Source organism: Mycobacterium sp. NPDC048908 (assembly GCF_043197955.1).
GTDB lineage: Bacteria > Actinomycetota > Actinomycetes > Mycobacteriales > Mycobacteriaceae > Mycobacterium.
On record NZ_JBICUE010000002.1, the window covers coordinates 1 to 57,671 of the forward strand.

Annotated in this window: 44 protein-coding genes and 1 pseudogene (1 of these 45 running past the window's edge); 32 read left to right on the forward strand and 13 right to left on the reverse strand. The window is 64.8% G+C overall.

Annotated elements, in window-relative coordinates:
- Positions 1–524: 524 nt before the first annotated feature.
- A complete protein-coding gene (locus tag ACGFK1_RS04660) occupies positions 525–2,408 on the forward strand; it encodes a DNA/RNA helicase domain-containing protein (RefSeq protein ID WP_393426382.1) in 1,884 nt (627 codons plus the stop codon).
- 553 nt (positions 2,409–2,961) lie between these two features.
- Here the strand turns inward: ACGFK1_RS04660 and ACGFK1_RS04665 are convergent.
- From ACGFK1_RS04665 to ACGFK1_RS04675, 3 genes are all read right to left on the reverse strand, one after another.
- Positions 2,962–3,618 carry a Tellurium resistance gene (locus ACGFK1_RS04665; protein ID WP_393426385.1) on the reverse strand — a complete coding sequence of 219 codons (657 nt, stop codon included), beginning with the start codon at positions 3,616–3,618 and terminating at the stop codon, positions 2,962–2,964.
- Positions 3,619–3,653: 35 nt separating this feature from the next.
- Positions 3,654–4,772, reverse strand: coding sequence for a DUF475 domain-containing protein (locus ACGFK1_RS04670; RefSeq protein WP_393426388.1), 1,119 nt, complete (start codon positions 4,770–4,772; stop codon positions 3,654–3,656).
- Between the two features lie 79 nt (positions 4,773–4,851).
- A complete protein-coding gene (locus ACGFK1_RS04675; RefSeq protein WP_393426391.1) occupies positions 4,852–5,427 on the reverse strand; it encodes a TerD family protein in 576 nt (191 codons plus the stop codon).
- Positions 5,428–5,825: 398 nt separating this feature from the next.
- Between ACGFK1_RS04675 and ACGFK1_RS04680 the strand changes: the two genes are divergently transcribed.
- The 18 genes from ACGFK1_RS04680 (at position 5,826) to ACGFK1_RS04765 (ending at position 32,264) form a co-directional block, all read left to right on the forward strand.
- Positions 5,826–6,779, forward strand: a complete 954-nt coding sequence (locus tag ACGFK1_RS04680) for a hypothetical protein (RefSeq protein WP_393426394.1) — start codon at positions 5,826–5,828, stop codon at positions 6,777–6,779.
- Entirely contained in the window at positions 6,776–7,969 is a 1,194-nt protein-coding gene (locus ACGFK1_RS04685; protein WP_393426397.1) for an HpcH/HpaI aldolase/citrate lyase family protein, read from the forward strand. The genes ACGFK1_RS04680 and ACGFK1_RS04685 overlap by 4 nt, the downstream gene beginning before the upstream one ends.
- Complete coding sequence (locus ACGFK1_RS04690; protein ID WP_393426400.1) at positions 7,966–9,225, forward strand: phosphoribosyltransferase family protein; 1,260 nt, start codon at positions 7,966–7,968, stop codon at positions 9,223–9,225. Before ACGFK1_RS04685 ends, ACGFK1_RS04690 begins: the two co-directional genes overlap by 4 nt.
- Positions 9,222–10,340 carry a cysteine protease StiP family protein gene (locus tag ACGFK1_RS04695; RefSeq protein ID WP_393426403.1) on the forward strand — a complete coding sequence of 373 codons (1,119 nt, stop codon included), beginning with the start codon at positions 9,222–9,224 and terminating at the stop codon, positions 10,338–10,340. The genes ACGFK1_RS04690 and ACGFK1_RS04695 overlap by 4 nt, the downstream gene beginning before the upstream one ends.
- Positions 10,328–11,152 carry an HAD family hydrolase gene (locus ACGFK1_RS04700; protein ID WP_393426406.1) on the forward strand — a complete coding sequence of 275 codons (825 nt, stop codon included), beginning with the start codon at positions 10,328–10,330 and terminating at the stop codon, positions 11,150–11,152. Before ACGFK1_RS04695 ends, ACGFK1_RS04700 begins: the two co-directional genes overlap by 13 nt.
- Before the next feature lie 157 nt (positions 11,153–11,309).
- Entirely contained in the window at positions 11,310–11,723 is a 414-nt protein-coding gene (locus ACGFK1_RS04705; protein ID WP_393426409.1) for a hypothetical protein, read from the forward strand.
- Positions 11,720–14,524, forward strand: coding sequence for a vWA domain-containing protein (locus ACGFK1_RS04710; protein WP_393426412.1), 2,805 nt, complete (start codon positions 11,720–11,722; stop codon positions 14,522–14,524). Before ACGFK1_RS04705 ends, ACGFK1_RS04710 begins: the two co-directional genes overlap by 4 nt.
- Before the next feature lie 72 nt (positions 14,525–14,596).
- Positions 14,597–18,181, forward strand: a complete 3,585-nt coding sequence (locus ACGFK1_RS04715; protein ID WP_393426415.1) for a tubulin-like doman-containing protein — start codon at positions 14,597–14,599, stop codon at positions 18,179–18,181.
- Position 18,182: 1 nt separating this feature from the next.
- Entirely contained in the window at positions 18,183–20,879 is a 2,697-nt protein-coding gene (locus ACGFK1_RS04720) for a hypothetical protein (RefSeq protein WP_393426418.1), read from the forward strand.
- A 1-nt stretch (position 20,880) separates the two neighbouring features.
- Positions 20,881–23,289 carry a hypothetical protein gene (locus ACGFK1_RS04725; RefSeq protein ID WP_393426421.1) on the forward strand — a complete coding sequence of 803 codons (2,409 nt, stop codon included), beginning with the start codon at positions 20,881–20,883 and terminating at the stop codon, positions 23,287–23,289.
- On the forward strand, positions 23,286–25,970 hold the full coding sequence (locus ACGFK1_RS04730; protein WP_393426424.1) for a hypothetical protein: 2,685 nt from the start codon (positions 23,286–23,288) through the stop codon (positions 25,968–25,970). The genes ACGFK1_RS04725 and ACGFK1_RS04730 overlap by 4 nt, the downstream gene beginning before the upstream one ends.
- Before the next feature lie 13 nt (positions 25,971–25,983).
- Entirely contained in the window at positions 25,984–26,979 is a 996-nt protein-coding gene (locus ACGFK1_RS04735; RefSeq protein WP_393426427.1) for a hypothetical protein, read from the forward strand.
- Between the two features lie 5 nt (positions 26,980–26,984).
- Complete coding sequence (locus tag ACGFK1_RS04740) at positions 26,985–28,151, forward strand: hypothetical protein (RefSeq protein WP_393426429.1); 1,167 nt, start codon at positions 26,985–26,987, stop codon at positions 28,149–28,151.
- A 116-nt stretch (positions 28,152–28,267) separates the two neighbouring features.
- Positions 28,268–28,837 carry a TerD family protein gene (locus ACGFK1_RS04745; protein WP_393427846.1) on the forward strand — a complete coding sequence of 190 codons (570 nt, stop codon included), beginning with the start codon at positions 28,268–28,270 and terminating at the stop codon, positions 28,835–28,837.
- Positions 28,838–29,022: 185 nt separating this feature from the next.
- Positions 29,023–29,796 (forward strand): hypothetical protein, encoded by a 774-nt coding sequence (locus ACGFK1_RS04750; RefSeq protein ID WP_393426432.1) that lies wholly within the window; start codon positions 29,023–29,025, stop codon positions 29,794–29,796.
- A 324-nt stretch (positions 29,797–30,120) separates the two neighbouring features.
- A complete protein-coding gene (locus ACGFK1_RS04755) occupies positions 30,121–30,675 on the forward strand; it encodes an HNH endonuclease family protein (protein WP_393426435.1) in 555 nt (184 codons plus the stop codon).
- Positions 30,676–30,738: 63 nt separating this feature from the next.
- Complete coding sequence (locus tag ACGFK1_RS04760) at positions 30,739–31,047, forward strand: hypothetical protein (protein WP_393426438.1); 309 nt, start codon at positions 30,739–30,741, stop codon at positions 31,045–31,047.
- A gap of 80 nt (positions 31,048–31,127) precedes the next feature.
- Positions 31,128–32,264, forward strand: coding sequence for a DUF4236 domain-containing protein (locus ACGFK1_RS04765; RefSeq protein ID WP_393426441.1), 1,137 nt, complete (start codon positions 31,128–31,130; stop codon positions 32,262–32,264).
- 208 nt (positions 32,265–32,472) lie between these two features.
- On the opposite strand, the gene ACGFK1_RS04770 is transcribed toward ACGFK1_RS04765, so the two are convergent.
- Entirely contained in the window at positions 32,473–32,853 is a 381-nt protein-coding gene (locus ACGFK1_RS04770; protein WP_393427847.1) for a hypothetical protein, read from the reverse strand.
- A gap of 112 nt (positions 32,854–32,965) precedes the next feature.
- Between ACGFK1_RS04770 and ACGFK1_RS04775 the strand changes: the two genes are divergently transcribed.
- A complete protein-coding gene (locus ACGFK1_RS04775; RefSeq protein ID WP_393426444.1) occupies positions 32,966–33,511 on the forward strand; it encodes a TetR/AcrR family transcriptional regulator in 546 nt (181 codons plus the stop codon).
- 226 nt (positions 33,512–33,737) lie between these two features.
- Here ACGFK1_RS04775 and ACGFK1_RS04780 read toward each other — a convergent pair whose 3' ends face one another.
- Both ACGFK1_RS04780 and ACGFK1_RS04785 read right to left on the reverse strand, forming a co-directional pair.
- The gene (locus ACGFK1_RS04780; RefSeq protein ID WP_393426447.1) at positions 33,738–34,442 is read right to left on the reverse strand and encodes a hypothetical protein; all 705 of its coding nucleotides are present in this window, start codon (positions 34,440–34,442) and stop codon (positions 33,738–33,740) included.
- Between the two features lie 119 nt (positions 34,443–34,561).
- Positions 34,562–34,972: a DUF6188 family protein gene (locus ACGFK1_RS04785; RefSeq protein WP_393426450.1), complete on the reverse strand. Its 411-nt coding sequence runs from the start codon at positions 34,970–34,972 to the stop codon at positions 34,562–34,564.
- A 146-nt stretch (positions 34,973–35,118) separates the two neighbouring features.
- Here ACGFK1_RS04785 and ACGFK1_RS04790 point away from each other — a divergent pair, with 146 nt between their 5' ends.
- The gene (locus tag ACGFK1_RS04790; RefSeq protein ID WP_393426453.1) at positions 35,119–36,417 is read left to right on the forward strand and encodes a glycosyltransferase; all 1,299 of its coding nucleotides are present in this window, start codon (positions 35,119–35,121) and stop codon (positions 36,415–36,417) included.
- A 79-nt stretch (positions 36,418–36,496) separates the two neighbouring features.
- Here the strand turns inward: ACGFK1_RS04790 and ACGFK1_RS04795 are convergent, their stop codons facing one another.
- Together ACGFK1_RS04795 and ACGFK1_RS04800 are read right to left on the reverse strand one after the other, a co-directional pair.
- Positions 36,497–37,300 (reverse strand): Ig-like domain-containing protein, encoded by an 804-nt coding sequence (locus ACGFK1_RS04795; RefSeq protein WP_393427848.1) that lies wholly within the window; start codon positions 37,298–37,300, stop codon positions 36,497–36,499.
- Positions 37,301–37,459: 159 nt separating this feature from the next.
- Positions 37,460–38,215 carry a hypothetical protein gene (locus ACGFK1_RS04800; protein WP_393426456.1) on the reverse strand — a complete coding sequence of 252 codons (756 nt, stop codon included), beginning with the start codon at positions 38,213–38,215 and terminating at the stop codon, positions 37,460–37,462.
- A gap of 145 nt (positions 38,216–38,360) precedes the next feature.
- Here ACGFK1_RS04800 and ACGFK1_RS04805 point away from each other — a divergent pair, with 145 nt between their 5' ends.
- On the forward strand, positions 38,361–38,984 hold the full coding sequence (locus ACGFK1_RS04805) for a hypothetical protein (RefSeq protein ID WP_393426459.1): 624 nt from the start codon (positions 38,361–38,363) through the stop codon (positions 38,982–38,984).
- Positions 38,984–42,088 (forward strand): helicase HerA domain-containing protein, encoded by a 3,105-nt coding sequence (locus ACGFK1_RS04810; RefSeq protein ID WP_393426462.1) that lies wholly within the window; start codon positions 38,984–38,986, stop codon positions 42,086–42,088. Before ACGFK1_RS04805 ends, ACGFK1_RS04810 begins: the two co-directional genes overlap by 1 nt.
- Before the next feature lie 24 nt (positions 42,089–42,112).
- On the opposite strand, the gene ACGFK1_RS04815 is transcribed toward ACGFK1_RS04810, so the two are convergent.
- Positions 42,113–42,517 (reverse strand): hypothetical protein, encoded by a 405-nt coding sequence (locus tag ACGFK1_RS04815; protein WP_393426465.1) that lies wholly within the window; start codon positions 42,515–42,517, stop codon positions 42,113–42,115.
- Between the two features lie 87 nt (positions 42,518–42,604).
- On the opposite strand from ACGFK1_RS04815, the gene ACGFK1_RS04820 reads away from it, so the two are divergent.
- Positions 42,605–43,150: a TetR/AcrR family transcriptional regulator gene (locus ACGFK1_RS04820; protein WP_393426468.1), complete on the forward strand. Its 546-nt coding sequence runs from the start codon at positions 42,605–42,607 to the stop codon at positions 43,148–43,150.
- Positions 43,151–43,361: 211 nt separating this feature from the next.
- Here ACGFK1_RS04820 and ACGFK1_RS04825 read toward each other — a convergent pair whose 3' ends face one another.
- Positions 43,362–43,760 carry a PAS domain-containing protein gene (locus ACGFK1_RS04825; protein ID WP_393426471.1) on the reverse strand — a complete coding sequence of 133 codons (399 nt, stop codon included), beginning with the start codon at positions 43,758–43,760 and terminating at the stop codon, positions 43,362–43,364.
- A gap of 137 nt (positions 43,761–43,897) precedes the next feature.
- Here ACGFK1_RS04825 and ACGFK1_RS04830 point away from each other — a divergent pair, with 137 nt between their 5' ends.
- The 3 genes from ACGFK1_RS04830 to ACGFK1_RS04840 all read left to right on the forward strand — a co-directional run bounded on the left by ACGFK1_RS04830 (position 43,898) and on the right by ACGFK1_RS04840 (position 47,771).
- Positions 43,898–44,704, forward strand: coding sequence for a class I SAM-dependent methyltransferase (locus ACGFK1_RS04830; RefSeq protein WP_393426474.1), 807 nt, complete (start codon positions 43,898–43,900; stop codon positions 44,702–44,704).
- 65 nt (positions 44,705–44,769) lie between these two features.
- Positions 44,770–45,417 carry an ABC transporter ATP-binding protein gene (locus ACGFK1_RS04835; RefSeq protein WP_393426477.1) on the forward strand — a complete coding sequence of 216 codons (648 nt, stop codon included), beginning with the start codon at positions 44,770–44,772 and terminating at the stop codon, positions 45,415–45,417.
- 5 nt (positions 45,418–45,422) lie between these two features.
- On the forward strand, positions 45,423–47,771 hold the full coding sequence (locus ACGFK1_RS04840; RefSeq protein ID WP_393426480.1) for an FtsX-like permease family protein: 2,349 nt from the start codon (positions 45,423–45,425) through the stop codon (positions 47,769–47,771).
- Here the strand turns inward: ACGFK1_RS04840 and idi are convergent.
- The 3 genes from idi to ACGFK1_RS04855 all read right to left on the reverse strand — a co-directional run bounded on the left by idi (position 47,752) and on the right by ACGFK1_RS04855 (position 50,015).
- Positions 47,752–48,306 (reverse strand): isopentenyl-diphosphate Delta-isomerase, encoded by a 555-nt coding sequence (gene idi, locus ACGFK1_RS04845; protein ID WP_393426483.1) that lies wholly within the window; start codon positions 48,304–48,306, stop codon positions 47,752–47,754. The two genes, ACGFK1_RS04840 and idi, sit on opposite strands and share 20 nt — an antisense overlap.
- Positions 48,303–49,244: a heme o synthase gene (locus ACGFK1_RS04850; protein WP_393426486.1), complete on the reverse strand. Its 942-nt coding sequence runs from the start codon at positions 49,242–49,244 to the stop codon at positions 48,303–48,305. Before ACGFK1_RS04850 ends, idi begins: the two co-directional genes overlap by 4 nt.
- 324 nt (positions 49,245–49,568) lie before the next feature.
- Positions 49,569–50,015 (reverse strand): enoyl-CoA hydratase-related protein, encoded by a 447-nt coding sequence (locus ACGFK1_RS04855; RefSeq protein ID WP_393426489.1) that lies wholly within the window; start codon positions 50,013–50,015, stop codon positions 49,569–49,571.
- A 263-nt stretch (positions 50,016–50,278) separates the two neighbouring features.
- Here ACGFK1_RS04855 and ACGFK1_RS04860 point away from each other — a divergent pair.
- From ACGFK1_RS04860 to ACGFK1_RS04880, 5 genes and pseudogenes are all read left to right on the forward strand, one after another.
- A pseudogene (locus ACGFK1_RS04860) lies at positions 50,279–50,476 on the forward strand (transposase); the annotation flags it as partial.
- A 399-nt stretch (positions 50,477–50,875) separates the two neighbouring features.
- Positions 50,876–51,952, forward strand: coding sequence for a transglycosylase family protein (locus ACGFK1_RS04865; protein WP_393427849.1), 1,077 nt, complete (start codon positions 50,876–50,878; stop codon positions 51,950–51,952).
- Positions 51,953–52,690: 738 nt separating this feature from the next.
- Positions 52,691–54,238, forward strand: coding sequence for a glycosyltransferase (locus ACGFK1_RS04870; RefSeq protein WP_393426492.1), 1,548 nt, complete (start codon positions 52,691–52,693; stop codon positions 54,236–54,238).
- Positions 54,235–57,429, forward strand: a complete 3,195-nt coding sequence (locus ACGFK1_RS04875; protein ID WP_393426495.1) for a glycosyl transferase — start codon at positions 54,235–54,237, stop codon at positions 57,427–57,429. Before ACGFK1_RS04870 ends, ACGFK1_RS04875 begins: the two co-directional genes overlap by 4 nt.
- An 8-nt stretch (positions 57,430–57,437) precedes the next feature.
- A protein-coding gene (locus ACGFK1_RS04880; RefSeq protein ID WP_393426498.1) for a glycosyl hydrolase family 8 crosses the window boundary here: on the forward strand, positions 57,438–57,671 show its 5' end (the start). It continues 921 nt past the right edge of the window; 234 of the gene's 1,155 nt are visible here — the first part of the coding sequence; it begins with the start codon at positions 57,438–57,440; the stop codon falls past the right edge of the window.

A 57,671-nucleotide genomic window follows, 5' to 3' on the forward strand; every position in this document is an offset into this window, starting at 1 on the left:
ACACGAAGGCCTCCTGGTTGACGAAGTGGTTCCTAGACAGCTCCACTTCACAACCGGAGGCCTTCCCTGTCACACAGGCTCACCGACAGCGACCCGGATAACCTCCCTGGACATCACAGCTAGGCCGAAGCCAACGCCAGGCTTCAACTCGATCTCTTTGCCGAGGCATCGAAGCACACCCGCGTGAGACGGGTGAGTTCAGGAATGAGCAGTCGTACAGCAATCCCTCACCCGCCTCCGAACCCGGCAGCCGGCAGCCGGTACAGCGGTTGTTGCGCCATTCACAATCCGATCTCGCCGACAGCGGCTCCATAGGCAGCGTGCGCTACTGCCATGGCCAGGCTCACCGACGCACTTCTGGTCGCGCTCGCTTCAACTCCCGACGTGTTGCGACGACGTCGGCGCGTCCCGGCATGACCGGTGAACTAGCATGGCTCCTGCGGTTCGACGGACTTCCATAGCCGTACGGCGTTCCGGACATGTCCCCCGCACGATTCGGTTCGTGCTGCCTTGGGGAATGCGAAGTGACTCTCATTCGGACAACTGCAAGTCGCGTTCGTGAGCAGCAACCCGAATCTTTGGTCGAGCAGTTACTTGAGCAGATGCTGTTTCGCACGGGGCGACGTGCTTCGCTTGCCGAGCAGACGTCATGGCGACGAAGCCTTCCCATCCTTGCATCGGACCTGATCGATGCTGGGCTTGGCGATGTCGAGATGTTGGTCGAGTATCACCTGCCCCTCACATCGCAGCGCGCGGACGTGGTGTTGGCAGGCATGCATCCCCAAACCGGAGAGTTCTCGTATGTCGTTGTCGAGCTGAAGCAATGGTCAGCCGCATTTGCATTCGAAGGCGACCCCGAGGTTGTTGAGGTCCCTGGAATGCCCGGTGGACCGAGGTTGCATCCAGTACTTCAGGTTCGCGGCTATTGCGAGTACCTTGCTGACTTTGCACGAGTCATCGCTGATCAACCCGACGCACTGGCGGGCATGGCGTACCTGCACAATGCCATCGATCCAGCGCAGATCTCTGATCTGCTGAGCGTCCCGGTTTCCTCCACGGGCCGGTTGTTCACCGGCGCGGACAGGGCAGCAATGGCGGACTTCCTGAAGTCGAGACTTTCTCCCGCTCCTGGTCATGCCGCCGGTGACCTACTCATGCACTCGGCCGTGGCTCCATCGAGGCAGCTGCTGAAGCTTGTGGCCGCGGAGATTCGCGATCGTTCGCAGTTCCGGTTGATCGGCAACCAAGAGCTAGCTGTTGATCTAGTCATGCATGCTGTCGAGCGAGCTCGCGCAGGTAACGCTAAACGCGTCATCGTCGTTACGGGAGGGCCCGGAAGCGGCAAGAGTGTTGTGGCACTTAACCTCTTGGGTGAACTCGCACGGCGTGGCCGCACTGTGCTGCACGCAACTGGTTCGAGGTCGTTTACGCAAACACTTCGCAACGTGGCGGGTGAGCGCGCGCCCAAAGTGCGGTCGCTCTTCAAGTACTTCAATCAGTTCATGACGGCCGATGCGAACGGGCTGGACGTACTGATCATGGACGAGGCGCATCGGATTCGCGAGACGTCGGTCGATCGGTACACGCGCGCGGAGTTACGAACTGAGCGGCCGCAGCTTGACGAGTTAATCGCTGCCGCACGAGTTCCAGTATTCCTGCTTGACGAACACCAGGTGGTCCGCCCGGGCGAAATGGGGACACTGAACCAGATCGAGACACACGTGGCTCAACTTGGGCTTGAGTTTCAACACGTCCATCTCGGCGAGCAGTTCCGCTGCGGGGGAAGCGAGGAGTACGTCCTCTGGGTTAACCGCCTGCTTGGTCTGTCGGACGAGACAGTCACTGCCTGGTCTGGTGACCCACAGTTCGACGTTCGTGTGGCAGACAGTCCGGGAGAGATGGAGGCCTATTTACTTCACCAGATGGAGCACGGTTACTCGGCCAGGATGACGGCAGGCTACTGCTGGCCGTGGAGCGATGCTCGGAAAGAAGGCACACTAGTCGCGGACGTTAGGATCGACGGCTGGGCGCGTCCGTGGAATAGCAAGAGCGACCGGAGAATCGGCGATGCTCCACCGAGCGCTCTGTGGGCAACAGCCGACGGAGGCTTCGGGCAGGTAGGTTGCGTGTATACGGCGCAAGGGTTTGAGTACGACTGGAACGGCGTGATCATCGGTCCAGACCTAGTTTGGCGGGAAGGCAGATTTGTGACTGTGCGTCACGCGAACCGCGATCCAAACTTCAGAAACAGTGCCACAGTGAGCGACCGACGCTTCGATCTGCTCGTCCGAAATGTGTACAAGGTCTTGCTTACCCGCGGAATGGTCGGGACCGTGATTCACTCGACTGACGCGGTAACGCAGGAGGTGTTGGCGAACTTGATTTCTAGTCAAGCGGTTGCACGCTAGCCCTCGCCCAGCGCGTCCTGCGTGGCTCAGCCGATGTGGTCAAGCGAGAGGCCGCGAGTAAGAGACTCCTCGACCTTCAGCTGGTCACCGAGCTGCACAGGTGGGAACTGCAGAACCATCGGCTTATTGAAGTTCCTCTAACCTGTTACGGCCGCGGACAGCGCCGCACCAACGTCAACCGAGGTACTGCTGCCGACACCCGTGCACGGCGGAACTTGTCCATGGTCGTCCTACGTCTTCAGTTGCACCCAAAGCAGGGACCGAATCTCGCTGCCACCGCGGCAGCAAGCGCGCGTCGGGCGGATCACCGTCTGGCATCACGGTGGCGCGGTCAGGCCTTCTTTTAACGCCGGTGAGGTGCACGAATTCGCCCGGCGAAGCGTCAATCTGGCGCAGTCTAACGAGAAAGCATTGAGTGACTCAATGATCGTCCGCGCCATCGAACTCAGCTGCACGCTACCACTGGTCGCGGCTGTCGCAACAAAGCAAAGGTGGGATCACTTCGAAGCTTGACCAGCAGTGGCGAGCTTAACGATCCCTGCGCTGTGCACCGTCAGTCCTTGCTGCCTTTCGTCCACCGCATGCCCCAGTCGTAGGCGCGGTCGAGGGTTGACTGGCTGCCGTTGATGTACTGAACTTCGCGGTTGACATGGAGCGCGCCTTCGGCGTAGTACACCTGTGCGATGGCGCAGATGCGGGCGCCGTTGTTGGGTGAGTCCATGCGGACCTCCACCTGCGGCCCCGAAGTTGGATACATCGTCACGACCCCGTCGACTGCCGCCCAGTTCGGCGCACCCTCGTAGATCATCGCGAAGATTAGGATACGTCGGAACCGTTCGGGCACTTCAAGGTTGATCCGCATGTTCTCGCCGCCGGTGGCCGCCCCCGTGCGATCGTCGCCGTCAAGCGCGATGTATGGCGACCGGATGTCGGACCCGAAAGCATTGCCCAGCGCCTGGATGACGCCTTTTTCCCCGGTTGAGAGCTCGTAGAGGCAGCCGAGGTCGAGGTCGACCGCCCGGCCATGGCGCCCAGGGTTCCAGTTCAGGTTCACCCGCATAATGCCTTGGCGCTCACCGGCTTTGGTCAGGCTGATCCGCGGGGCCGATTTGGTCAGCTGGATCTTGGACAGGTTCACGACGTCGGGGTGAGCCGGTGAGGACGCCAGCGCCGTGGGCGCAACGGGACGCTTTGTGTAATCGATCGCCATGCGGGTCCTTTCTGACGAGATCGGATGATGGGCGCTCAGGACACCGGTGACGCTTCTGGTTCCCGGGTTTGCTTTGCGTTAACCCTGCGGTTGCGGACCACACTGGTGAGGAAAGCAGCGCCGATGAGCACCACCCCGATCATGCCAGTGACGATCTCGTTGACGTGTATTCCGATGGACACCAACAGAATTACGGCCAGCGCGCCGATCGCCCAGTGAGCGCCGTGTTCCAGGAAGACGTATTCGGACAATGTTCCCTTGCGGACCAGGAAAATAGTGATCGACCGGACGAACATCGCCCCAATGAAGCCCAGGCCCAAGGCGATGATGATCGGGTCGGCGGTGATCGCGAACGCGCCGATCACGCCGTCGAAAGAAAATGAAGCGTCGAGCACCTCGAGGTAGAGGAACAAGAAGAAGCCGGCCTTGCCGGCGGCCGTGACCAGCTCCGACGGACCCCGGGGAAGCGGGGCTTCGGGATCGACGATCTCCTGTTCAATCTCGAACATCGACCCGAGCCCGTCCACAGTGATGTAGGTGATGACCCCGAGCACGCCAGCGAGCAGAACCGTGCCGCGGAGCTCGTCGGCGGCAATCACCTCAGCGGCTAGCACGACTGCCGTCGCACATACGGCGACCGCGAGCTGATCGAGTTTGCCGGCCTTCCCGAGCGGACGCTCTAGCCACGACAGCCACGTGATGTCACGCTCACTGAAGACGAAGTTGAGAAACAACATCAACAGAAATGCGCCGCCGAACGCCGCGATTTGCGGGTGTGCGGCGGTCAGCACGGTCTCGTAGCTGGGACGGCCGTCCAAAAAGTGAGTCGCGCCCTCGGGCGGCGGATTAAGCGCCAGGTCGAGCGCCTGCAGCGGCGCCAGACCGGCGGTAATCCACACGACGGCCAGTGGGAAGACCAGCCGCATACCGAACACCGCAATTAGGATCCCGACGGTCAAAAACATCCGTTGCCAGAACTCGCTCATTCGACGCAGCACGGTGGCATTGATAACCGCGTTGTCGAACGACAACGACACCTCGAGGATGCCGAGAATCCCACAGAGGATCAGCGCTTCGACGCCGCCATAGATTGCTGCGACGATCAACGAGACGATCGTGACTGCAACCGACAGCCCGAAAATCCGCAGTATCAAGTCTGCCGCCTATCGGTCCTGACGCGTAGCGAAATGCTCTGCGTCGCTGCGCAGTCCGCGCTACCCCTTCCGCCCACGTTCAGACGTTCACGCCGTAGTCACGAGCGATGCCGGCCAGGCCCGAGGCGTAGCCCTGCCCGATGGCGCGAAACTTCCACTCGTTGCCGTGGCGGTAGAGCTCACCGAAGACCATCGCCGTCTCGGTAGACGCGTCCTCGGACAGGTCGTAGCGTGCCAGTTCGGTGTTATTGGAGCGGTCGACGACCCGGATGAATGCGTTTGCCACCTGCCCGAACGTCTGACCGCGCGATTCCGCGTCATAGATCGATACCGGGAAGAAGATGTTGGTGATGTTGGGCGGAGTGCCGGCTAGATCAACGTTGATCACCTCGTCGTCGCCTTCACCTTCACCGGTCAGGTTGTCACCGGTGTGCTCGATCGAACCCTCGGGCGACCGCAGGTTGTTGAAGAACACAAAGTGAGAGTCCGAGAGCACCTTCTTGCTCTCGCCGCAGGCGATCGCGCTGGCGTCGAGATCGAAGTCGGTGCCCGTGGTGGTCCGCACGTCCCACCCGAGGCCGACGGCCACCGCCGTCAGATTCGGCGCCTGCTTCGTCAATGAGACATTGCCGCCTTTGGACAGACTGACGCTCATTCAACAACAACCTTCCAACGATGTGAAATTCTTGGGCTGTCACCTGCAAACACAGGAACCTTGCCAACGGTAGTACATGAGCACGCTCTCGCGCGGCAATATCGCACCTGATTTTACGTCGGCGGTAGTATCGCGCCGTGACCAGTCGGTGGCTGAAGCGGTCTAGCGAACAACGTGACGACGCGCACCTGCAATCAGTTCAGGCTGCCCTTACGACTGCCTTTCTAGACCTGGAAAATCGCCACGGCATAGTCGAATCCGCATTGCGGACGGTTCTGGCATTCGGGGCACAGCCCGAACTCCTACGCGAATTCGCCGTCGTGCGCGACGCATGCTATAACGCGGCGTCGGCGTATCTGGTAGCCACCGGCGCAGGAATTGACCAAATAGCCAGTAATATGACTTCGACCGAACGGAGCACAACTATCGGTCAGGCCCAGCAACTTCTATCCGTCGCCCGAAACGGACTCGATGCATTCCAGGAACGACATCATGTCGAGCTGAACGCGGCGGCCTCGCGCGTTGCTGCAGTAACCGCTGAGGCCGACGTCGCGATGTCGGCGGCAGACGATGCGCGCAGCAAGCTAGCGCAGACCGATGACTCCCTACGCGCCTACCCATCGGTTCAGCGGGCTAGCGATCACCTGGAAGCGGTCGGCTATGAACTGCAGATGGCACGCGATCGTCGCGACCTAAGAGCGGTAGCAGACTGCACCGCCAGACTTACTGAGGCGCTCCGAGCGATCACCGACGCGTTGGACGCGGCGCCGCATCGCGAAGAACAAGCCCGCCGCGCGCTCGCCGCGGTGCGAACCCGGGTCGATGCGCTGCGCTACCGTGCCGACCGTGTCGGCCCGCACATCTCTACGCTGCTGCGGGAATTCCACGTCGACAGTTCGGCAGGTCTACTCGGAAACGAGCAGGCAACCCGCAGTTATCTGGACCGCGCGGATGCGCTGCTTACCCACGCCGTCGCCGCTCATTGCGAGAACCGGCCGGAGACCGCACTAGAGCTGGTCGGCCGGTCGCGGACCGAGTTGGCCGGCGCCGAGCGGCTAATCGACGCCGTCGCTGAGCGACTTGCAACGCTGCGCGGATTGCGCAACGATCCGACTGTCGAGGAGCGGGAGGCGCGGTTTCGAGTGCGCGACGCGCAGCGGCTGGCCGTCGATCGGGGGGCGGTTGAGGAGTGGGGGACGCCGCTGGACGCGCAGGTGGAGCGTATCGACCGGGCCGTTGCCGCGCTCGGCGCGCAACATCCGGACTACTGGGCTTACCACTGTGCACTTCAAGACGTTTCGCAATTTGTCGACATGATCGTTGCCCGCATCCGGCAGAGGTCTGCGCAATGAGTACTTCACGGAGCCGACCGGTGAAGGCTATACGGCATTTTCATCAGCTCGACGACGCCGAACACGACCGGCTCTTTTTTCGTGCACCCGAGGAATTGGCGACCGATGCCGATCGTGACCTTCTGGCGATGGCGCTGGGCGCCACACTCTATATGCCCGCCGACCGTCCTGATCTGGCCGCGACGGTGGCTCGGCGGGCCAAGGCCGGCGTGTGCTCGATGGTGCTCGACCTTGAAGACGCCGTTGACGACACCTCGGTCGATAGTGCTCTGGACAACGCGGTCGCAGTACTGGATACGCTCGCAGAGACCCAACAAGCCACTCAGGCCATGATTTTCGTTCGTGTGCGCGGGCCGAAATGTATCGGCAGGATCGCGGAGTCGTTGTCTGTCGGTGGAGAAGCGCTCACGGGTTTTGTGATCCCGAAGTTTTCTGCGCACTCTGGGGAGCGGTTTCTCTCCGCGGCCGCCGAGGCCGCGCGGGTACTGCACAAGTCTCTGTATTGCATGCCGGTGTTGGAGTCGGCTGCGCTGGCCTATCGGCAGACCCGAGACGCTGAACTCGCGGCGATCGCCGATGTTCTTGCCAACCATCGGGACTCGGTGTTGGCGTTGCGCATCGGGGCGACCGACATGTCTGGGATTTTCGGCATCCGCCGCGACCGCGACTTGACCATCTATGACGTGCGCGTCATCGCCGATGTGATCGGCGACATCGTCAACTACCTCGGCAGAGCCGACGACACCGGGTACGTGATCACCGGGCCCGTGTGGGAGTACTTCGCCGATCACGAACGGCTTTTCCGCACCATGCTGCGCACGACGCCGTTCGCCGAGCACGACGCCGTGCGGTTTCGCGACCAGTTGGTTAGCCGCGACCTCGACGGACTGCTGCGCGAGCTGAGCCTAGATCGCGCCAACGGAATGCATGGTAAGACCGTGATTCACCCCTCCCACGTGCCCGCGGTGCACGCGCTGGCGGTGGTGACCCACGAGGAATACCGCGACGCCTTGGACGTAGTGAGCACCGAGGCCGGCGGCGTGCGCCGCTCTGAGTATCGCAACAAGATGAACGAGCCGCGCCCACACAGAATTTGGGCTCAACAAGTGCTACGTCGCGCTCGAGTGTTCGGCGTGGCCCACAAAGGTGTGTCTTTCGTGGATCTGCTGACGGTGCTCGCCGGCCGATGACGACCGCACAGTGGGTGACAGACACGTTTGGGTTCGCAGTCCTCGACCACCCCGGCGGCGTCGCGGTAAGCGAGCTGGTCTTGCCCGGATTGCGCCGCAATCCTCGCCGGGCACATCTGCTGGTCTCTACCGTGTTGGGAAAGCACATCGCTGCAGAACCGCCAGCGATCATCGATGCCGGGCACCAGCTGGGCGCACGAATCCGGGCCCTGGTCGAGGGTGATGTCGATGTAATGGGGATGGCCGAGACTGCGACCGGCCTGGGCCACACCGTCGCCGACTCGCTCGAGGCCGCGATGTACATCCACACCTCCCGGCGCGCGGGCCGAGCGGCGCAGATATACGCCGCATTTCAGGAGGGCCACTCCCATGCCACCGACCACACACTGCAACCTGCCTATCCCCACATGCTGGGCCAGCCGCGCCCATTGGTCATCGTCGATGACGAATTATCGACCGGGACAACGGCCTTGGCGGCGATCCGGGCGCTGCACCGGCGAACGCCGCGATCTCGCTACGTCGTTGCATCCCTGGTCGATGTCCGTGACGGGCACCACGATGGTGCGGTCATCCAGACCGCCCGAAACCTTGGCGTGCGGATCGACCACGTCAGTCTGGCCGCGGGCCGAGTCAAGTTGCCGCACACGCTGATCGACGAAGTCAACGCGCTACCCCCGCCCACCCTGAACTGCGCTGCGCGCTCGAGACCGGGCACCGCGCGCCGTATCCAGGTGGCGTGGCCCGCGACGGTGCCGGAAGGAGGCAGACACGGCTTCCTGCGCAGGGACCGCACGGCGTTCGATACCGCAGTGCAGCTGGTGGGCGAGCAGCTGGGGGACCATCTGGATGCCAGCCGACCGGTCCTGGTCGTGGGGCATGAGGAGTTCATGTATCTGCCGCTTCGCGTCGCCGACGCTCTAGCCGACGACGGTGTTGCGGTGCTGTATCAGTCGAGCACCCGCTCACCGGCATATGTGCGTGACATCGGCGACTATCCGCTGCGACGAGGCTATCGGTTCAGTGCCTGCGAGCTCGGCGATGACGCCCCCCGGTTCTTGTACAACGGATGGCCCGCCAACGACGGTGATCCTCAACTAGTGCTAATGGTCGATGCGAACGCAGACACCGTTCGGCTGACCGAATCCGGCGGCGTGGTCGACGTTTTGACGGCTGCAGGCTATGACGTTTTGGCCGCGGCGGTGCACGGGCCCGACGCTGCCACGCTGGCTGCCGCCCGCCGCGGTGCACGACCGTGAAGCCGCTGACCGGGCCGGCATTCGGCTCCTATGCCCGCGAGGAGGTCAGTTGGCTACTCACCGACTTGTCAGCGGTGCCGTTGGAAGCCGACTCCGTCGAGCGCGAGCGGGCGATCCAAAGCGGCCGCGCCCACTACGCTGAATCGCTGCCCATCGAATATCAGCCCGATCAGACGTACCGTGAACTGTTTAGGGCCGTTCTGGCGGAAAGCGCCCGACGGTTGTCGATCGCAGTCGGCGTGGTCACCGAACTTGTGTTGGCCGAACGTGGCCGCGATGTAGTGCTTGTGTCGCTGGCCAGAGCCGGAACGCCGGTCGGCATCTTGATGCGCCGCTGGGCGCTGCGTCACCACGGGGTCGCGCTGCCACATTACGCGGTGTCGATAGTTCGCGACCGCGGAATCGACACAGTGGCGCTGGATTTCCTAGTTGCTCACCACGATCCGCAGGCCGCGGTGTTCGTCGACGGTTGGACCGGCAAGGGGGCCATCGCCCGGGAGCTCAGCGCCGCGCTGCGCCAGTATCGCGGCCGGACCAATGTGGCGTTCAGCGACGATTTGGCGGTGCTCGCCGATCCCGGCCACTGCGTGCGTACCTATGGCACACGCGACGACTTTCTCATCGCGTCGGCGTGTCTGAATTCCACCGTCTCGGGTCTGGTATCGCGCACCGTGCTCAATTGGCGCCTGCTGGCGCCCAACGATTTTCACGGCGCAAAGTTCTACAGCGAGCTTGGCAACGATGATCAGTCCGCCACCTTTCTCGACGCCGTCTCGGTGCACTTCGGCGCTGTCGTTGACGACGTGCGACGCGGCGTGGCAGCGGTCACCGCCGGTGACCGGTCTCCCACCTGGAGCGGGTGGCAGACAGTTGAACGCATACAACGCCAGTACGGCATCACCACCACCAATTTCGTCAAACCCGGAATCGGGGAGACCACTCGCGTGCTGCTGCGCCGCGTGCCGTGGCGCATCGTTCTGCGCGATCTTGACGCGCCGGAGCATCAACACATCCGGCTGCTCGCACAGGCCCGCAACGTTCCTGTCGTGCACGATCCCGATCTGGCTTACTCGTGCGTCGGGCTGATCAAGGAAGTCACCACATGGCCGCATTGATCGCCTGCGACCTGGACCGCACGCTGATCTATTCGGATCGGTTCTTCAACGGCGGCAACCCCCATCCGCGCACATGTGTCGAGTACTACGACGGATCACCGTTGTCCTTCATGACACCCCTGGCCGCAGAGCGCCTGCGCGCTCTGGCGGCCCGCGGGCCGGTGGTGCCAGCCACCACCCGCACCGTTGCCCAATACTGTCGCCTGGAGCTGCCAGGCAGACCGTTTCGTTACGCGGTGACCAGCAACGGCGGCAACATCCTTGTCGATTCGGTCCCCGACGCCGATTGGAGCGCCGCGATGGCCGCACGGATCAGAGACGGCGGCGCCCCGCTTGCGGACATCCTTGCAGCACTACAGGCCCACATTAGCGAGCACTGGGTGCTCAACTTGCGCGTCGCAGAAGATCTTTTCTGCTATCTCGTGGTCATCGAGAACCAGCTGCCCGCCGGCTTCTTCGACGAATGGACCGAGTGGTGCGCTGGCCGCGGTTGGCGGGTCTCGCGGCAGGGCCGGAAAATCTACACCGTGCCCGACGGGCTGTGCAAATCGCGCGCAGTCGCCGAGGTGCGCAGACGCCTAATTGAGGATGGAGCACTGGCTGGGCAGGCACCGCTGCTGGCCGCCGGCGACGGGGTGTTGGACGCAGAGCTGCTTAACTACGCCGACGCGTCGATGCGCCCAGCGCACGGCGAACTGCACGCGCTGGGCTGGCGTTGTGAGCGCACCGCGGTGACCCGCTCGAGCGGGGCACAAGCGGCCGAGGAGATATTAAGCTGGCTGGCCGAACGCGCCAGCGCGCCGTTGGTCTGACCATTGCGTTCGACACCGCATTTTCGTGCCGACTCGAAGGGGTCGCTCAATCGGACGACAGTTTGCCGCATCGGCCACGAGGTATTTGCGTATGTGAAAAGATGGCCACGATCTTGTCCGGCGAGAACATGCGAGGGAGGGCCAGGGGGAGTGCGCTGTGGGCTCACCTTTTAATCCGTTTAAGTCGGGCGCCACGGCCAACGCTGGGAACCCGAATCTGGGGGGCGGTCCGCCTTTCAGCCCACCGCCGTCGAGTGCCGGGGATCCGCTGACCGTTGTGTCGCCGCCGACGGCTCTGCTGGCCGTCGCCGCCGGGGTCGCGGCTATCGGCGTAGTGCTGGCGGCGGTCGGTTGGGGCGGTCCGATCGCAGTCATCGGTTGGGCACTTGCCGGTCCTGTTGCCATCGGCGTGATGGCGCTCTACCTCGCCACCGACACCAAGCGGCGCGCGGAGCCGGTGTATCTGCGGCCGGAGTGGCTCACCATGGCCTACGCCGCGGTGGCGGTTCTGGCCGTCGCCGGCATCGTGGCTTCCGCGCTCAGCGTCGCTTTCTGGGTGGGCCGCTTGTGACGTGGTTTCGTAACTGCGCCGCAGTCGTGGCGGCTGCGCTGGTGGCCGTTATCTTTGCATCGCCGGGCACAGCCGTGACCGGGGAAACAGGGGTCGACCGGTTCGGCGGTTGTTTGGCGGCTCAGAAATCCGGTCAGCTGCTGCTGATGATCGACGAGTCGGGCAGCCTAAAAGACACCGATCCCCAAGACAACCGTGTCACCGCCGCGAAGTACCTCGCTCAGCAACTCACCCAGTTCTCGGCTGATGCGGGCATCGCCCTTGATGTGGCGCTTGCGGGTTTCTCCGAGGATTACCGGCAGGTACTGGGGTGGACCCGGCTCAACGCGGCCAACCTGCCTGCAGTGGAATCGGGCATCGATGGCTTCAAGGACCGCGACAACGGTCAAGACACCGATTACTGGACCGCCCTGGACGGGGCTCGCTCAACGTTCGGGGAGGCGCCGAAACCAGCAGAGGGAAAACAGTGCCAGGCGCTGGCTTGGTTCACCGACGGCAAGCTGGACTTCAACCAGCGCGACGCCTCCAAGCCCTACGCCCCGGGACAGAACCTCAGTTCACAGGCCGGTATCGACGCGACGATCAAAGCCGCCCAGGACAGCATTTGCCGTGACCGGGGTCTCGCCGATCAGCTGCGTTCGTCGGGCATCGTCACCTTCGGCATCGGACTGGCCCCCAAGCCCGAACAAAGCGCGGACTTCGATGTGCTCAAAGCCATCGTCACAGGCCAGCCCACCGGTGCGGTGTTGTCGTGCGGCGCGATCCGCAGCCCCACTCCGGGCGACTTCTATCTGGCGCAGAACATCGACGATCTGCTGTTCGCGTTTGACAAGTTCAGCACCCCGGGACAGCCGCCGACGGAGATCACCTCCGGCGCCTGTGCCCGCGAAATCTGTGAAGAGGCAAAACACCGGTTCGTGCTGGATCGTTCCGTGCGCAGCGTGAGCGTGCTGGCTGCCGCCGACAAGACCGGGCTCACGCCATATCTGGTCGCCCCCGACGGCGCGTCTGTGGCGCTGAACGCCGGACCCGCGACGCTTGACCTCGGCGGGGTCAAGGTGGACTACCTACCCGAAGGCGAGAAGTCGGTCTCGATTCGCATGTCGAATTCCCAAGCCCCGCAATGGCAGGGCGTCTGGGCGCTGGTATTCGTCGATCCGGCCGGCGATGCGACGGCCAAGACACGCTCAAGCATTCACATCTCCGGTGACCTGTATCCCGCATGGCCCGTCGCGGCAAACACCACCCTGCACAGCGGCGACAACAATGTTTCGGTGGCGTTGGCCGTCGTCGACGGGCGCAAGGAGCCCGTGGACCCCTCGACCCTGCTCGGCAGCGCTTCGATGTCGGCGGTCCTCGTCGACGTCAAAGGCGGCGAGCACCCCGTGGCGACGGATTTGCCGAAGGACCAAATTCGTTCGCCGCAAGTCCTGGATCTGGCCAATGTCCCGCCCGGCGCAGCGACGCTGCAGCTGGTCCTCAACGTCACCACCGCCGAGGCGCACCAACCCAACGGCGCCATCGTGCCCGGAACCCAACTCGCAGCCCAACGCGTCGACCTGCCCATCAAGATCGACCCGCCCGTCGGCTATCCCAAAGTCGCTGACCGGATCGACTTCGGCGCCCTGGAAGGGCAGGGCAGTTTCCACGCGATGCTGGCCGTCACCGGCCCGGGCTGTGCATGGCTGGTCAGGGACGCCACCACCGTCGCTGCCGAGCCCGACGGTGTCGGCGTCGTCAGCGTTGGGTCCTCAGCCAATTCGGCGAACAACTGCGTCAAACCCGCGGAGAACCAACAACAATCGCTGCCCGTCGAGCTGAAGATCCCGTCTGCGGGCACCGGCGCGGTCAACGGCACTGTCAAGGTCTTGGTGGCCCCGGCCGACGGCACCGCCGAGCCGATCGCCGTTGAGGTGCCGTTCACCGCATCACTGCACAAGCCGCTGAACACAGCGAATTTCATCCTGGCCCTCGTTGTTGCGTTGATCCTGGGCCCGGGTGTCCCGCTGCTGCTGCTGTACTTGTCCAAGTGGCTGGTCAGCCGTATACCCGCCAAAGCGCTACGCGCCCAGCAGATCCCAGTACGACTGTCGGGGACCTCGGTGCTGCGTGACAGCAGCCCGTTCACGGTGCGTGACGGAGAGCTGGTCAACCTCGTTCAAGGGCTGGACAAACCGGCGCGCCGCCTGGATCTCGACGGCATCACACTGCGGACACGCATCGGCTTGTCGCCCTTCGGCGCGGGATTTGCCGTCGCCTCGGCACCAGGGCGTGCTGGCGCCGCGGGCAAATCAGCCGCCACGCACGGCAAGACGCCGGACGCCAAATTGCCGCTGGCTGTACACAACACGTGGTTTGTGTTGCACGACCCGGCCGGTCCACACGAGGTCGCCACCGTGGTGCTGTTGGTCAGCGGCGATGCCGGTGCCGCCGTCGTGGACCGGCTCATCACCGAGGTCACTTCGTCGCTGCCGCGAGTCCTGGCCGACCTGCGCGCACGCGCCAATCCGATTGGCACGCAGCCGGGCTCACCAACGAGCCCGCAGACCGCTGGCGATAACCCCTTCGCGGCCACCACGTCGCCGACAACGGGAACAAATCCGTTCGGCCCAGGCGCAAGGTCTGGCAATCCCGGGCCGGCGACCGTGCCGGGAGGCAACCCGTTCGGCGCTGGCGGTGTCGGCAGTGGAAATCCGTTCTCACCGGGGGGCCCGACGACGGGATCTGGCAATCCGTTCGGCTCCAGTGGGCCTCCACCGTCGCAGCCCAGCGGCGGTAACCCGATGAACCCGTTTAGGTGAGCGGCCACGGCGCGTGCGAGCGGCGCGTCGTCTCCAGAATCGGCTAAGCGACAAAGTAAGGACTGACAACGAATGCGCAAATTCCTCATCGTTGGATGCGGCGGCTCTGGTGGCGCGACGCTGGCCTACATGATGGACCAGCTGCACTCCGATCTCGCCGAGCAGGGGGTCGACCGGATTCCGGCTGGTTGGCAGTTTGTTCACCTCGACGTGCCGACTGCGCCGACCCCGGTCCGCAACATCGGCACCGTTCGTGACCAAGGCGGCATCTACGTCGGCACCGGGCCCCAAAGCGACAGCTACAAGGTGCTCGACAGCGCGCTGGCGCAGCAGCTGGCCAACCGTCAGGCCCTCGAGACCATCGCCACCTGGGCGCCTCGCGACCCTGTGGCGGTGCACGTGCCGCTGAGCACAGGCGCAGGCCAGTACCGGGCGTTGGGCCGGATCATCACTCTCAGCCGGGTTGGCAGGGTACGCGAAGAACTTCAACGAGCCTGGGACACACTTTTTTTGGCGTCGACGGACTCCGAAATGCGTGGGCTGGCGGTGCCCGGTGCCGGCGCGTTCGACCCGAACGATCAGCCCATCGTGTTGGTGGTGTCGTCGATGGCCGGTGGTGCGGGCGCGTCGATGGCTTTGGACATTTGCCGGGTGCTGACGATGGTGTCGGGCCTTGATCCACGTCTGATGGGCGTATTCATGGTCGCCCCCGATATATTCGAGAGCCTGCCCGAGGCAGCTGTCACCGGTGTACGCGCCAATGCGCTGGCCATGCTCGGTGAGATCGTGGCAAGTCAGACTGGCGCCGCCCGCGAGCATGACGTCGCGCTGCTGCGCGCGCTGGGCCAAGAGCACGGCGAAGGCGAACTGATCCCGTTCGCCCGCGTTTTCCCAGTCGGCCGTTATGTCGGTGCGCAACGCACGGTCTTCGGCGACGGGTCACCTGATGCCGTCTATCGGGGCTTGGGCCGCGGACTGTCGGCGTTGATGTTGTCGGGACAGGCGACCCAGCAGTTCGTGGAATGGGATTTGACTAACGGCGCCGGTGTGGCCGGCAACCGTCACTTCCTTGGCTGGGGCAACGAGCAGTGGAACAACCTGCCGTGGGGCGCTTTTGGGTTCGCCAGTTTGAGCATGGGACGCGACCGCTACAAGGAATACGCGGCGCAGCGCTTGGCGCGTAGCAGCGTCGACCAACTGCTGCGGGGGCATCTGCAGCCGAACAATTCGGCCTCCGACGAGGAACAGGTCAACGCGATCCTGGACAACCAGTGGACCAACATCTGCACAGATCTGGGGTTGCCGCACTCCGGTGCGGGAACCGTCGGTTCGTGGTTGGGCGGCGTTGTGCTGCCGCAGCATGACGCGGCCGCGCACGCGGCGGCGATCGTCGACGGGTCAGTGCGCCGCGACATGCCCCACGGCGGGGGTGTGGCTGCGGCGCAGTGGACCGATCGGGTCCGCCAGGTGCTGGGCGAACGCCGCGACCACCTGCTCTATGGGGCCCAGCAAGTGGCCGAACTCGAGGCCTTCCGGTGGCAGAACAAATTCGTTGCCCGTTTGGAGGCCGCCACGATCGCCGCCTTGGGCGACAAGGGGTTGCCCTACGCCACCGGCCTGGTGAAGAGAGTACGTCGACAGCTACAAGATGTCGTCGTGCCCGGTGGTGCCGAGCTGCTGCGGTATGCACCAGGAACCCGAATCGCCGACGTGTCCGAGGACGCCAAACCGGTGCTGGCGGCGCTGAAAGGGACGCTGGCCAGCACGGCGGAGGTTCTCGAACGGGTCCTTACCGGCACCGCCGGTGTGGTCCAGACGCAGATCTATGCGCAGCTGGCCGACCAGATCAGTAAGGCGGCTGCCGCGCTGGCAACGGAAGTGATCGATCAGCTGGTGTCGGCGCTTGACGAATCGCAGGCCATGCTTCGCCGCGCTGCGGGCGAACCGGCCCGCGAGCTCGGCTTGGCATATCTGCAGACCGATGAATACGCCGCCTGGCCGTCTGAGGACGACGACGCGGTCGCGGCCCGCTTCTTCGAAGCCAACAACGAAGTCATGCTGACCAGTTCGACCGATTTTAAGCAACGATACGAAACCCACCTTCCGCAGTCGGTGAATGCCGAGACGGTCGGGCGCTGCGGATTCGAGGATGGCATCAAACGGGCTGTCGCGCATGTGATTACTGGCAGCTGGCCGACGGTGAGTGGCACGCGCGCGCCGGCCGACGACCATCCGGTGGTGGAACGAACCGCGGCATGGCTTTCCAGTGTGTTTCCTCGCGATCCCGAAACCGGCGATGGACTCATCGCCCAGCGCGCACGCTACGACGTGCACACCCGGCCGCATGAACTGCTCGACAGGGCGCGGCGATTCGTCGCCCGCACGGGCGGGTCATTTGACCGGTTCTGCTCGGTATCGCTGCGCGAGTTCGTGCTCGGTCAGGAGCAGCCGCCGCCAGCGGAATCGGAGATGGCCCATCGCCAGCGTGACGTCGCCATCAGGTTCGGTGAGGCACTGAATTTGGCCCGCCCGCTGGCCAGTGTCAACGAGAAGGCGATGCAAGCCATTCACGGGGCAGCCCAGATGGAGTATCAGTACAAATTTTCGGCGATCCCGTTCAAGGATCAGAGTGTGGCCGAGGCGATGGCCAGCGCGCTGGGTGAGCAGCCGCGGGTCAACAAGGCAAGCGCGGATGCGTTCGCACGTGCCCTCAATGACGAGGGAAAACTTAAGCGGATCAACATCTTTGGCTCCTACCCCAACTACTCGCCGCTTGCCTACACCGCGGTGGTCGAGCAGGCCTCCCGGCAGTGGCTGGCCGCCGCCCCGTCTCAACGCAGAGCGTTTTGGACGATGAGGCGCGCCCGGCCGCTTTCGGCCGCGCTGCCGATGCATTTCGCCGAGCGGCAGGCATGCGTGGCCGGGTGGATTCTGGGCCGCGCCATCGGCTTTATTCAGGTTCCCGCCGAGCCGTATGACCAGCCGGCGCATGTGTGGAGTACCGAGGAGCGGCGCTGGCTGCCCTTCCCCAATCCGTTACTGACACCGCCGTCGGAGTTCCTGGCGCCCTACGACTGGCTTCCGGCGATCCTGGAGTCCTTCCTGCTCGCGATCGCGCAGTCCCACCAGCCGCCGGTGATGTCGTCGCTGCTGCCGTATGTCTCGTTGCGCCGCATCTACGATGACTCCCCGGAAGACCCGGCCTCTGGGCTGCAAACACTGGCAGCCAAGCGGCATTTGACGCAGTTCCTGCGTTCAGGGGGCGCCGGCACCGGTGTCGACTCGGTCGTGGAAGGGGCGGGCCCCGACGTGAGCGTCGATGAGCGTGCCCGGCTCGTGGAGGAGTACTTCAAAGAGTTCCATGACTTTGCGGGTCATCACTACATGGCGCCTGGCGAAGGCGGGGCGCCCGGCGTTTCTGGGGCTGCCGGTGGCGGATCCTTCTCCAGGATCGGCGTGCGCGCGCAGGCCTCGAGGACGCCGTTGTTCCGCGACCTCGCCCGTGATGTGTATGCCGCAACGCACCAACTCATCGACATCGTCGCTGAATGCACCGAAGCGGCAAGCAAACCCGAGGTCCAGAGCGTCGGCGCCCCGCAGCCCCTGGCGGGACCGGGCGCCAACACGTTCGAGATACCGACCGGAGGCAACTTCTGAAATGCCTGCCTCCACGGTTCTGCTGGCGCCCAGCGGCGTCGCCGACGGAGTGCTCGGCGTGCTTACCGACCTGTCGGCCGCCGGACTAGTCGGTCCGTTCATCTGGATCACCGATCCCAGCGACGCCGCGCCGCCGCAAGTGCTGACCCGTGTCGAAGGTGGTCGGTCGGCTGATGTAACCCTGCAGCAGATCGTCACCGCGCACAACATCGATGTGATGCGTGTGTGCGTCATCGTTCCGATGGTGGGATTTGATACACCGCTGACTCTTGGCCAGGAGCGGTTCATCGCCGATTTGTTGGCATCGTCTACCGGAGCTTCACACACCGTGCGGGTGCGGGCCTTGTTGGCCAGGCCGGGCATGTCGGCCCCTGCCGGGGTGAAGGTGGCTGTCGACGGCTGGCACAACCTGCTGATTGCACCGGAGGACCGGCCCGGGCCAGGCCTGGGTCATGTGCGCCTGGCCGCCGACGATGCTGCCGCCGAGATCGGCCGCTACGCCGCCCCGGTGCTGGCAGGTGCGCTCGGACTGTGGAGCGACCTCGATCACGCCCCGCTCGATCACTCACCGGTGATGCCCGGCGAAGTGGTGCGTATGACCCGATCCTTTTACCGCAAGCTTGATACCGCCCAGGCCGAATCGGGGTTGCGCCGCCAGCTGTTATCCCAAGACGGAACCCTGCCACTACCCAGTGATCAACGCGCCCAAGTGGTTTACGTCACCGACGTCTCGCTGGCTGCGACCACCATGGCCGACAAGTTCTGGCAGAAGCATGCCGCAGTGCTAAAGGGTCCGCGGCGTACCTACGAGCGTGCCCCAGCCGCACAGAAGATCGGCTTGGGTGCCGCGTTGAAACTGTTCTTCGGATTCATGTGGGCCGCAATCAAAAACGCCCCCGCCGCCTGGTACGCGGCGATGGTCAACAGCGTTTCCACCGGCATCGCCGCGACCATGAACAAGACGATTTTCGGCGGCGCAGAGTCAGCCTACGAGGTGGTGATCAACGGCCGCACCGCGCGCGGGGAGCGCGCTGAATGGTCCGACATCGCTAGTGCCTCCAGCCAGCTCAGCGGCGTGCTGGCAGGCCAGCCTGACGGCGGCCAGCACAGCGCCCGCAGCGACCTATCGGCGGTCTGGCAGGACTACAGCCGCGCGGCGATGACCCTTGCCGACGCCGGGGTGCGCAGCGCCGAACTGCCGCCAGTGCAGATCGGTGTCAACCGCGGGATCATCGGCCGGGCCGCCGAGGTCGTCCCCGGGCCTTCCGAGAAGTTCACGGACATCCCGGGCATTATCGCCGCCAACGTCGAAGTCGACAGCCTCGACGCCACGGACCCGCTGGGTCTCATGAGCCTGCGGCACAAACTCACTGATCTGGAACGCACCCCCGAACACGGCCTGCAAGCGCGGGAGACACTGAATAACCTCGAGGCATGGCAGCGCCGGTACGCCACTAGCTTCGGTGTTGTTGTGGGCCGGCGCCTCGCTGATGCGTTCGCCTCCGTGTACGGCGAGGTGCAGAAGCTTCTGCAGAAGCTCAGCAACGCACCCGAACTGCCGCCTGAGCCCGACGCAAGCAACAAGAAGCTGGCGCGGTGGATCCAGTTCACCTTGATTCTGATGCTGCTGGTGACCGCGGCGGTCGTCTACTTTGCCGTTGCTGGGCACTTGAAATGGTTGTACGCCGTGGTTATCGCCCTCGCCACCTATCTGATCAGCCTGATTTTGTGCGTTCGCGCGTTCATCCACAACCAGCGCGAGCTGTTTCAACTGCTGAACCGGCGCAAAGCCATTCTCGATGAGCGAGCAGTCGACGAGGAGAACCTACGCACAGCGCTGCGCGACCTCAACCGGCTCTCCCAGGGCTACGGCGAATACCTTGCGTGGAGTCGCGCTCTGGGGGCGTTTTTGGCCGCGCCGCTGGGCCCCGACACCCAGTACAGTCAAGACGCGCTGCGCCTGTCGTGGGGACTGCCGCTGTCTACCGCGGTGGGATACGCCGCGCCGGCCGACACCGACCTCGCCACGACGGTGGGATACCTGCGGCGCGATCTGTTCAACCTCGGCTGGCTCAGTGGAGCTTGGGAGCACCTTGTTGTCACCGCGCTCCCCTCGCCGCCGGGCAGCCGCGAGTTGACCGCCGACAGTTCGCCGCTGTGGATACATTCGGGTCGGGGTAGCGGCTCGGTGCTCGACGCTTGGTCCAGCGCGCTGTTTAGCGGGTCGGTTACCTCCACCGGAGCCGACGTGACCTGGCGACGGGCGCTCCAGAACCTGACCGGATCGATGGCGCAGCTGATCGACAGCCTGGTCAGCCATGTCCAGCAGCCCGGAGGATCTACTGTTGCCCGAGCCGAATTCCTCGCAGAGATTGACCGGCCAGCGCCACCTCCAAGCACCTACCGGTTCGACTCATCGCTGCTGACCGATGTCGCCATCACCCATGGGGCGGCCGCGGTAATGGCAGACGAGCGCGACGTCAACAAGGCTGGCGTCGGAATCGTCTGTGTAGCAACACAGTTCAGCGACGCTATTCCGGTCGACTACATCAAGTCGGGGCCCGACGGCGCGCCGGCATCATGGAGCGCGCCGATGCCTGCCGCGCCGCGAGAATCCTTACGCCAGCAGAACGGCGATGTCACCGGGCCTGGGCAGCCGTATATCCCGCCCGAACCCGGCGGAGGGTTCAAGTTCTGACATGGCGGACGCGAAGGAATCCAAGCGCCTCGAGGCGCTGACAGTCTGGGCGCAGCGCTCCGCTGCGGCGGGTATCCCCGCGCCGGGTGCCAACGAATTGGCAAGTATCGCAGCCCATCCCACAAACTGGACCGAACGGGTGGCCTCACCGGTGCTGGCCGCCTGGGCACCCACCATCGATCATTTGTTGCATCAAATCAAGTTCGGGGTCAGCCCGGTCACCGCTGTCGACCAATTACCCGATGAACTCACCCTGCCTAGCTCAGATCTCCCGGCCCCCGAACCCGAATCGGTACCAGCCGAACCGCCACCGCCGGCGACCGAATCTGGGCTCGAACCTGATGAGGCGCCGAGCACCGACGGGCCCTCGCAGATCGTCGAGGCCTTGATGCGCTGGCGCGGTGCCCGCATCGCAGAGGGAGCTGAAGGTGCCGACCTGATCAAAGATGTCACGCTGCGCAACCTCGTCAAGTTCGGCCATAGCGATGGTCACCAGATAGGCAAGAAACTGCCCGGCCCCGCCGCCTACCTCGGCCGCGAAATCGCCGCTGTTATCGCCGAATTCACAGACCCGGATTCCAGAGCGCCCGCGCCACCTGCGGCCGATGACCCCCCCGAACAGTCGGCACCGCCGCAGCCCGCGGCGTTGACACCGCCGCCTGCGCCTACGCCGACCGTCCGGCCGACGGCTGAGCCACAACGGCCCGCACCACGGCAGGATCGCACCGAAGGTGTCTTACTGAACCTCACCCACAGCGACTTCTGTGACTACGAGTATGGCGACTCCGAGATCGCGCCGGGACCCGTCACCATCAAAGCCACCGCAGACGGGTTGCGCCTGGCGTTCGAGCCGTACCTACCCGAGGCCGGCAAGATGGTCATCTATCGAGTGGTCTCCGGCGATGACTCCGAGCCATTCAAGCCAGAGGCCGGCGACCTCGTCGCAGTGACAACCGCTCTGCAGGTGCACGACAACCGCTACCTGTCCTGCGCTGTGCGTAATTACCAGGTGTGGTGCCACGTAGGCATCGATCATGAGGATGCCCGACACAATCAGCCGTTCCTGCTCGCGATAGGCGAAGAAGTCAGCCCGGTCGATGATTTCGTCGTCAGCGAGGACGAGGGCCGGGTAATCGGCCGGTGGACAACCTTTCCGGGCACACGAGCCGTGCGGGTCTTCCGCATTCCGCTGGAGGGCAGCGCGCCCGTCCGTGACGACCCCCGCAATCAAATCAGTGCCGACAAGCCGAACCTGACCGGTTTCGTCGACACCCAAGTTACACGCGGAATGCGCTACCTGTACCGAGCCCTGGCCGAAGTCACCGTCGGCTCCTCGGTTCGCCTGTCGCGACCCCGACAACAGGAAGTTCTGGTGTCGGTCGACCTCGTCGGCGTCGAGGACCTGGAAGTCATTAGCGCCGAAGACAATTCCCGATTCGATCTGGCATGGACAACACCGGAAGCCGGGCACGTGCGCGTATACCGCGTCAGCACGCCACCGCCGCCCGGGCTGGAAGGCAGCGAAATGCCCGAGGCCGCCCTGCAGGTGCAGGGATTCACCGACGAGACGCTGATCAAGGACCCCGTCGTACCTGCCGACGCGACACATTCGCGGATCGCGGGCGTGCCATGGCCGGCCGCATGGGAACGCGCTTACCTGACACCGGTCACCGTACTGGGCGGCAACGCCCGCATCGGCACAACCAAAATCAAGACCCGACCGGTGCCACCGGTCACCGACGCCGAGATCATCGAACGCTTCGACACCGAGATCGTCACATTCGGTTGGCCGACGGGCGCAGCTGCCATGCTGGCCTACGTCGGCAGCACCACACTGAGCCCCGAAGAGATCTGTGACCGCAGTCAGCCACTGGCCGAGATGAGCGCCGCTGAGTACCGCCGCGACGGCGGACTGATCCTGCCACGGCCTCTAGAACCCAAGGGATGCACTGTCTGTCTGGTGCCCGTTGCCTACTCGCGGGGAGAGCAGGTGCGAGGAGAAATCACTGCGCTGCACTATCCGGGGCTACACAGGCTGCGCTATGACCTAGTCCCACAACAGATCCCATCGCGATACATCATGGAGATCAAGATTGAGAGCAATCTCGACATCGAATCGCCCATCGGCTTCGTCATGAGAAAGCGCCTGGACCGCTTCCCGTTGAGCCCCAAAGACGGCGAGCTAGTGTACTTGCTTCCGCCCGAGGGCGGTGAACCTCTGCCGCAGTGGGTCCTTTCAAACCTTCCTCGTGGCGAACATTTGACCGGGTGCAGGGTCGACTGGACAAATCACCGCGGGTTCTTCCGACTGTTCGTCTCTTCGCAGGCCGACCCGAACAAACGATATGCGCTGGCCGACACCTCATTGCACCGGCTGTGGTTCAATCCCGCCATCGGAGCTCCCGAATGAGCGCACCCTCACCGCAGGGCTTCTCAGGCAGCGCGACTATCGGCGTCACACCTGCGCGCTACGCCCAGCTGATCTACACCTCGTTCAATGACGGCTCCGGATCCGGGGGCGGCTGGCAGGTCAAGGCGCAAGCCGGTGATCTGACCGCAGCCGAATGCCAGGAACTGACAGCCCGCGTCGTGGCTCGGTTCGATGTGGGCGACCCGTTGCCCACCTATCCCACACCTGATGAGATCGCTGGCCGGCCCGCGCGGTTGGTCTATGCGACGCTCGACGGTGACACCGCAGGCTACTGGCATACCGTCGACGCGGGTATGGACGCAACAGGTCGGCCCGGCAACGTGATGGCTCACGTCCTGTTCGACCGAAGCATCACCACGCCGACTGCACTTCGGCCGATTCAACTGTGGGGGTCCCCGCAATGGCTTCGCCCATACGGCGCCGCCGAAGTCGCTGCAGCCACATTGAACGAGAAGACGGTTCCCGAACCCACCCCACAAATCGGCGCAGCGTCAGTGATCTCATTTCTGACCGGCACGACCATCGACCGGCAAAGCGTTTTCCGCGTCCTGCTGGACGCGGTCTACGCCGCAATGGCCGGGGGGCCGGGAGTGATGCTGATTACGGGCGACCTCGACAGTGGCCCGCGGTGGATCGCGGCAGTCAGCTTCTTCATGTCACCGGGGACGGCCCGCCGGTTCAGCTGGTCTACCCATGACGATCCAGCCCTTGCCGCAGCGGATCTCAGCCGGGGCATCCACTTGGTCGTCGTAGCGCGTGCCCGGGTAGCTGATGCACCAGACGGCGAATGGATCGCCATCGATGAATTTTCAGAACCGGGCATCGGTCAGCTTGGATCGACGCACCAGACCGCATCCGGAGCTATCACGGTGACAGGGTGGTCAGTCCTCGCCGAGGGCGTGCTCGCCGACGAATTGCTTGCCACACGGCTTCTGGCACAACAAGACAGGATCGCCGCCGAAATCGGTGACCAAGGCCTCACTCCGGTGTGGCCGCTGGCCGTCGCGGTGCGCCGCGACGACGAACTCAGCGAGTTTCACATCGACGCAGACCAGGTCATCGCCGACGATGCACCGCGCCACGCCGACAACGTCGAATGGATCGCCGCCACGGTCGCCGCGGCCGCAGCAGCCACCGCCCCCGCGAACTCCGCGGACGCCTATGAACGTTTCTTGCAAGCGCGCCAGCGCCGGACGGGGGTCGCAGCAGCCGCACAACGGCTGCTGCACAACGTCCTTAACGACCCCGAATGGATACTCGGTGGTCAGCTAGCCGAGCTGCCAAACGAACCGGTCGCTGATCTCGAACCGCTGCAGCCGGCCGTAGCCGCCGCGCTGGAGACGGCCACTGAGTGGGGTTCGACGGATCCGGTGCAAGGGCTGCGCGCGCAGTTGCGCATCGCCGAGTTGCTCACCAGGCTATGTTGCGCCGATACGCATTTGAAACGCGCGGCCGGCAGCATCAGCGCGCTGATCAGCCCCGCCGCGCTGGGCGCACTGGCTGACAGCGTCGCGGCCCGACCGTTGCTTGACGACGCTGCAATCAGTGTCGCGACGCGCGAACGCGTGCTTCGGCCGGTGATCGCCCGCCGGCCTGCCCACTTCCTCGACAGCTTCGGCGACACCGTTTGGGGGTGGCTGTTCGGTGAAGACGCCACAGTTCCCGCCATCCCGGCCAACCCGAACCCCTACGATTGCGTTCTGCTGCCACGCTATATTGCGCGGGTACTCGACCATCCCGAAAAGCGTGCTCTTACAGCAGAATCGGCGGCCGAGCTAGCACTGGATGCGATGTATCTTGCGTTGGGCGCCGATGAGCTGCCCGACCACGAGTGCCGTGACCTGATCACCCGGCTCAGTGGGCACACTCGGCTAACCGAGTCCCACCTCAGCGGAATGTTCAGCCGGTGGCCTCGGCGCGTCCGTCCAGCCGCTGCGATCTCGGCGATGTATTACGACGCACTTCCGGCGGAGCTGATCGACACGCTCGCCGACGCCGCAGTTCCATACGCCCCCGATCGATGGGACGTCTGCGCGGTGGCAGCGGCGCGGCTGCGCGCGCTGTACCGAACCCGGCCATGGACTGCCGAACGCGTCGAGCAGGCATTAAATGAATGCGCTTGGCCGGTTTTCGACAATCTGCCACTCGGCCACATCGGAGAACTCACTGATGACCTGGTCGCACCGCTAGCCGTGTTGTTCACCGTGGGCCAGGCTCGTGGTGACTCCTGGTGCGATGTCAAACGACCCGCCGCACAGGAGGTGCGTCGACGGCTGCGCGCAGGCAGCGGTGATATCGTTGATCTACTCACCGAGCTGGCCGAGGACGGAATCATCGACACCGACTGGCTCGTCAGCCAAGGGATGATGAGCCGCATCAAGGGTATTGCCGAAACCGCCACACTCCTGAGCGATCCCACCGATGACCAGCCCGGCTGGGCAGATGCCGTGGTAAGCGCGCTGGTAAAGCGACGCGCATACCGCGGCCCCACTGACGCATCCGGGGTTCGAGACAGCGCCTGGCCGTTGGTCCGTGATCTGAGCGCCGATGACGCCGAAAAGTTCTTCGCCGGTTATCAACGCGCCGCGCGGGACTGGCTGCAGGCCAACCGCATTGGGCAGTCGGACAGGCTGCGTCCCGGCTTTCTGAGGCCGAGCTGAGAGGAACACGACTGTGGCGACTTACCTGCTTGACGGCGCCGGATCCGCACGGCTGCCGCGGCGACCGCTGTCGGTGACGTTGGCCGTCGTCGGCCCACGAACATCGGGTGTGCGCCTAGTAGCGCGGCTCGCCGACGGCGCCGACGCGCCCGTGCGGGTTCACACGCCGGGAATGCTGATTGTGCCGCGCGTGGATGACGAGATCATCATTGCCGCCGTGCCCGAGGCAGGCCTGGCCCAATTCGACGAAGACACCGTGCTTCACGTCACCATCGGGCCCGACAGTCCGCAGGACATCGACGCCGACTACGCGCAACTGGCCCCACGTGAAGTGTCCGGCCTAGCCTCTATCGAGCTCGCGACGATCGCTCCGGCGACTGTTGACCAGGTGGCCGTGACGACTCGGCTGACTGTCGCCGACGCGCCATTGCCGCCGTTGTCCAATCGTGCACGGGTCGCGTGCCGCGGTGCGCTGGGCGTGGACACACTGCCGCCGGACCGTCAGGTTACTGCCGGCTGCGTGATCGACGCCTCGGCTTCCGTGGCTGCGCTGGTGGGCGACGGAACGCTCGGCGCCGCAATCGATATCGTCGCCGGTGTCGCGGCGGTCATCAGTGGCTCACAACCCCTGCGCGCCTGCTTGGCCGATGACAAGTACACCGAGATACCCGCTGGGCCGCTCGGCGAACTTGCTGACCGCGCGCAGCACACGCTGCGACAGTCCGGATACGGCATTGCGGCGAATCTGGATGCCGCAGCGCGACGCGTCAGCGGCTCAGCCGGGTTCATCGTCGTGATCACGGATGCCGCGGTGCGGCCCCCCCAGCAAGAGGTTCCGGTGAGTTTGATGGTGCTCTCGGAGTCCGCCCGGCGCTACCCCGGCTTCTCCGGGGCCACATTCCCGCCAGCGCCGACAGGTACCCGCGCCGAAGTGTTCTACGACGCCAACCCTCACCTCATCGACCAGGCGGTGGCAGCGCTGGTTGCTCCGCTGCGCGAGCGAAGGTGATGCCGATGACCAAATGTCCACGATGCTTCAACGTTCTGCCCGAACACATCTCGGCCTGGTCGGAAGCGCAGCCACGTGACCCGGGGGTCGACGACGCGGCCACCGCTTACCGCGGCCACCCCGTAGCGATGGGCAGGGTCGTGGAGTCTCAACTTCCCGCCAGCGCTGCGCCAGGTCAGCCCTCGGCCGCGCAACAAGCTGAGCATGATCTCGGCGGACCGGTCGTTGAGGTGTGCCCGCTGTGTCATTACCAGCTGCCGATGCATTGGCGGCTGGGCAATGTCACCTGTTTGGCGATGGCCGGCGCCCAGTCGACCGGTAAGACCGTGTACATCGCGGTGATGGTCAAACAGCTGCAGCGCCACCTCGAAAGGGCTGGGCGTGAAATCGATCCCGCCAATTCCGACACGCGCCAGCGCTACACCGCCAACTATGAAAAGCCGCTCTACGAAGAGCGCGGCATCCTGCTGTCCACGCGGTCGGCGGCCACCGAAGACAGCCACCAACTCGACCCGCTGATCTTCAGTTTGGGAATGTGGAACGGTGTGCGCGAGTATCTGGCGATCCGCGACGTCGCGGGCGAAGACTTAGAGGAGGAACGCCATACGCTGGGCGGTCGGGCGTGGGAGTTCTTCTCCGCCGCCGATGCGGTGCTGTTCCTGTTCGACCCCATGCGCGTCGACGAGATAAAAGACCATCTGCGCGACCTGATTCCCACCAGTACCGCCACTGGCGGTGACCCACGTGACGTGTTGCGCACGGTGATGCGGTTGATCGGCAACGGCAACCCGAAACTGGCAGTGATCCTGTCGAAATTCGATGCGCTGCAACAGCTCCAGAAGGTGACCAAGAGTTCCTGGGGACAGATCATGTCCAACGCCGGTGCTGCGTTCGCCCGCGACCCAGGTCTGGTCGCCGGGCAGTACAACGAGGACGATGGCCTGCTCTTGCACGCTGAGGTGCACAGCCTCCTGCAAGAACTCGAGGCCGGTCCGATGCTGCGGACGATGACCAATCCGCAGACCGGCCGCCAGTACCAGCATCGGTTCTTCGCCGTCTCGGCGCTGGGTGGTTCTCCACATGGAGAGAAGCTCAATCCCAGCGGCATTTCCCCGTTTCGCTGCATGGACCCGGTGCGATGGGTATTCGCCGAACGCCAGGTCTTGACATGAACCCGCAGCGACGCTTACCGAAGGCGTCACCCCATTAACGATAGACCCAGACCTAACGCTGCCGGCACCGTCGGCAACGTCGCCACCCACCAAGAACGGAGATCAACAGCGTGTCAGTGAATTTGTCTAAGGGCCAACGTATTTCGATGGTGAAAGCCGGCGGCGGCACCTTGACCCGCGTGCGGATGGGCTTGGGCTGGGATGCAGTCAAAAAGCGCGGGTTCTTCGGCTCCAAAGAGCAGGAAATCGATCTGGATGCCTCCTGCATGATCTATAGCCGCGCAGGACAGCTCCTCGACGCTGTGTGGTGGAAGCAGCTGCAAAGCCGCGACGGCAACATCGTTCACACCGGCGACAATCGCACCGGGGTTGGGGAAGGCGATGACGAGTCGATCATCGTCGACCTGGCCGCCCTGCACTCCGACGTCACCACCCTCGTGTTCGTCGTCAACTCATTCACCGGGCAGAACTTCTCCCAGATCGAAAATGCGACGTGCCGGCTGGTCGACAGCACCACCGAAACGGAGATCGCCCGCTATGTCCTGACGGGCTCAGGCACCCACAACTCGCAGATCATGGCCAAAGTCACCCGAGACGGCGCGGGATGGTCGATGACGGCGATCGGCGCCATCGCCAACGGGCGAACCTTCCACGACCTCGAACCGGCCGTGCGGCAGTTCCTGTGATCGGCGCAGCACGTTAGCAACGTCGGCGCGGGCTCCACGGCAGCGCGTCCAGCTACCTTTCGATCCCGACCGAGTAACTCGAACGGTTGACGAAATCGTGCGCACTGTTGCGTTAATCTGTTGCTCGCCGCCGACGATAGGGCTGCGGCCGCCGGCTCAACGGTGCCCGTGGGGAGGATCGCGAAATGCCCAGTGAATGGTCACAGCGGCTGCGTCAGCTAAGTGACATGCCGCGCAACCGGGAAACCTTGTCCAGGCTCACCGAGGTCGCGCCGATACCCGAGCGGTTTCGGTCACGGTCAGCTCCCGCATCTGCGTCGATCTCAACCACCAACCCCTTCACCGAGCCGCCAATCCCGACCGCCAACCCCTTCACCAGGCCACCGGCCCCCGGGCCCAACCCCTTTCTTCCCACGACGTACGGAGAAGGTGCGGGCGCGCACACGACGCCGTCGGTGAACACATCGCCCGCGGCGCCGCCGGCGCGCCCGGCCGCGGTACGCGTCGCATTCTTCGCCTTGTTGAGTGCTGCGGCGTCGACGCTGGCGCTGGCCGGGCTGGGCGTCTATGCGATCGCTGAGTTGCGCTACACATTCGACAACGTGTTGAAGATCGACAAGAGCGGTACGGCTGCGGTGATCGCATCGGGGTACGCCGACAACACAGAGATCGCGCTTCTTGTTGCCGCTGCCGCCCTGGGTGCGGTGCTGACGGTGTGCTACTTGTTCGTCGCGCGGGCGATCTGGAAAGGCCGCAGTTGGCCTCGGCGAGTCAACCCAGTTCTGGCGTTCTTGTCATTGCCCGCGTTATTTATCGGGCACATCGCGCTTATCGCAGTGCTCGCCGGAGTCATCGCCGCGGCGGCGTGCTGGGTGCCCAGCGCGCGCACCTTCGCGACGCAAAGCCGCGCCTATACCCTGGCCCAGCGGGCCGCCCGCCGCGCACCCACCAGCGCATGAAACGGCACGTAGGGGAGCCGCAATGCCGGTGAGCACGCGGCTCCCCGCGACGCAGGCTTACGGCTTGTCGGTCACAGACGGCAGATGTCCACCATGACCACACAACCGGTGATACGACCGATGATCAGGACGGCTGCGGCGCTTGTTGGGATGCTGGCGGCTGCGGCAGTGGGGTGCGCGAGCCCCACCGCGCCTGCCCCGACGGTTGCGCCGGCACCTTCGACGGCGGGCTCGAGCCCGGCGACAGCGTCGCGTTCGGCCGAGCCTGATGGGACCGCACGGGCCAGCGCCCCGGCTCAGACCTCGGCCCAGCACATTTCGGAGTTGCTGAAAGCCATTCCTGTGGTAGCCAAACTGCCCCAGGTTCCGGGGTACGAGCGCAGCTGCAGCCCCGGGAAAGGGTGCGTGTTCGGCGCGGCGTGGAACGATCCCGCCGACACCTCGGGGTGTGATACGCGCAATCGCGTGCTGGCAGCCCAATTGACCGACGTCGTTTTCAAACCGGGCACCCGCAACTGCAAAGTAGTCTCGGGCATCCTTCACGATCCGTACACCGGCGTCACCCTCGTGTTCGACAATGCGACCCGAGCTGACATCGAAATCGATCATGTATTTGCCCTTGCCGCCGCCTGGGACGCCGGTGCAGCGCAGTGGCCCTACGAACGGCGAGTTGAATTCGCCAACGACACCGACAATCTGCTTGCCGTCTCCGGCGAGGAGAATCAGCACAAATCCGATTCAGGTCCAGGGAACTGGTTGCCCCCGAACCAGGAATTCACCTGCCGATACATCGAGCGCTACCTCAGCATGGCCGCCAAGTATCAGCTAATGGTTGCCGAGCAGGACAAAACGGTGGCCCAAAGCGCCTGCCCGGGCTGACAATCAGTTGAGAACGGGCACCCTCACTCACATCGCGGTGTTGACGCAGCATGAAGGAGCACGATGAGTCCGACGGTGGTATTCGCACTGGTCATCGCGATCGAATCCTTGGCGGTCATCACCGTGATCGTCGGGATCTGCTTCCTCATCTGGGGCGACTTCTCGGTGGAAGCCGACACCCAGCCGCGCGCCAAGGTGCTCTCAGCGCCACAGACCACTACGACAAAGAAGACCACCCGCCGCACTCCGGCCGCACGGTCGGCCGCGATGAAGACGACAGCTTCGAGCGCCGCAGCGGCGCCGACGTCACCGCCGAAGGTGGTCATGACCAAGACCGCCCGGACGAATTCAGCCGAGCCCCATGATGAGTGATCGGGCCAGCGGTGTTGCGTGCGCCTGCGACGGCTTAGACAAACAGCCGCGGCGATGCGTCACCGAGGAAAGGAGCAAAGGTGGGGTTTGGGCTGAGCTTTAAGGTGGCGCCTGGTGTGCGGATCCGCGCGTCCAGTCGCGGCGTACGCACCAGCATTGGACCCCGCGCGGCGCGCATACACGTCGGTGGCGGACGCACCCGCGTCTCCAGCGGCTTCGGCCCGTTGACCGTATCGACGGTGGCGGGCTCGGGCGGGCGGTCCAGTCGCAGCGGACGACGCCAAAATTCCTACAGCACAGTCAACCTCGCCGCTTTGCAACGTCAGGCGGCGGCCGCGGAGCGCGCCGAGGCCATTGAGTCGGTGATGCGGCTGGAGCATTCGCTGCTCACGTTGCACCTGGAGGACTTCGCTCCCGCCACCCGTCCAGTGTTGCCCGAGCCCGCAGCACCTGACCTTCAGGCGCTTGTCGATGCCCGCAAGCGCCAAGCACTCGAGGGTGTTTCGGTCTTCGACCGCGCCAAACGCAAAGAGGCCCAACAGTGGGCCGAAAACGCCGGACGCCATGACGCCGACGTTCAGTGGGAGCAGGTCAAGCGCACGCACGCAGAGCAGCAGACACTGCTGGCAGAGCAGTGGAACAAGTTGATCGCCCACGACCCTGAGGCGGTGCACCTTGCCCTAGAGGAAGCATTCGAAGACAACCAGTCACCAGCGGCCTGCCTAGATGTCGGAAAAGACATCAGCACCGACACCGGTGTGCGTTTCGCGACAGTACTGATTCTGTTCGGGCCGGTGGATTTGGTCCCGGAGCGCCGCCCCGCGCTGACGCCGTCGGGTCAGCCGACACTGCACAAACGCACGAAGACTGAGCGCAACGACTTCTACGTCCGCGCTTTGGGTTCAACGGTTCTGGCGACGGTGAAGGAGGGGTTGGCCGTTGCCCCGAGCATCACCGAGCTGCGGATCGTCGTGCTCCGCAAAGATCCGCAAGCCACAACACCGTCCGGGTACGTCGAATGGATCTACGCCGCGCGGTATCCCCGCGCGTGGACCGCCGCGCTTCCGTGGCAGTCCCTGGATCCCGCCGAGGTGCTGCTGAAGGCCCCGCAGGCGAAGATGTTGCGCAAGGGCGCGGCCGGCAACATCGTGGGGCTGCTATTGGATGACGAGCCCGGCCTTTCGGCCATCGTCGACAGTGTGCGCGAAGCGGTCTGAGAGCTTTGCCGTGCGACACGAAAGCGCACCGAACGGTGGCATGATGAGCAACTCGTACCGCGAGGCCCCCGCTCGCCGGGCACATACCGAGGTTCTATCCGCATTTGCGCTGCCGACCCGGAAATTGACGGCTAGGATCACCACAACGCCAGCGTTCAGCACACGCGTTCAGCACACGCTGAAACCACATAGCAACGCACGGCGCCGATCAGGCCGCGCGCCGATCCATCAACTGCGTCGGTTCAGTGCCGGGGCCTGCCACGGCCTGCAGCAGTTCCTCATGGGTGTCCCGCACACTGCGGTAGCTCTGCATATACCGGTCGATCTGCTCGCGGCGCAGCGGTTGGGCCCAGATGTTTTCTCCAGGGATTTCGATACCGCTGTCGTTGGATTCCGTCCGCTTACGTGCGCCGACCCGGAAACCCACCACCGACGCGACCATCAGAATGGCCATGCTGGCCGCGATGATGCCGGCCAGTGCGCCTCCTGTCGCCAGCGCGTAGACGAACATTCCCAGCGCCACGAACACCAGCAGCAACAGCACATAGGCCACATTCGTCGCCGAAACCCGTCGCAACGCTCTCAACATCTCGCTCACCCCTCCAAACTCGTATACAAAACGCTACGTGTAGCGTAGCGCTACGCCTAGTGTAGCGTTTTTCTCGCCGCGGTTATTCCGCCGTCAGCCGAGGAGGGCCGAAATGGTGCAGCGACAAGATGTCGACGACTCCATCGCCGACGCCACCCTGGCGCTTCTGCGCACCAAAGGCTCCCGGTCGGTGACCGTCGAAGCTGTCGCGGTGCTTTCGGGCGTCGCCAAGACAACCATTTACCGCCGGTACAGCGACCGCCGCGACATGCTGTCCGCAGCGCTGTCCCGGGTCACCACCCCCGACCCGCTCCCGCCACAGGCCGACCCTCCGGAGCAACTGCGCTGGCTGATCACCGAAGCCGTCAAGGCCGTTGAGGTCGGCATTGGCTACGGCGGGCTCGCCGCTTTGCTCACCGACGAGGACCCCGCCTTCACCAAGCTCTTCCGCCGCATCCTCGCCAAGCAGCGGGCCGAACTGGAATCAGTGATGGGCGCCGGTAAGTCCGACGGCTCGTTGCGCGCCGATCTCGACGCCGCCACACTCGTCGACGCAATCGTTGGTGCGCACATCGCCGAGCGCACCCGCACCGGGCGGGTCGCCAAGGGATGGGAAACGCGTTTGTTCGATCTGTTCTGGCCAACCGTGCGAGCCTGAGCCCCGAATCCACAAATTCCGCGCGTTCGTTCGCCTCACCAACGGCGACTAGCACAAGGTCTACCAAGCACCGCGAGTACGGACAACCAATGGAGCACGCGCTGGTGTGCGGCCCGGTCTGTGACACGACGGTGGCTAGCTGCATGCGTGAACACGGGTGTGATGTCGAGTAATAAACGCTATATGTCCGAGGCGGCGGCCAAGTCCTCTTTGTCGGCGATATCGACTACGAGCTTGATGATGACGAGGGTGAAGCGGTTGAGGAGCCACTGGAGAATCCATGCGAAGTGGACCCTGAGTGGTCCCCTCGTACGCCATCGGTCCCACCACGCGATGAAGGGTGGACGTCCACCGCGTAGCCGTGGCGTAGCGCAGCCACCGATAGTGATGGCGTGACGACTGTCGCGAAATCCACTCCAGCGTTCACGATTTCGACAGCGTCGATGTAACCCATCGGTGTCCACCGATGTAGGAGCCTGTTCCAGATCAATCGGTAGTCGTTGTCGCCCAGCGTGACGAAGACGCCGTCCGGCAGCGACACCAACGCGCTGGTACCCCTGGAAGCCTGCCGCGATTTCCTTAATCGCCGGTCGAGATTCGTCGCACCCTCCACCTTGACCTCGCCGGCCGCGTTCACCGCCGCCATATAAGACCGGTACTGCTCACGTCGACACTCGCCGCACGGGCGATGACCCGCGGCGAGGGCCACAGCCTCGTCGAGAAAGAACAATTCCGTGTACGTGCCGGGGCTCATCACCTGACGTCTGCGGCCCTTGAATTCGAGGCGACATATCAGCCACGCGGCATTGCGCGACGTCCGCACAATCTGGCGGTTGTCGTCGTGCAGGATGCCGCGGTTGCCCATGAGTGTGCCCCGTGCGGGGCTGGTGATGATTTCACCGCCGGGTGCGACGCGGTTCTGCAGCGGCATGATCGCGACGGTAGTCGCCGGGGGCGACAAGGTTCATCAAGATGTCCACGCGGATCAGTTAGTTACTCGCGAAGTGGCGGATTACGGCGATTCACCGAGATGCCGTTGTCGGTGACACCCTATTGATCAGGCGACGACTCTGCTGATCGGTTCGCGTTCGGTTGTGGCTTCCAACTCACCAGCCGGCCTCCCGGTGCGCTGACGACCAGCGCACCGTCTGAGCTCGAAACGTTCCATGCTTCATAGGCGGGGTCCGACTCGACCGTTATCCGTACCCCACCGCCGAGAACCACATGCAGTGCCCCTGCTTCGTCGGCCGTAGCCTCGTCGATCGTGTAGCCGATCAGCTGACGTAATGCTTGGAGGACGTTGTCGGGGTGTTCTTCAGGCGACAGCGCAACTGCGTTCCCACCAACGTGCAATGTGAACGGTGATTCGATCGTGATGAAGTAAGTATCGGAAACCTGCATTCTGGCGGCAAATTCGACCGACACCGATAGCAAACGCTTGCCGCGTAGTCCTAGGTCCATCGCGGCCAGCCTTTCGGTATCGGAAACCCCGGAGTTACGAGGTATGTCTACCTCGGCTGTGAGAGCAGGCGCTGCTCAACCGCCGCAGTGCATCGATTACGCATCGAATCGGTACGATGGCATTAGTGTCGTCGACGGAAGGTGCCATGGCCCGCTATCTCCTCGCTGCAAGCTCGCTTGCCGGTCATGTCATGCCGATGCTGCGCATCGCCGCCGATCTGCGCAGCCGCGGCCACGACGTCACCATGCTCACCGCCCCGCAATACCGCCAAGCGATCAGCCGAAGTGGAGTCCACCTGATCGATCTACCCGTGGCAGGGCAGCCGTCCACGCATCGCGGCAGATCCGTTGGCAGAGCGTCGCTTCCGTCGCTGGCGAATCGGTGGCTGGTCGGGCGCGCCGACCTGCGCTCGGTCTTCATCGAGCCGATGGCAGCGCAATACCAAGCGCTACTCGAAGCACTGCACACCACAGCCGCCGATGCGGTGTTGTGCGACGTCGCATTCACCGGTGCAGTCCCGATGCTGCTCAGTGACCTCACCCGCCCGCCCGTCGTCGTATGCGGGGTCGGCCCCCTGACCCTGTCCAGCGCCGACACGCCACCGTTCGGCATGGGCTGGCAGCCGCAACCGCAGACCGACTACCGCGTGATGACCCGGTTCGTGCACGAAGTGTTGTTCGGCGACGTGCACGCGCAATTCAACCGCCGCCTGGACGCCCTCGGCGCGTCACCCTCGCCGGTGTTCCTCACCGATTGGCCGGTCCTCGCAGATCGATTGCTGCAGCTGACCATTCCCGCACTCGAATTCCCGCGGCGCGACTTGCCGCCCTCCGTGGTGTTCACCGGCCCGGTCCTTCCTCCTGCCGCCGAAACCGTGTCCGCGCCGCTCACCGACGCCCACGCCAAAACCGTGGTACACGTGACCCAGGGCACTTGGAACAACAACGATCCCTCCGACCTAATTCGGCCCACCCTTGACGCACTCCGCCATCGCAGCGACCTATTGCTCATGGCGACCACCGGCCGGCCCGGACAGACGACGGTGCCCGGCCGCATCCCGTCGAACACCTACATCACCGACTATCTGCCCTACACCGAGTTGCTGCCGCACGTCGACGTGATGATCACCAACGGCGGCTACGGCGGCGTGCATGAGGCGCTCGCACAGGGCATCCCGCTGATCATCGCCGGCGACAGCGCCGACAAGCCTGAGGTCGCCGCGCGCGTCAGCGCCACCGGAGCCGCCATCTCCCTTGACGCCAAACGCCTTTCGCCGCACGGCATCTCCGCGGCCGTCGACGAGATCCTGTCCACTGCGCGATATCGGGCCGCCGCCCGAGCGTTGGCCGACCAGATCGCCGAAACAACCGCTTACGACACGATCGCCGACATCGTCACCGGCCTCACGGTCAACGACCGCCCGCAACCGGCGTCCCGCCGCTAGAACCGCGGAAGCTCGAAGCGGCGCGACTGCGTCCCGGACTTGAGCCGCGCCGGCCCGTCGTGCAGGCCTGACCTGTGGACTAAAGCTGCCAGTCGTTGGAGCCGTCGTGCCTGGAGTAGGTGCCGCCGCTGGAGTTCTTGACCACGATGACATCACCGGGGTTGAACGTGTTGAAGAACCATTGCGCGTTGGCGGGGCTGATGTTGACGCACCCGTGACTGACGTCGCGCTTGCCCTGATCGTCCACCGACCACGGGGCGCTGTGCACGAAATCGCCGCTGTCGTCGAACCGCACGGCGAGCTCCACCGTCGTGCGATAACCATAGGTGGAGTTCACCGGGACGCCGTACGTCGAGGAGTCCATCACCACGGATGGCATCTTCTCTTGCACGTAGTAGCTGCCGTTCGGGGTTTGGTGACCGCCTGCTGTCATGCCCATCGACATCGGGATCGTCTTCTCCACGGCTCCGTTGCGGGTGACCGTCAATTGATGGGTCGCGTCATCGGCGGTGGCTATCAACGCATCTCCCGTCTGAAAGCTTGTCACCGTGCCGCCGGCATCGACCGTCACTGCGGTGTGTGCGGGCCAGAAGCTCAGCGGACGCCATCGCAGCTGTGTGGGCGTCATCCAGTAGAACTTGCCCGCAACCGGTGGGACTGAGGACACGTGGACAGCGCTCTCGGCGTCAACCGAATTCTCGACGAGGCCGGGGAAATTGATGATGATCGGCTGCCCCACACCGACCGTCGACCCGTTGGCGGGCACGATCCTCGGCGGCCCGAACGGGGCGGTGCCCGTAAACGGTGTGGGGTCTTGCCCCGCGCCCGGCCCTGGATCGTCTGGCGCAGGGTCAGCCAGCGCGTAACCCGAACTCAGCAGCATCGAGCTGACGATCGACACCACAGCCACTGCTCTCAGAGCGGCGCGAAGGCGTCCTTTCCTGCATTCCGATATCGACATGCCACCAGTCTGGTACGCCTACCTGTGTCCTATAGCGGCAACCCCGATTTACCGTGCTTCATCTCTTGGCGACAAACCAGTTCATCCAGAACGGCCACAACGGACGTCGCGCCTCCCACCAGAACGTCGACGAATCCCTCGGCGGTGACCCGCGATCGCCCCAATCACCACGACCGTCGCGGCCACACCGGCCGTCACCGACAACGTTGTACTGCCGCGCCCTGCGGCGCTGATCGCGATCGCCACCAGTGCCCACAACGCGGCTGCCACGTACCCGGGCGATCCGCGCAGCATCGTCGTCATCCCCACCGCGAACACCGCGGCCGCCACCAACACCACGAACTGCCACCCCGCCGCCGACGCCGACACGCCCGAACTGATCAACGCCGCAGCCACATTCGCGAACACCGCGATGCTGCTCCACCCCAGATACAAGCCGAACGTCACCGTCGCCAACCCCACCAGCCACCGCGGGCACGTCATGTCGTGCGGCCGTCGCACCAGCAGTCGCATGATGTGGGCCAACGCCGACACCATCACCGCGAACACCACCACGCTGACCCACAGCCAGTCCTGTGCAGCCACCACGAGCCACACGCTGAACCCGACGAACACCACACCGGCGTCGATGAGCAGGCTCGTCTCCCACCACGCACCCAACCCGTAGCGCAGCACCGCCACCGCCGTCACCCCGCTCAGCGCCGTGATCAACCCCCACAGACTGAACGCATACCCGGCCGGCGTGATCAGCGCCTCGTTCGTCGCACCCGACTCGAGGAAGTTCCCCGCCACCGCGTCGGCGACGAAGGGCGCCGCCAACTGGCTCAGCGCCAGCACCGCGGCGATCCACCGTCACGCATTCACTGCCCTTGGTTCTGCGCTCATCGTGGTCGTCTCCATCATGCAGTGATTCGGAGCGGCGGCGCCGCCGGATTGCCCGCCCCCGACCACCGCCTTCGGGGAAGTCGATAAGTTTGCAAACGTGACTTTCACACCGGCGGATCTGACCGGAACCGAACGATCCGTACTGCTGGTCCTGATGGCCGAGGCGCGACCCGTCCCCAACCCCGACCTGGTAGCGCTCGGGCCCACGCTCGACAAGCCCGGACGCGACAAGCTCAACGCCCTCGGGCTGATCGAATCCGATCGCAGCAGCGGCCGCTTCGTCCACGAGCTCACCGACCGCGGCTGGCGGTTGTGCCACGACATCCTCGCCGCCGGGCCGCCGCCACGCTCGACAGGCCCCGCGAAGACGCTCTACACCGTGCTCGGCTCCCTCGAGCGCTACCTGCGTCGCGCCGACCTCAGCCTGGCCGACGTCTTCGGCGCCGACGGCCAGGCACCCGCGACCGCTGAGGACCGCATCCGCCGCGCCTACGCCGACCTCGCCCCACGGCCAGGCGGCTGGGTCAGCCTCACCAAACTCCGTACCGAACTCGCCGACACGCCGCGCGCCGACGTCGACGCCGCCCTGCACACGCTGTTCCGGGCGCCAGGCGTGAGCCTGATCCCCGAGGAGAACCAGAAAGTCCTCACCGCCGCGGACCGAGACGCCGCCGTCGTGATCGGTGACGAGAGCAAGCACCTGATCGCGATCAGGCCGTGATGCAGGAAGCGCAACGCGAAGCGCTCGCATCGCTTCGACTGACGTGGGCCCCCACCGCCGACGACCTCTGGCGGCCACAGGCGGCGACCCACGTCGCCGGGCTCAACGAGTTCGCCGTCGACGATGTCATGGACGCCTTCGGTGACGCCGCTCGCGACCCGCTGTCGTCACCGCTCGGCGTCGTCGTCCAGGGCCGTGCCGGGTCGGGCAAGACGCACCTGCTCGGGCAGGTCCGCGAGCGCATCCAAGCCGCAGGGGGCTACTTCCTGCTCGTCGAACTCCTTGATGCAGCGACCTTTTGGGAGTCGGTGCGCAACGGCATCATCGACAGCCTCGGCCGGCCCGGCGCGCAGCGCGAAACGCAGCTGAAGGACCTGCTGTGGGAGTTGTCGTCGATTGCGCACGTGTCCCGCGCCGACCGCCGGGCCATCATCGGCGACGACGATCTCGAGCCCGAGACCCTCGACCGGTTCGTCAATGCCCTCGCCAAGGCGCATCGCGACCCCGTTCGCGACTCTCATCAAACGTTGCGCGCCCTCGTCCTCCTGGGCGCGACGGACCTCGCGGCCCACGACGTCGGCGAGGGCTACCTGCAGGCCAGCGACGAGTTCGGCAACGACGAGCGCGCGCAGTGGCGCCTGCGCACTTCGCCGGCCTCGGCGCAGCAGTGCGTGCAAGAGCTCTCTCGGCTCGTCGCCCTCGCGGGCCCGGCCGTGTTGGCGCTGGACCAGATCGACACCCTGCTGGCGCAATCTTTGACGCGCACCGACGACGCCCGCACCGACGGCGACGACGCCCTGCATCAGGTCGCCGACGGACTGATGGCTGTCCGCCAGAAGATGCGGCGAACCGTCGCGGTGGTCGCCTGCCTGCCTGCGGTGTGGGAAGGCATTCAGAGCCGTGCGACCGCGACGGTGGCGGACCGGTTCCGTGTCACCGCACCGCTGACACCACTGCCGACACCCGAGATCGGCCGGGCCATCCTCGAGCGCCGCTTCGTCGCAAGCTACTCCGAAACAGGGTTTCAGCCGCCGTACCCCAGCTGGCCCATCCTGCCGGCGGCCTTCGCCGAAGCGCCCGTCTACACACCGCGCCAACTGTTGATGCGCGCCGACGCGCATATCCGAGAGTGCCTCAAGCACAACCGAATTGTCGAACTGGACCATCTCCACGCCGACGAGGAACGGATCTGGGAGTTCGACGACGACTCCGACGAGACGGTTTCGTCTGAACTCGACCGTCGGTTCGCGGAGTATCGCCGTCGGGCAGTGCCGTCGGCGGCGCTCGACCACGAGGGTGAAGACACGACCATGCCGGAGTTACTGGGGGCCGCGCTCACGGCGTGGATCGCTGAACGCGACGGCGATCAAACCTACTCCTTCGACCCGCCGCCCGGTCGCCACATCGCATTGCACGCACGACTGCGGCAGAGTCTCGACCGCGCCACCGAAGACGAACGTCACTGGGCGTTTCGCGCCGTCGCCGCGACGAACGCCGTCGCCGCCCAGAACCGCATCAAAAAGGCTTGGAGCGCAACGGGACTCGGCATGGGATCCGACCGGCGGCAACTGTTCCTACTGCGCAACTCACCGTGGCCTCCCGGCCCGAAGACCGCGCAACTGATCGACGACTTCCACCGCGCCGGTGGCCGCACGCTCGCGGTGTCGGACGACGACGTTCGGACCATGGTGGCGCTCCGGGACCTGATCGCCGAAGACCCCGCCGATCTCGCGAGTTGGTTACGGAGTCGACGGCCGGCGCACGGGTTGACTCTGCTGCAGGAAGCGCTCGACTTCGAACCCGATGACGTGGTGGTTCCGCTGGAGGACGATGAAGAGCCGGATGTTGTGGAGGTCGAGTACGACATTCCGGATGCGGCGATACCGTTGGGGATTGATAGTCGAAGCGATGCAACGGTTTCGGTTGATTTGGCGGCGTTGCGGAAGCACGTTGCGATCTTCGCGGGTACTGGTTCGGGTAAGACGGTGTTGCTTCGACGACTGATCGAGGAGTGCGCGCTACAGGGCGTGTCTTCGATCGTGCTGGATCCCAACAACGACTTGGCGCGCCTGGGTACCAGTTGGCCGCAACGGCCGGACGGCTGGCGAAAGTCGGACGATCGTCGTGCCGCGGAGTATCTCGACAACACCGAGGTGGTGATCTGGACGCCGCGGAAGGGCGCGGGACGTCCGCTGGTGTTTCAACCGCTGCCGGATTTCCCGAGCGTCGTCGACGACGAGGACGAGTTCACCGAGGCCGTCGAGTCGGCTGCCGCGGCATTGGAGCCGCGGGCGTCGATATCGGGTCAGACGCAGAGAGCGAATCGCGAGCGGGCGGTTCTGCGAAATGCGTTGGAGCTGTATGGCCGAAAGCCCGATCCGACGCTCAGCGGGTTCGTGGACATGCTCAGCGACCTGCCCGACGATGCCAGCGATTTGGCCGGTGCGCGCAAGATCGCGGCGAACCTGGCGGAGAACCTGCGCGCGGCGATGGTCAACGACAAGATGTTCGGCGGCGCGGGTACGGCACTGGATCCGGGTGTGCTGCTGACGCCGTCTCCCGGGCGTCGCGCTCGGGTGTCGGTGATCAGCATGATCGGGCTGTCGTCGGATGAACAGCGGCAGAGTTTCGTCAACCAGTTGCAGATGGCGCTGTTCGCCTGGATCAAGCGCAACCCGGCCGACGACCGCCCGCTGCGCGGGTTGTTGGTGATGGACGAAGCGCAAACACTGGCTCCGGCAAAAGGATTCACGGCGTGCACGCGCAGCACGCTGGCGTTGTCGTCGCAGGCGCGCAAGTACGGTCTCGGCCTGGTGTTCGCGACGCAGGCACCCAAGGGTCTGCACAACCAAATCCCCGGCAACGCGGTCACACAGTTCTACGGATTGTTGAGCGCCCCTGCGCAGATCGGCGCCGCCCAGGAGATGGCCCGCGCGAAGGGCGGACTGATGCCCGACATCAGCAGGCTGCGCTCGGGGAACTTCTATGTCGCGATCGAAGGAGAACCGTTCCGCCGCATCGTCGCGCCCTGGTGCCTGTCCTATCATCCGCCGAACCCGCTGTCACCGGAGGAAGTGGTAACCCTCGCCAAACGCGCGCCCTAGCGTGGGAGCGACGTACCGCAGCGATCACGCCGCGCGTCGATCCATCAACTGCGTCGGTTCGCTGCCGGGGACCGCGACGGCCTGCAGCAGTTGCTCATGGTTGTCCCGGACACCGCGGTAGCTCTGCATGTACCGGTCGATCTGCTCGCGGCGCAGCGGTTCGGCCCAGATGTTTTCCCCGGGGATCTCGATACCGCTGTCGTTGGATTCCGTCCGCTTGCGGGCGCCAACCCGGAAACCCACCACCGACGCGACCATCAACGCGACCATGTTGGCCGCGATGATGCCGGCCAGCGCGCTTTCCGTCGCCAGCGCGTAGACAAACATCCCCAACGCCACGAATACCAGCAGCAACAGCACATAGGCCACATTCGTCGCAGAAACCCGTCGCAACGCTCTCAACATCTCGATCACCTCTCCAACTCTCATACAAAACGCTACGTGTAGCGTATCGCTACGTCTAGTGTAGCGTTTTTATCGCCGCGGTTATTCCACCGTCAGCCGAGGAGGACCAAAATGGCGCCACGACAAGACGTCGACGACTCCATCGCCGACGCCACCCTTGCCCTCCTGCGCACCAAAGGCCCCCGGTCGGTGACCGTCGAAGCAGTCGCGGCGCGGTCGGGCATCGCCAAGACGACCATCTACCGCCGATACACCGACCGCCGCGACATGCTGTCCGCCGCGCTGTCCCGGGTCACCACCCCCGACCCCCTCCCGCCACAGGCCGACCCGCCCGAGCAACTGCGCTGGCTGATCACAGAAGCCGTCAAGACCGTCGAGGTCGGCATCGGCTACGGCGGCCTGGCCGCCCTGCTCACCGACGAAGACCCCACCTTCACCAAGCTCTTCCGCCGCATCCTCGCCAAGCAGCGCGCCGAACTGGAATCAGTGGTTGGCGCAGGCAAGACCGACGGATCTTTCCGCGCTGATCTCGACGCCGCCGCACTCGTCGATGCAATCGTTGGTGCGCACATCGCCGAGCGCACCCGCACCGGGCGGGTCGTCAAGGGATGGGAAGAGCGCCTGTTCGATCTCTTCTGGCCGACTGTCCGGGCCTGAGCCCGAATTCACAATTCCGAGCCCAAGCGCCTCCACGGCTGCTACGTCACCACCGAATCCAGAGACGAGATCGCCTCCGCCGGTTCGTCCTTGAGAGATCGATGACCACGCGAAATGGTCACCCAGACATAGCCCTGGCTCCCACGCGGCGGTCAAGGCACCTTATTCGAGGGTCCCCGATAGCTTTGGCGGCGACGCCATCAACAGCAAGCTACCGGTCGCGGTTGTGGTGCTGTCGGTGCCAGGCGCGATGGGTGACCTTGACCGGCGCTAGTAGGGCTTCCCACGCCTTGCTCTGCCACCGAGGCCCCGTACCGGTGAAAGTGACCGTTGCGCCGTCGGTCGCCCCGCCATTGGCGTACGTCAGCTCGATGGTCGCGTGGGCAACGACGATGCTCCCGTCGCCACGCAGCGCGGGGATGGTCAGATTGCCGCTGCTCATTCGTCCCCGGCTCATCGCCCGGTCAAAACCCCACCAATGCAACGCGCGAAGACCCGGCGGGATGATGATGTTCAGGCTGCGGCCCAGCGTCTCATCGGCGGACCGACCCACCACATCGGTCACCTGAGCATCCCACTGACGGATGATCCCCGCGCGATCGACGGTCACGGTCGCTGGCCGGTTGTCTGGATTCGCGCCAGAAGCCTCCATATCTACAATCACGGGTGAGCGCCGGGGTGCGGTTCAATGCGAGGGCCATTTGCCACGATTGTGAACCGCGACGCGCTCAGCAGCGTGTCTAGGCTATGACCGCCGCAGAGCCGCGGGTTGACGCTGACCCCGCCGCGATGTGGGCTCCTGCGCTCGCACGCGGGCTGATCCGCGACGAGGACATGCGTGCGATGCGTTATCGCAACGGCTACATAGATCTGCTTCCATCCAGCGAACGGGACCGGCACGGCTTGGCGCAGCGGACGCGGCGCTCGCTCATGTGCGCGCTCCTGCGTGCCGGCGGGTTCTCGGTACCCGTCGTACGGGCACTGGTCGGGGTGAGTCTGCGTCTCGACGGCGATGAGCGTGTTCTCAACGTGGCGTGCGGACCGGGCCGCGACACCGCGTTTCTTGCCGGCCAACTTCAGGGCAGCGGGTTCGTGATCGCCGTGGACTCGTCAGCGTCGATGATGCGCTGCGCAGTCCGGGCCAGCAGCGGCCCGCGGGCGGTGTACATGCGCGCAGACACGCACCGGCTGCCGTTCAGCGACGAGTCCTTCGATGTGGTGTCGTGCCTGGCCGGGCTGCATCTGTCCGCAAAACCGATGGTGGTGCTGCAAGACATGGTGCGGGTGCTTTCGCCGGGCGGGCGAATCGTGGTCTCGACGAGCTGCGGCGGCCAATCCGCGTTGAGCCGCAGGGCAATCAAACTCGCGGCCACCGTCTGTGGTGTGCGCGTGTTCGATGCCACCACCATCCCCGCATTCTTGAAGACGGCCGGAATGACGGACATCGAACAGCACTTTCGAGGAATGTCACAGTTCATCACCGCTCGTCGCCCAGCGCGATCTCAGTTCACACATGGCCGCAGCATCCGATCAACCGTGCGCTCACTGCGATGAACAACGTACGTGGCGAATTAAGGCTGTCCGGTATCAGCAAGGTCTACGGCGAGGGCTCGGCGACTGTGCACGCCTTGCAGAATGTCGACCTCGACATCGCGGCCGGCCACTTCACCGCGGTTCTGGGGCCTAGCGGTTCGGGCAAGACGACGCTGCTCAATATCATCGGCGGCATCGAATCAGCCGATAAGGGAACGGTTCTGGTGGCCGGCGAAGACATCTCCAGACGCCGGCCGCGCGATCTGGGTGGCTTTCGGCGCTCCCACATCGGGTTCGTATTTCAGTTCTTCAATCTCATCCCCACGCTGACCGCGCTGGAGAACGTGCAGATCATCAGCGAGCTCACCGGGCGCGGGCAGCGGGGCGCAGCTGCGGAACTGCTTGCGGGCGTGGGCTTGTCCGATCGCATGGATCATTTTCCGGCGCAGCTGTCGGGCGGGGAACAACAACGTGTGTCGATCGCCAGGTCGCTGGCCACCGACCCCGACCTATTGCTCGCCGACGAACCGACGGGCGCCCTGGATGCTGCGACGGGGCGCTGCGTCCTCGAGGTGCTGCAGCAGTCCAGTCGCAGCGGGCGCGGTGTCCTGATGGTGACCCATAACGAGTCGGCCGCTGAGATCGCCGATCACCTTATCCGGATGCGCGACGGCAAAATCGTTTCCTCGCAACGTAACACAATGCCGGTCGACGCTTCGACTATCCGGTGGTGAATCCCGTGATAGCAGCGACTTTGTTGCGCAAGACGTTACGCGACCTGCGGCGGCGACTGCCGCAGGTCGTCGCGATCGGTCTGACCGTGATGCTCGGCGCGCTGCTGTTCGTCACCAGCTACGACTCGTTCCGCAACATTCAAGCTTCCTACGCGGCGACCTATGCCCGAACGCATTTCGCTGACCTGGTCGTCACCAGTGCGCAGGCCGACGGCATCGCGGCAGCCGTCCACGGCGCCGCCGGCGTCGATCGGGTCGTGACGCGCACGCAGGTCGATCAACCGATGATGATCGGCGGGACCAAACTCGTCGGCCGGTTGGTCGGGATGCCGGCTGTCAGTGGCCAGGACATCGATGCCATTGACATCGTCGCCGGGCGGTTGCCCGTTTCGGAAGCCCAGGATGAAGTCGTCGTCGAGCGCCACACGGCCGACACATTCGGCCTCACCAGCGGGGCGGCATTGCAGGTGTTCGACGGCATGCGATGGCACGACGTGACGGTATCCGGTACGGCGCAATCGCCCGAATACCTGTGGCCCGCCCGCAATCGACAGGACCTGCTGGGGGATCCGCACGCCTTCGCTGTGCTGTTCGTATCCGAGCCACTCGCCCGGACACTATCGGCGCGGCGAGGATCCAACCAGACGCTGATCACGATGAGCGACGCAGCGACGTCGTCAGATCGCGATGGTCTCATTCGCATGGTGCGTGCCCACGGCGCGGCGGCGATCGAAGATCGCGGCGATCAACCCTCCGATGCCGCGCTTCAAGAGAGTCTGCACGGCCTGTCGGGCATGGCGATCGGCTTCCCCACACTGTTCTTGACCGCCGCCATGGTCGCGGAGTACGTATTACTCACACGCCTGATCCACACCGAACGGCCGATCATCGGCACGCTGCTCGCACTCGGCGCACGCCGCGGCACCCTCGTCCGCCACTACGTGTGCTACGGCGTCGCGGTCGCGAGCACTGGGGCACTGGCCGGCGTGGTTGCCGGGGCGGCCGCGACGTCGGCATACACCAAAGTCTATGCGTCCTTGCTGGGTCTTCCTGATACCGTTGTCCAACATCGTATTTCAACCGCGCTCATCGGTGTGATTCTCGGGCTCACCGCTGGCGTACTGGGCGCGCTGGCACCCGCAATCGTCGCGGGTCGCCTCGCGCCGGCCTCGGCGATGCGCGGTGATGCCGTGCGCTCCTTCCGCATCGGACGGCTCACCCGGCTCTCGGCGCGGTGGACCCGCACGCCAGTTGTAGTGCGAATGGCGTTGCGGTCATTGACCCGAAGCCGCCGCCGGACTGCGGCCACAATGACCGGTTGCGTGCTCGCCCTGACGCTGATCCTGGCTGCAGTGGGTCAACTCACCAGTGTGCAGGCGATGCTGGCTGTTGAGTTCGGCGCGGTACAGCGGCAGGACGCCACCGTGCTGGTCGCGCCGATATCGAACGATGTTGGAGCGCAGATAAGGTCGATTCCCGGGCTCGATTTGGTCGAGCCCGTAACGTCGGCGCGGGTGACCGTGACCGCGCGTGGGCACGTCTATTCGACCTCGCTGACAGGTCTGCAGTCTGCCACGGTCATGCACGGGTTCCGTGGCATCGACGGCCGGCCGCGGTCTCTACCGTCCGACGGTGTGTTGGCCGGTGCGGGCCTCGTACAGCAGCTTGGCCTACACGTCGGTGACTCCATGACGGTGGTCCCCGCCGGGGGTGTCAGCCGTACCCTGCGCTTGGCCGGTCTTGTGGACGAGCCCCTGGGCACCGCGTTGTACGCGACAACGGCAGTGGCGCAATCGGTGACGAACACCGGACCTAATGGATACCTGTTGCGTTTCGCTGCCGGCGCGGACCCGAACAGGGTGCGGGATGCGGTCACCAGCCTGACCGGCGTCCTGGCATACACCGACACCGGCGCGATGCACCGGCAGATCAACGGATATCTGATCATCTTCTGGGTGTTCGCGGGCAGCATGTTGGTACTGGGCGGATTGCTTGCCTTCGCCATCATCTACATCACCATGACCGTCAACGTGACCGAACGGACAAGTGAGCTGGCCGGTCTGCGCGCGGCGGGAGTACCGATCCGGCGACTCACCGCCGCGTTGGCGCTGGAAAACCTCAGTGCCACTGTGCTTGCCGTGCCGTTCGGTCTTGCGGTCGGTCTCGGCGTCGCGTGGCTTTTTCTGCGCTCGTTCAACAACGACCTGTTTCAGCTGCACCTGTCGATCGGGCCGGTGGCGCTCAGCCTTGCCGTGATCGCGGTGATGTTGGCCGCTGCCGTTTCCCAGCTGCCCGCGGCACGGCTGATCAAGCGGATCGACGTCGCGCGCGTTGTCAGAGAACGTGCGCTGTAGCGGCAACCAGTGGCCAGGCGATTCTGAACCACGGCGTAAATCTGTCTGGTGCCGCCGCAATTTCGTCGTGCAGCGTGGGCCCGTCGACATAACGCCAAGCCGCGACTTCGTGACGGTTCACTGTCGGCTTGTCAGCGCTGCGACCGACGTGGACCCAGCACAGTTCGTGTTCGGCACAGTGCGCATCGAACTGCGCCCTGTACTCGAACTTGAAGAGAAACGCCGTCGTCAGGCACAGGCCGAGCTCCTCATGTACACGCCGACGCACCGCGGTGGCCATCGGTTCGCCGCGACGAGGATGCGAGCAGCAGCTGTTGGACCACCGGCCCGGCCACAGCCGCTTTTCCGCGGCGCGCTGTTGCAGAAGCAGTTCACCGTCCGGATTGAAGACGAACACCGAGAACGCCCGGTGCAGCGTGCCGCGACCGTCATGCGCCGCGGCCTTCGTCATGAAGCCGATCCCGACGTCGTTATTGTCGACGACGACAACGCAATCGTCTTCGCTGGAGACGACTCTCTCGACGAAATCGGTCATGTCCGGCTAGCCGGCCAGTGGAGAGTCGTTGGAAGTGCCAGCGCCGAATCGATTGCAAGAGCGCACAACACGATGGTCAAATAGATACTGGCGCGGCGAAAGAGATGTCGCGCGTCGGTGGGCTGCCCGTGACGCGTCCTGGCATCGAGCTGGTGTGCCGTTCCTACGAACCAGGATGCGGCCAACACGCTGACGGCGTCGTAGATCGCCCCTGTTCCGATCGCCAGCACGACCGTGGTCAGACCGGTCAGCCAGCTATAAATCAGAATCCGCCTGGCGACGTTGCGCTCGGCGGCGACCGCGGGCAGCATCGGCACACCTGCTGATATGTAGTCCTGTTTGCGCATGATCGCCAACGCCCAGCTGTGCGGTGGCGTCCAGAAGAAGACGATCGCCAGCATCACTACGGCTTGCCAACCGATAGCGCCGGTCACCGCCGACCAGCCGATCAGCAACGGCATGCCGTTGGCGAGTCCGCCCCACACGACGTTGTGAGCAGTCCGCCGTTTGATCAGCAGGGTGTAGATCAGCGCGTAGAACGCGATCGTCGCCGCCGCCAGCAGCGCGGCCAACAGGTTGGCCGCCTGCCATAGCCACAGAACTGCTCCTGCGCTCAACGCGACCCCGAATGTCAGTGCGAAGCGCGTGGAAAGCGCATTGCGCGCAAGCGGGCGGCCCGCGGTGCGAACCATCAGCTTGTCGATGTCCGCGTCGCCAACGCAGTTCAACGTGTTGGCTCCCGCCGTCATCAGGATCGTGGCCCCGACCACGTTGACGATGAGCACCGGTGCGATGACGCCACGTTGCGCCAACAGCATGGCCGGAATCACTCCGACCACAAGGTGAAGAGTGTGAGGCTTGGTCAGCGCCGCACAGTCTTTCAGGGTGGCGCGGAACTTACCGCCCCACTGTGACATGGATAGCTCATGAATGCTCACGGTAGAACTCGGTCCGTCAAAGTTGTCCCGTCCCATCAATGACACGACTTGTGGACGGCACGGGTTCAATGGAATCCGACTTCTCGTCGTCGCGGTTGAGCGCAGGTGCGCGGATGGACTATCAGTTGCTCGATCCGTTTGAGCGACTACATAATTAGCGACAATGTCGCTCGTAGCCGGGCATCCGCCAGGGTCATTCTGCGGTGACACGGCGCTGGACGCGGTTACCCACAGCCGGTAGCGGCACCAATTCGATCGTCAGGTCGCGCATCGTGCCGTAGTGCACCCGAGAACCTCAATTCCTGTGCAGCTGAACGAGTTCGCCTAGGTATCGACTTCACGAGGCCGATGCGTTGGATCATGCTCATGTCCTTCTCGAGTTGCTTTCATTGGCGCAGCGATCCGGTGAAAGAAGCCCGCGGCCAACGCATCCTGCGGACGGTACATTCGCGCGTCTGTAGCGGCTTCGTTGAAACCGATCGTGAAGTCCCCGTCGGCGTCCACACGCCGGTCAGCGGTGAGCAGCAGTGCCGCGCCGGCTGCTACGGCGCTTCCTGTGCGGGCGACGACCACCGAAATCGCAAGTGTGAAGACTCGACCGAACTGCTGCCAGGTGTCTCGCAGGAGCCTGTCCCGCTGCTGCCCGCCGATCATGAGAACGTCGAGATCGAGCCCCGCGCTGAACTGTCCCGGTCGTCCGGAGATGACGACTGCCCGGATGTCGTCATCGGCCTGCACGCGGTCGAGGGCCTCGGAGAACAACTGGGGCATTGCCGGCGCCGCCAGCCTGAGTCGGCAACACGCCGGGCAGGGTGATCGGGTAAAGGGTCGGAGCGCGGGATGATGTGCGGCTGATGAGCTCGCCGATGGCAAGTTGTTCAAGGTAGGTCTTGAACAGCGCGCAGACGCCCAGCTCGGCGAGGTCGAAGTTGCCCGCCGAACAAGACATTCCGTGCGTTCGGCCCAATGACCGTTTGCCGGCGAATCACTTCGCCCGGCTCGTTGCCGAGTTGGTCGACGCCCATTTGGATCTTGTGCGCACCCGGGGTGCGGATGACGAGGCGTGCGGTGCGCTGCCCTACGATCCGCGGCTGATGGCGCTCCTGTTGTACGCCTACACCACCGGGGTGTGCTCGTCGCGGATGATCGAACGCACATGCGTCGTTGATGTGGCCTTTCGGTGGCTGACCGCCGGCGCGTCCCCGGGCTTTCGAGCGATCGCCGAATTCCGCAGGCAGCACCTGTCTGCGCTCGGATACCTGTTCGTGCAGGCGTTGGCGTTACGGCGGGCCGCGGGTGTGGTCTGCCTCGGCCGGGTCGCTCTCGACAGGATGAGGGTCGCAGAGGACACGGCTCTCGTGGAGGAGGTCTCGGCCCTCCTGACAGGCGCCGAACGGGTCGATGAAGCCGAGGACGCGGCGTTCGGGACAAATCGTCGTGTCGGCCGGCGCCCGCAGCGACTGCGGCGACGAGACATTGGGCTGGCCAGGATCTTCCAGACCAAAGCTTCCCTGGACGCCGAGATCGGGCCGGGCCGGGAGTTGGGCGCCCGGGCCGATGTCCGCGGTGACAGGGCTACCGCCAGTGGCACCCCGGGGCACACGACCGCGAGACCGAAGAGGCGGCGGGCGGTGGTCGGCGCGCTGTTGCTGGCGGTGGCGTTCGCGGGCGGATTCGCCGTCGCGATGCACAAGACGCTCACGCTCTCCGTCGACGGCTCACCGATGACAGTCTCGACGATGAAGTCGCGGGTGATCGACGTGGTGCGGGAAAACGGCTTCGCCGTCGACAACCACGACCAGCTGTATCCGTCCGCCGATCAGCCGGTCCATCAGTCCGACACCATCGTGCTGAAACGCGGCCGGCCGTTGCAGGTGTCGGTGGACGGCGGGCAGATCAGGCAGACGTGGACGACGGCCTTGACGGTCGACGAGGCGCTCAAGCAGTTGTCGATGCGCGACGCCGCGCCTGCCGCGGCATCTCGTTTCAGCCGAGTGCCATTGACCGGCATGGTGTTGTCGCTGGTCAGCGCGAAGAAGGTGCATATCGTCGACGGCGGTGTGGCCAGCGACCGGCGGCTGGCGGCGCCGAATGTGAGGCTCTTGCTAGCGGCGGCCGGTGCGCCGCTCGCGCAAGGCGACCAAGTGTTCCCGCCGGCGTCGACGTCGGTCACCGAAGGCATGAAGATCGTGGTCACCCGTATCCGGACGTTCAGCGTCACCACGCGGATCACGCTGCTGCCCCGGGCGTACCACGTCCAGGATCCGACGATGAACATGAGCCGCCACGTTGTGGAGGACTTGGGCACCACTGGAACCCAGGTTGTCACCTTCACGGTGTCGACCGTCAACGGTGTCGAAACCGGGCGGTCGCCCGTGAAGAACGAGATCGTGGCACCCGCCCGGCCCTTGGTGCTGCGGGTGGGTGCCAAGCCGGGCACCCAGGTGCCGCCGGTGCGCAACGGCGCGACCTGGGACGCGCTGAGCGCCTGCGAGTCCGGCGGCAATTGGGCGATCAACACCGGCAACGGTTTCTATGGGGGCGTGCAGTTCAACCAGAGCACGTGGGACCGGCACGGTGGACTGCGCTACGCGCCGCGAGCAGACCTGGCCACCCGGGAAGAGCAGATCGCAATCGCCGAGGTGACTCGGGCAGTTCAGGGCTGGGGCGCCTGGCCGGTATGCAGCGTCAGAGCGGGGGTGCGCTGACCCTTCGGGCGCTCGGCGGTGATCAACAGTCGTTGGGTCGTCGGTGCGGCGACGTCAGCCGAACGTACCGGTGGCCACCCGCTACGTGCGCGGCTAGATTCAGAGACGGTGGCCGTTGCCCATTCGGTTCCGCCGCGGGGGCCGAGACAGCAGAAGGATGCTGCACTGCTTGAAGCTGTGCGGGCGCGATGGCGTGAAGTGGTTCGCCGCGCACGACCGGTTGACAGCACGGCGCGGCAGGATCCGGAGACGGTGGCCGCTGAGCGTTCGGTTCCACCCCAGCGGTCGGCACAGCAAATAGGTCCTTCGCAGTACGACACCGTGCGGGCGCACCGGCGTGAGCTGATTTGCCGGGCAGGACCGGGCGACAACACGGCGCGACTGGATCCGGAGACGGAGACCGTTCGGCTTTCGGTGCCGCCGCAGCGGCCGATACAGCAAATAGGTCCTTCGCAGTACGACACCGTGCGGGCGCACTGGCGCGTACCTCCAGTCGATGCCACGACACCATTGAATACTGCGCGAACTGATCTTGGTGCCGATATCACTGCGCCTGTTCCGCTTTCGGCTCAGCCGCGGCGGCCGCTACCGCGCGGGCGCGGCAATGACGTGGCTCGCCGCTCGGTACCGGTTGACAGTCGTCCGCGACGGGTGTGGCCGCGGAACGATGCGGTACTGCACGAAGCTGTAACTGTTGACGAGGCAAACCTGTGGCGGCTTCGGATCAGGCGGACGGCCGTGGCGTTCGCTGCCGTGCTCGTCTTCGTCGCAGTGGTGATCTTGAGTGGGCATCCCTTCGGGGGCGGGGACCAACCTGCTCAGCCGTCGGTGCCCTCATCCGCCGGAGGCGGGTCTTCCGCGCCGACGCCACCACAGCAGCCGTCGGGTAAGCCGCCGGAAGGCGCCTCCGGCGGCACACTGCCGCCGGCCAAAGGCGTGCAGGCGATTTCGGGTGACCCTGAGCCGTCAACACAGCTGAGGCCACGCGAGCACAGCGATGCCCCGCGGTCGTGGGCGCAGCTTCTCCTCAACGGTGTGCTGGTCATCCTTTCGCTCGGGCTGTTCACGGTCGCCGGCACCACCCTATGGTGGATGCTGCACGCATGGCGCACACCGGATGCATTGGCAGCGACGGGTTTTCGGCGTCGAGCGGCCGGTGCGCCTCGGTCATTCTCGTTGCTGTTGCCAGCTCGCCACGAAGAGGAGGTCCTCGGGGACACGATCGATGCGCTGGCAAGGCTTGACCACCCCAATTACGAGGTGATCGTGATCATCGGCCACGACGACCCGGAGACCGAGTTGGTCGCGCGTGAGTCGGCGGAGCGGCACGCCGGGATCGTCAAGGTGGTCATGGACCACAACGTGCCGAAGAACAAACCAAAGGCGCTCAACACCGCGCTGCCCGAATGTCGTGGCGACATCGTCGGTGTCTTTGACGCCGAAGACGAGGTGCATCCGGGGCTGCTGCGTCTGGTCGAAGCGCGTTTCGAGGAATCTGGCGCAGACGTGGTTCAGGCCGGTGTCCAGTTGATGAACGTCACGACGAATTGGTGGTCGGTGCGCAACTGCCTCGAGTACTACTTCTGGTTCCGCTCGCGCCTGCATTTCCACGCGGCGAAGCGGTTCATTCCGTTGGGGGGCAATACCGTTTTCACCCGTACCGACCTATTGCGGCAAGTGCACGGTTGGGACCCCGACTGTCTGGCTGAGGACTGTGAGATCGGCGTTCGGCTGTCGACCAGGGGTGCAGTCGTGGCGGTGGCCTATGACCCGCAAGCGGTGACCCGGGAAGAGACCCCAGGTTCAATTCGTGCGCTCGTGAAGCAGCGCACGCGCTGGGATCAGGGCTTCCTGCAGGTGCTCCGCAAGGGTGACTGGCGCAAGCTGCCTAGCCGCAGACAGCGCTGGTTGGCCCGCTACACGTTGGCGATGCCCATGCTGCAGGCGGCAACGGGAGCGTTGTTGCCACTATCGCTCGCGTCGATGTTCCTGCTCAAGGTTCCGGTGCCGACGGCGTTGGTGACCTTCTTGCCTCTGGCGCCCACGCTCGTCACGATGGCGGTGGAGTCTGCCGCGCTCGGTGAATTCGGACGGGAGTTCGGCATCCGAATACGTCCCCGTGATCACGCCCGCTTATTGCTGGGCACCTTTCCATATCAGCTGCTGCTTGCGGTGGCCGCGGTGCGGGCGGTGTGGCGTCAGAGCCGCGGGGACGGAGGCTGGGAGAAGACGACTCACAAGAACGCCCACCGCACCCCCACACCCAAGCGGCCGGTTTCCGCATGAGCCGCTTACCTCGCCTGAATCCCTCGATCCCGATACTCGGAATCCTGTTGACACTCACCGCGGCATTGCGGTTGATCAACCTCACTAGGTCGCCGGTCCGGTTTGACGACGAAGGCACGTACATGGCCCAGGCCTACGCCGTGGCCCACTGGGGCGAACTCGCTCACTACACGTACTGGTACGACCATCCGCCGGCTGGTTGGCTGCAATTGTCCCTGTGGGTGGCGATTTCGGGTCCTGACTTCGGGGGCAACGCCATAGCTGCCGGGCGGTATCTGATGGTTGTCGTCGCCGTGATCACCGCCGCCCTGCTCTGGTCTCTTGCGCGCCGAATTGGAATGTCGCGATGGGCAGCCGCGGTTGCCGTCGCCGTCTTCGCGCTGTCTCCGTTGGCGATTTCGTTGACTCGAATGGTCTATCTGGACAATCTCGCCGTTGCGTGGCTGGTCGGCGCCCTGGTGCTGCTGTGCTCGCCCCGATACCGGTTGTCGGCGATGTTCGGCGCCGCAACATGTTTCGGTATAGCGGTGCTGACCAAGGAGACCATGCTGTTGCTGCTGCCGATGTTCGCCTGGTTGGTCTGGACCAGGACCGCACCGGTGACCCGCCGCTATGCGCTCGCCGTGTTCGTCGCCGTGTTCGGCGTGGTGGTGAGCACGTACGTCTTGATGGCCGTGCTGCGTGGCGAGCTGGTCCCAGGGCCCGGACACGTCAGTCTCTGGGACGGCATCAGATTCCAACTGCGGGATCGCGCGGCGGGCGGCGCGCTTGATGATCCCGATTCACTCAAGCGCCATACCGTTGACCAATGGTTCCGGCTCGACCCGGCCCTGCCGATTCTGGCTTGCCCGGTCGCTTTTGCCGCATTGTTCGTCTCGCGGCTGCGGCCGTTCGCGGTGGGGCTGGTGACACTCATAGCCACGGTTCTCCGACCTGGATACCTGCCGGCGCCCTTCATCTTGGCCGCGCTGCCGTTGATAGCGCTTCTGGCCGCAGGTACCGGCGAGGTGGCTGTGCGCTTTCTGTTCGACACCGTTGCGCATCCATCAGTGCACCTTCGGCGCTTACGTATTCCGGCGCTGACCGCCGGGACGCTGATCGTATCCGTCGTCGTGTCGCTCTGGCTGCCCACCCAACGTGTCTTGCTGCAATCCGACGATGACGCGCCGATGCGGCAGGCGCAGCAGTGGATCCAGCAGAACGTGCCGAAGACCGACCGTCTGATCGTTGACGATGCGTTGTGGCTGGACCTGATTCGCAATGGCCGCGACCGGCTCAATGTCGTGTGGGGCTACAAGGTGGACACCGACGAACAGGTGCAGGGCTGGGCGCCGCGCGGCTGGGCCGACTACGACTGGGTCGTGTCGACGGCGTCGTTGCGTGACGCGACGCGGCCCAACGGCGTATTCGCAGAAACGGTCGCACACTCCCAACCGGTGGCAATATTCGGCACCGGCTTTACGCGAGTCGAGGTGCGACGCGTTGACGCTGGCGTGACGTCGAGACCCTCGTCGCCGGCGGCGCTGGCGTTCGGAGGGCAACTTGCCGCCCACATTGCCGGTGCCACTGATCCCGATGTGCTTGCGGTCCTGCAGTCTCGGACGGTGGCTCAGCCTGTGCTCGCGACACTCGCAGTGATCGCTGCGACGGAACCTGTTCGGGTCGCACACATTTCGACCATCGAAGGAGAGGACGACGTCGCAACGCCTCGACGCGATATCACGCTGAGCGGCCAGCGCGACCGGCTGCAAGCTGTGGCGGCATTCTTGCAACACCAAGTGGGCCGGTTCGCAGTGCAGTCAGTGGATCTGACCGCCGAGGGACTGAAGGTTCGATTTCCGGTGCGCGCCAACGATATCGGTCTAGGCGCGGCCCCGGCGCCGATGCAGGGCGGTCCGGCAGCGTTGCGGGTGGCCGACCTCCGCCGAAACCGATCGGCCGAGCAAGTCAATCTGGTTCGCATCGACGGCACCGTGGAAGGCTCGCTGGAGACCGGCGCCGACCCGAATCCGTCGGGCTATCGGTCGATGCCGCCGGGAACATACGTGGTGGTAACCAACCCTGTCGGCGGAGGTGACCCGGTTATACGTCAGGTAGTCACGCTCGATCCGGATGCGACCTACACGCTCGCGATGTTTTCCGCGGGCGACTCCGATCAGGTTGCGGTGCAACTCGCGCCGGACGGCCCGGCCACCGGCCCCACGCCCGACGCCGCCGTGCGGATGCTGCATGCCGCCAGTGCAACAGGATCCGTCTATCTGGCATTGCTAGCACCGGGCATGGTCGAGCCGATGGTGCTGGCGAACCAAGCCGGTTATGGGTTGATCACCGGGTATGCCGCGGTGCCTGCCGGGCAGTACGAGGCGGTGCTGACGGCAAACGGCCACGAATGGCGCCAACCCATTGGGTTGCCTGGTGGCGAGCCGATGAGCCTCCTGCTCACCGACGGGCCCGATGGCCCCCTGCTACAGACGGTTCGGGACGTTCCGGCCACTCCGGCCGCGCTGAGTTCCCCGACGTTGACGTTGCCTGCGAGCGGAACTCCAGTGGACAAGATCAACGCGAAAACGCCCGCGATTGAAAGCTCCGACGGCAAGCCGGTCGCGGTCGTATTGTGCATGGCCACAATCCTGGCGGCAGCGATACTGACAGCCAGGACGCGGCGGTCGGCGCAGGAGAACGATGGTGCCCTGGACGAAACGATGCGGGCGCTTCGGCACGGCGGTGCGTTCACTCGGCGCGCGCCGGTTGACGACGCTACGCGACCTCTGAAGGCGCCCGTCAAGCCTTCGGTTGCGCCGCGGCCCCCGCTTCGGCCGAAAGACTCTGCAGTGCACGAAGTCATGCGGGCGCGCTGGCTCGGCGGTGAGGCGATTCGCCGCACACCTCTTGGCGATTCTGAGTGCTCAGTGCCGGGCGTCGACACGCATATGATCGCGCCCCGGCGGCGAGGACTGCGTCAGGTGGTCCACCGTGCACGACCTGCTGACGACACCGCGCCACTGGATCTGAAGACGACGGTGCTCAAGCGTCCGGTAGCGCCAGGGCCGAGGCAACGCAACGACATTGCACTGCATCAGGCGGTGCGGGCGCGCTGGCGTGAGGCGGTTCGCCGAACCAGACCGGTTGACGACACTGTGCGGCTACCCATGGGGGTCGTTGAGCCTTCGGTTCCTCGGGAACCCAGGTGAAGCGGCGGGTGGGGACCGCGTCGGCAATTGCGCTCGTGGTGGCGGTGACGATCGGCGCGGGCTGGTGGATTGCGAACGCCATCGATCCGAGGCTGGACGCGACAGACATCGCGGGCCTGCGGGAGAACACGGCGCGTATCGCCGGCCAGAGGTTCCTGAATGACTACGTCGAGCCGGACGGTCGCGTAGTGCGACGTGACGAGGGCGGTGACGTAGTAAGCGAAGGACAGGCCTACGGGATG

Coding starts and splice junctions, on each gene's coding strand:
- ACGFK1_RS04785 (WP_393426450.1), bottom strand. CDS start 34,972: ATGGACCTAGGACTACGCGGCAAGCGTTTGCTATCGGTGTCGGTCGAA.
- ACGFK1_RS04720 (WP_393426418.1), top strand. CDS start 18,183: ATGCCTGCCTCCACGGTTCTGCTGGCGCCCAGCGGCGTCGCCGACGGA.
- ACGFK1_RS04830 (WP_393426474.1), top strand. CDS start 43,898: ATGACCGCCGCAGAGCCGCGGGTTGACGCTGACCCCGCCGCGATGTGG.
- ACGFK1_RS04795 (WP_393427848.1), bottom strand. CDS start 37,300: ATGCTGCTGAGTTCGGGTTACGCGCTGGCTGACCCTGCGCCAGACGAT.
- ACGFK1_RS04685 (WP_393426397.1), top strand. CDS start 6,776: ATGAGTACTTCACGGAGCCGACCGGTGAAGGCTATACGGCATTTTCAT.
- ACGFK1_RS04725 (WP_393426421.1), top strand. CDS start 20,881: ATGGCGGACGCGAAGGAATCCAAGCGCCTCGAGGCGCTGACAGTCTGG.
- ACGFK1_RS04730 (WP_393426424.1), top strand. CDS start 23,286: ATGAGCGCACCCTCACCGCAGGGCTTCTCAGGCAGCGCGACTATCGGC.
- ACGFK1_RS04740 (WP_393426429.1), top strand. CDS start 26,985: ATGACCAAATGTCCACGATGCTTCAACGTTCTGCCCGAACACATCTCG.
- ACGFK1_RS04760 (WP_393426438.1), top strand. CDS start 30,739: ATGAGTCCGACGGTGGTATTCGCACTGGTCATCGCGATCGAATCCTTG.
- ACGFK1_RS04815 (WP_393426465.1), bottom strand. CDS start 42,517: ATGAGAGTTGGAGAGGTGATCGAGATGTTGAGAGCGTTGCGACGGGTT.
- ACGFK1_RS04820 (WP_393426468.1), top strand. CDS start 42,605: ATGGCGCCACGACAAGACGTCGACGACTCCATCGCCGACGCCACCCTT.
- ACGFK1_RS04675 (WP_393426391.1), bottom strand. CDS start 5,427: ATGAGCGTCAGTCTGTCCAAAGGCGGCAATGTCTCATTGACGAAGCAG.
- ACGFK1_RS04700 (WP_393426406.1), top strand. CDS start 10,328: ATGGCCGCATTGATCGCCTGCGACCTGGACCGCACGCTGATCTATTCG.
- ACGFK1_RS04790 (WP_393426453.1), top strand. CDS start 35,119: ATGGCCCGCTATCTCCTCGCTGCAAGCTCGCTTGCCGGTCATGTCATG.
- ACGFK1_RS04690 (WP_393426400.1), top strand. CDS start 7,966: ATGACGACCGCACAGTGGGTGACAGACACGTTTGGGTTCGCAGTCCTC.
- idi (WP_393426483.1), bottom strand. CDS start 48,306: ATGACCGATTTCGTCGAGAGAGTCGTCTCCAGCGAAGACGATTGCGTT.
- ACGFK1_RS04680 (WP_393426394.1), top strand. CDS start 5,826: ATGACTTCGACCGAACGGAGCACAACTATCGGTCAGGCCCAGCAACTT.
- ACGFK1_RS04775 (WP_393426444.1), top strand. CDS start 32,966: ATGGTGCAGCGACAAGATGTCGACGACTCCATCGCCGACGCCACCCTG.
- ACGFK1_RS04665 (WP_393426385.1), bottom strand. CDS start 3,618: ATGGCGATCGATTACACAAAGCGTCCCGTTGCGCCCACGGCGCTGGCG.
- ACGFK1_RS04855 (WP_393426489.1), bottom strand. CDS start 50,015: ATGCCCCAGTTGTTCTCCGAGGCCCTCGACCGCGTGCAGGCCGATGAC.
- ACGFK1_RS04715 (WP_393426415.1), top strand. CDS start 14,597: ATGCGCAAATTCCTCATCGTTGGATGCGGCGGCTCTGGTGGCGCGACG.
- ACGFK1_RS04810 (WP_393426462.1), top strand. CDS start 38,984: ATGCAGGAAGCGCAACGCGAAGCGCTCGCATCGCTTCGACTGACGTGG.
- ACGFK1_RS04770 (WP_393427847.1), bottom strand. CDS start 32,853: ATGTTGAGAGCGTTGCGACGGGTTTCGGCGACGAATGTGGCCTATGTG.
- ACGFK1_RS04875 (WP_393426495.1), top strand. CDS start 54,235: ATGAGCCGCTTACCTCGCCTGAATCCCTCGATCCCGATACTCGGAATC.
- ACGFK1_RS04750 (WP_393426432.1), top strand. CDS start 29,023: ATGCCCAGTGAATGGTCACAGCGGCTGCGTCAGCTAAGTGACATGCCG.
- ACGFK1_RS04780 (WP_393426447.1), bottom strand. CDS start 34,442: ATGCCGCTGCAGAACCGCGTCGCACCCGGCGGTGAAATCATCACCAGC.